We start from the raw sequence: 53,203 nt of genomic DNA on the forward strand, positions 1-53,203 counted from the left end.
ATTTTTCTAGAGTGTTCGTTGGCAAAAGTTCCAACGACACACTGAGAACGCCAGTAACTCTGGATACGCTGAGAAATCTTATGGTTTCCTAGCGCAAGAATCCCCAACTATAATCTCCGATTTAGTTGGGGTGCGTTCAAGAGGTAGTCAGTTAAATTATCTTCCCCCCATCCCCCCATCCCCCCATCCCCCCATCTCCCCATCCCCCTTCAGGGGCTTGAGAGAACTTTTTGTTTTTAAATCGGTAGCAATGCCCGTTGGCAAGCAGGACAAATCGCATGAATAGTAAGTTGACAGTCAAGTAGCTGATATCCTTCTTTTTCTGCGGTTTTGGTTCCTATTTTCAAAATTGCATCATTTTTAAATTCCACAGTCTTATTACAACGGACGCAAATCAGGTGGTCGTGATGGTGGGGATAGGGCTGATTTAGTTCATAATGTTTATGTCCTTCGCCCAATTCCAACTCACGCAAGATACCCATTCTCGCCATTAATTTCAAACTGCGGTAAATCGTAGATAAGCTAATCGGTTCCCCTTTGCTTTCTAATCGGTGATAAAGATCCTCCGCACTTAAATGATCGCCTCTGGGCAATTCTTGGAAAAGGTGTAAAATGGTTTCCCGTTGGGGAGTTAAACGCCAACCTCTTTCATTTAGCTCAGCTTTCAGTGAGGATGCTGTATAGACTGGCATGATCTCATTCTCAAGAAAGGTACAGTTATTGAAAATGATAACTAATTAGCGATTTATTTTCAAGAAACTTAGACTATTGAGAATTTATCTTAATATGTGGGAAATTTAGATTCCTCAGCTGCTGGAGTATGGGAGCGCAAGCAAGACCAATTGCTTGGTAGCAGAGAAGGCCAGCCTTGGCGCAAAGCTTCTGGACAAACAGTATGAATAGTCAGTTGACAGTCTAACAAATGCAGTCCAGCTTTTTCCGTTTGTTTCAAGCCAACTTTCAAAATTGAATTATCTTTAAATTCGATCGTTTTGTTGCATTGAATACAGACTAAATGATGATGATGATTGGGATAGGGCTGATTGATTTCATAATGCTTGTGTCCTTCTGCTAGTTCTAATTCTCGGAGAATACCCATTCTCGCCATTAGCTTCAGGGTACGATAAACCGTGGATAGGCTGATTTTCTCACCTTGACCTTGGAGTACAGAGTAAAGTTCTTCCGCACTCAAATGTTTCCCTTCGGGAAGGTCTTGAAAGACTTGCAAAATAGTTTGTCTTTGGGGAGTTAAACGCCAACCTTTTTCATTCAGTTCAGCTTTAAACGAGCCTGCTGTGTAGGTACTCATATTGACGTTATTAGAAAGCCTTCTATTTAGGAAGGATACACAATATTGCTACTAATTTTCAAGAACTTTCAGTTATTGAGAATAAGTTTCTAAAAGAATCCTGAAAACTCCAGATAATTGAGAATTAATCTAATTAAAAAAAGAAGATGAAAAGCTGTAACCCTTGTTAATTAAGGTTTTTAGAACAGATAAAGATTGTAACCAAAATATTTTTTATTTTTAATAGACATCTCTATAATTGCAAAATTGTAGAGTTAAATTGCCTGAACAACTCAAAAGTTTCTACTGTTCCTCGTTCAGAAGTTCCCTTTTAAAAAAAAAGACCGAGAACAGCAATCTCGGTCAATGGAGACAAACACAATGAACTAACTGAAAAACTTAACCAAAAGACTCCAGATAATCACGGACACGATTACGGCGTTTTGGTTGACGTAACTTTTGCAGAGCTTTCGCTTCTATTTGCCGAACTCGTTCGCGAGATAGATCCAAAGCGCGACCAATTTCTGCTAAAGAGTAGGATCGACCATCTTCCAAACCAAAGCGCATGAGAATCACATCTCTTTCCCTGGTGGTTAAGTCAGCTAAAAGCTGCTGTAAGTCACGGTAGAGAGCTTCCCGCATTAAAGTGTCTTCGGGAGAAATTTCTTCGGTGGGTAACAAGTCGCCGAGTTCGGTATCTTTTTCTTTCCCGACTTTAGTTTCAAAGGAAACGGAGCGAGGAACGCGGAAGAGAACTTCCCGGACTTGCAAAGGTGTCATTTCTAGTTCCTTTGCTAAATCTTCGAGAGTGGCGGTGCGACCTTTTTCTTGAGAGATTTTGCGCTGGGCTTTTTTGATTTTGTTGAGTTTTTCGGTAATGTGGACTGGGAGACGGATGGTGCGGCTTTGAGTGGCGATCGCACGGGTGATTCCCTGACGAATCCACCAGTAAGCATAAGTGCTGAAGCGATAACCTTTAGTAGGGTCAAACTTCTCAACGGCTCGTTCCAATCCCAGAGTACCCTCTTGGATCAAATCCAACAATTCCAAACCACGATTTTGGTATTTTTTCGCGACAGACACGACTAAGCGCAAGTTTGCCTTAATCATGTGATCTTTGGCTCGAATCCCTTCTGTTTGAATTTGTTCTAGTTCTTCAATAGTTAAATTGACTAATTCTGCCCAACAGCGTTTTCCGGCGGCTAAAATTGGCTTCAGTTCCGCTAGTGCGATTCCGGCTGCATTTGCCCATCTTTCAAAGGAGGGACGATGACCTAAATTAGCGGCTAGGCGATCGTGACTTTCAATCAATTCTACATATTGCCGGAGTACCCCATCTTCCTTTTGGGCAGCTTGATCTCGTAATTCCAGCAACCGCATATAGCGCTGGACTTGTTGGGCTTCCGAAACTTCTTCATCTCGCCCTAACAAACGTACTCGACCAATATCTTGCAGATACAAACGAACTAAGTCGTTGGTACGGCGGTTAGGACTTTTCGTTAAATTGGCAGTTTCTTCTTCCTCGATCTCTAGATCAACTAGATCCCTAACTGTTGGTTCCATTTCGTCTAACTGAAAGCTAGGGGCTTCTGGTTGACTATTGTAGCTGGCATCAGTGGTATAAAAGGTTGCTGGCATAGTTATTGCCTCAACTGCTCCGGATGACAAAGGGGCTTTTTGAATTTGGCGATTGGTTTTTTGTGTGGGCATCTTTCTTGACGAAATATAATCTTGATAGTTGCCCTACTTACTCATAAGACTTCCAGTAATGCACTCTGGAGCTTGACGACTACCGTCTTTAGTAGCACATAATCTATCTTTCCCATAATTAGTCGAATAGATAACAATGTTGTGCCATAAAATAAAAATTTTCAGACGGAGTGGGTGAACTTCTCTATCCTCAGCTAGTATAGAGTCGCATCATGTATGTCTTACGTGACCTCTGTCAGAGGATAAGTTAATCTACATCACTAGGTAGATGAGTTCCCGATCACTTTCTAGATAATTGCCTTAATTTAATTGAAGATATATTACAAAAATCCCTAAAACATAATTTGCTGTGATACTCAAGGATTACTGATTAGGGTAGATGTGTTTCTGGTTTGACATCTCGCAGCATGAGTGAGTCTACGGCTGCTTGCGGGGTGACTTCTTCTTTGAGTAAGCGATCGACTTGCGCGGAAATAGGGATATAAATTCCTTGTTGATTAGCTAAATGAACTAGCACTTGGGACGTATTGACTCCTTCAGCGGTTCCTTCTAAGTTGGCTAAAATTTCTGTGAGCTTTTTCCCTTTCGCTAATCCATAACCTACTTGATAGTTCCGACTTAAAGGGCTGTTACAAGTGGCGAGGAGGTCGCCTAACCCTGATAAACCATAGAATGTATCAGTTTTCGCTCCCCAGTGATTACCAATACGGATGATTTCCGCGAGTCCGCGAGTGACGAGTGCTGCTTTGGCGTTTGTTCCTAACTGCAAACCGTCACAGGCACCAGCTGCGATCGCCATCACATTTTTCAGCGTCCCACCCAACTCCACACCCAAGGGATCATCATTAGTGTAAACCCGAAACCGACTGGAATTAAAGAGTGTTTGTACTAGTTTAGCCGCTGCCATGTCGTTACTGCCAACTACCGTAGCTGCGGGTAGTCCTGCTTGAATTTCTTTAGATAAATTTGGCCCAGCTAGAACTACTACAGAATTTGCCGGAAACGCCGCTTGCCAAATCTGAGAAGGAGTACAGGTAGTCGAAGGATCTAACCCTTTGGTCGCCGTCACAAAAATTACTTTCCCCAGGGATAAACCCCGTAATTGTTCTACTACAGGTCTTACACCCTTCATGGAAACAGCAGAAACCACGATGTCTACATCTGCTAAGACATCCGCCAGAGTTGAGGAACTTTGGCGCGACCATAAATGCACTTGATGACCGTTCGCCTTCGCCAAAAAAGCTAAAGTCGAACCCCAAGCACCAGCACCAATAACTGCGATCTTTGTTTCCATCTGCGGGAGTTTTGCGTTTTGAATGGGGACTGGGGACTGGGGACTGGGGACTGGGGACTGGCGCGGGGTTAGGGGTTAGGGAAAAACTCCGAGATCACCCCTGCCCCCCTGCCCCCCTGCTCACCTACCGGGGGTATCTTTCCATTAAAGCTCTAACTTGTTCTGCGTGGTAAGAGCTCCGAGTTAAGGGAGAGGAAACTACTTGTAAAAATCCGATGCTTTCGCCAAATTTTTGCCAAGCGGCGAACTGTTCGGGGGTGACAAAACCTGCAACTTGCAGATGTTTTTGACTGGGTTGTAGATATTGACCTATGGTGAGGATATCGCAATCTACTGCTCGTAAGTCTTGCATAACTTGGCGAACTTCCTCGTCAGTTTCTCCCAGTCCTACCATGATGCCAGATTTGGTGTAAAGTTTGGGGGCTAGTTGGCGCGATCGCGCAAGCAACTCCAGCGTCCTCTGATATTCCCCTTGGGGACGTACCCGACGATACAAACGAGGTACTGTTTCTGTATTGTGATTCAAAACTTCCGGTGCCGCTTGTAAAATCTGGGCTAATGCTGCCCAATTTCCACACAAATCAGGAATTAACACTTCAATTGTTGTACCCGGAGAAATAGCGCGGATTTCCGAAATACAACGGACAAACTGAGAAGCGCCACCATCAGGTAAATCATCCCGGTTAACCGAAGTAATTACCACATGATTTAACTTTAACCGTCGCACTGCCTCTGCCAATCTTTCTGGTTCTGTAGGGTCGAGGGGTTTCGGTTTTTTCTCAAAATCAATGTCACAGTAAGGACAGGCTCGCGTACAGGCAGGCCCCATAATTAAAAATGTCGCTGTGCCATTGTGGAAACATTCGCCAATATTGGGGCAAGATGCTTCTTCGCAAACGGTATTCAGGGATAAATCCCGCAAAATTTCTTTAACGCTGCCAACACGCTCCCACTGAGGCGCTTTTACTCGCAACCATTCTGGTTTGACTACCACCTTAAATGCGACAATTCCCTGGACGCTGACCTGCGGTTCAGCGTCCAGGGAATTGTCGCCAACTAATTCAGAATCGCGTAGCGAATCCTTATTTTGAGAATTCATATTCATAACCATCAGCTTGGTGAATCATAATTAAATATTTAGGATGAACGTCAAAACGTTTATTCTTAGTAGAAAGCCGAAAACTAGGTCTGAACCTAAGGTGTCATGACCCTGATAACGTAGTTTCAGCAATCTGAAACTTAGGCTGGTCAACAGGGCTTGTAGGAAACACAAGCCCACACTTACCCGTTAGAGAAGTGTGGGTAATTGACAATTGCCTCTTACTGTCAACCTCTTTAACCAGGATTGATCATAGCAGAGGAGGTGGGGAGATAGGGGGATGGGGGAATGGGGGGAAGATCCTTAATTTAATCAACAACTCTCCACACCTCCCAGCCTTCATTCCCCAATCACCAGTCCTTTAATTTGTGATATGATAAAAAAACTGATTTGTTAAATCCGGGATGTAGCGCAGCTTGGTAGCGCACCTCGTTCGGGACGAGGGGGCCGCAGGTTCAAATCCTGTCATCCCGATTGTTGGTAGTGGATTGCCAGATTATTTGTCCGCGTTGACAGATTGGCAGATTAGCGATCGCTCTTGCTTAATTACCCAAATCTCTTTAAACTATAACTGCACAAAATTGGAAAATTTGCTATAAGCTAAGGCAACTAGAATGTGTTTCTGGTGAGATGGCAGATTAGGATTGAACTAGCTTAAAGTCATTTACATTAATGGCTGATGTTAGCTGCCCTCTCTAACCCGAAGTTAGTTTATGATGCCCTCACGTCTGGCTCTCGTTTTGTTCTCCTGCACTTCTTGCTTCAGCTTTGTTTCTGGCGCTACGGTAGCGTCAGGGGCACCCAGATTTCCATCTATAACTATCCAAGTTCAGAATAACGTGCCGAAGCCTGGGGGAGACTCGGTTCCGATCGATATATTACAGAATCTTGGGGAAACGAAGCCTTCTCCTACTCCTAAACCTAAAACTAATTCTGGCAAAAAATCGTCGAAGTGGCCTTTGTTTTGGATGGGTGCTGGGGTATTTTTGGTGATTATTGCGGGAGGACTGCAATACATTCTCAAACATTGGGAAGTTCCTCCTGAAGTTTCCCAAACGGAAACATCTGAGTCGGAAGCATCAGAAAGTCAGCCGGAGACGGTGGTAGAAATTGTAGAAAACGATCGAGTTCCTGTTTATGAACCTGCTAATTCTGTGATTGAGGTTCACGAAATAAAACCAATAGAAGTAGATAAAAATGGTCATGCTAATCATATATTAACTGCTGCGGAAGATGAACCATTATCGGAACCAAAATCGGAACCAAAATCAGTAGCGACAGATAGTAATTTAGAGGTGCAAGAAACTACTCGCCTCCCGAAAATTAATATTGTTGATGAGTTAATTAAAGATTTACAAAATCCAGATCCGACGAAGCGACGTAAGGCAATTTGGGAGTTGGCGCAAAGGGGAGATTCTAGAGCAATTCAACCTTTGGTTAATTCGTTAATTGATGCTGATTCTAAACAGCGTTGTTTGATTTTAGAAGCTATTTCCCAAATTGGGCATCGGACGCTGAAACCTTTGCAGCGTGCTTTGGTGATTTCGTTGCAAGATGAAAATGCGGAGGTGCGGAAAAATGCGATTCGGGATGTGACTCGGATTTATGAATTAATGGCGCAAATTAGTCAATTGTTGCGTCACGCTATTGACGATCCAGATGCGGAAGTGCAAGAAACTGCAAAGTGGGCTATGACTCAAATGAACCGAGTGCGAGGGGTTTCTAGTGTGGATAATTTTCCGTCTTTTACTAATACTAATCAAGGAAATTCTTGGGATAAACCACCGAATTAATGAGTTCATATTTTATAATCGGGGTGTCCCCGGAGAAATTATCCAACCAGGAAAGACGGGTTTTTTGGTAGAACCGGATAATGTGGAGGAGTTGGTTAAGGCGATCGCACAAATCGAGCGAATCGATCGCAATACCTGCCGTCAGCAAGCAGAAATTGAATATTCTTTGCCAGCTTTAGGCGAGCGAATGGAACAATGGTTTGAGGATATTTTAAAATATTATTATAGGGAAAAAAGCTAGTCACTCCAACCGAGTGCTTCGCTAATTTGTTCAGCTAATTTTAAGGGACGGAAAGGTTTAGCAAATATAGCAGCTACTGGCATATCAGCAAAAATTTCTTGATAACCATTTTGGGCTTTAGCAGTAACTAATATAACCGGAATTGGTTGAGTTGTGGGATTAGCTTTTAACTGTTGTAGTGTACTTCTGCCATCCATGTCTGGCATCATCATATCTAATAAAATAACATCTGGTTTTTGGTGGGCAGCAATTTCTAAAGCTTCTTTTCCCGAACTGGCAGTTACTACACTCCAACCTGCGCCCATTTCTAATCCCATTTGTGCGATCGCACGCACATCTTCTTCATCATCAACTATGAGGATATTTTTACTCATAAAATGCTCCGCTACTAATTGGGTGTTCATACTTTTGATAGTTGTTAATTTGGTATTATCGGCTAATGTAAATCTAAATCGGGAAGAACTAGGGTAAATTTAAATTTGTTGTCTTATCCTAAATTTAGCTAATAAAAGATTATCATATATTTAAATTCCTGATTTACGTGGCCTTGGGTTCGGGGGACTTTGAATCCTGTTCCCCCCGAAGTTCGGGGGGTTAGGGGGGATCAAACCGACTATATTTGTAACTCAGCAACTTAAGTTAGTATCTAGTTACTAGCCAGTATAATATATTGCTCAACGCTTGGTAATTATATTAGCTGGGGCATGAATTAGCGATCGAGATAGTTAAATTAACAAAGAGGATATCACCATGCCAGCATCTGAATTTGGTTTCTATTTCCTAACACAAGGCAATGATTTTTTGGAAATTCCACCTGGTTTACTTGCAGGTTTACCGATCGGATTAGTTGCTTTAGATGGTAATGATGTTGTCATCGGTTCAACAGATCCAGAAATTATTAACGGTAATCAAGGCAATGATACTATTCAAGGCGGAGGAGGCGATGATTTAGTACTAGGTGGAAAAGGTAGAGATCGAATTTCAGGAGGTTTTGGTAATGACCAAGTGAACGGTAATTTAGGAGAAGATTTAGTTTTTGGAGGTGCAGGAAATGATACAGTTCGAGGCGGCAAAGATGCAGATTTAGTAAGCGGAGAAGATGGCAATGATGTAGTAATTGGAGATTTGGGTACAGATGTGTTAGTGGGAGGAAACGGCGCAGATTTGTTTGCTTTACGAACTGATATCGTTTTAGCTGATAATAACAATTTAGATATTATTTTAGACTTTGATAGGGTTAATGATGTTATTGGGGTTACAGGTGGATTTACAGAAGCAAATTTCACTCTTAGACCTCTGGATGTTCCTTTAAGTATCATCACAACTATTCCGGGAGTTGCCAATATTCCTGGGGTTACTCCAGCGACAATTAGACAGAGTTTATTTGATTTGACTGGTGTAGATATTGACCCAAATGGGGATGGTTTTATTACTGGTACTTCTATTGAATTTAGTAATGGTGTAGTTTTCACTTATGCGGTGAATGTTTTACCATCTGATATTTCTGGCAAAATCATTTCTGTGGGTGATATTTAGGTTTTTAGTTGGTTCGTTGTGTTGGTTCGTTGTCAAGACTTCAGTCTTTTCTTTACTAAGGATTACGACTGAAGTCGCTACTACGAACTGGGGGGATTACGACTGAAGTCGCTACTACGAACCCAGTACTTTTTCACAGGGTAATAAAATGTGAAATGTACTACCTTCACCTAAAACGCTTTCTGCCCAAATTTTGCCTTCGTGTTGTTCAATGATGTGGCGACAAATCGCTAATCCTAATCCTGTTCCTCCTTTTTTACGGGAGTCGGAGGCATCTACTTGTTGGAAACGTTCAAAAATTAGGTGTAATTTATCAGAAGGGATGCCTCGACCTCGATCTTTGACTGTAAATAATATGAAGTCAGAGTCAGGATTTTCTGATTTTTTGAGTTCGGTATTAATCCAAACATTGCTACCTGATTCGGAAAATTTAATGGCGTTGCTGAGTAGGTTGGTGAAGGTTTGTAATAAGCGATCGGGATCTGCCCACAATTCTACATTCAAAGGTTGCGCGATTAATTTAATTTCTGCTTGATCTGCTAAAGCTTGCATTGATTCTACTGCTTGATTGATAATTTTAGCAGCATTACATTTAACCATTTGCATGGCAATTTTGCCGGATTTCATCCTTTCTAAATCGAGGATGTCGTTAATTAACCGAATCAATCTTTCGGTGTTAGTAATCGCAATTCTTAAAACATTTTGTCCTTTGGGTGTTAAAGTTCCCAATTTTCCAGCGCAGAGAATGTCTAAGGAACCCATTAAAGAAGTTAAGGGAGTGCGTAATTCGTGACTGACTAAAGAGATAAATTCATTTTCTAAACGTTTGCGTTCGGTGATATCGTTGACTATATTCAAAGTACAGGGAATTCCGCTAAGGTCGATTAATTCTACTGATAATAATACGGATTTTGTTTCTCCGTTTTTAGTGCGAAATTCACATTCTTGATTTTGCAAATATCCGGTTTCTAATAATTGTTGTATAGCTTGTTCGTAAATTTCTTGGGGAATTCCTAAATTTAATTCAGCAGCGTTATGTCCAATTACTTCGCTTTGGGAATAACCACTCATTCTTAAAAAGCTGGGATTGATCTCAATAAATATGCCTTCTTCCAGCGTGGCGATCGCAATTGGGTTAGGACTAGAACGAAATGCTTTCCTAAATTTCTCTTCGGCTTTTTCCCGATCGCGAATTTCCTGTTGTAATAGCGAGTTTTGCGTTTGCAGTTGTTTTTGTAACTTACAAATTGTCAGGTGTGTTTCAATTCTGGCTAAAACTTCTTCAACGTGAAAAGGTTTAGTAATGTAATCTACTCCCCCTACAGCAAAAGCTTTGACTTTATCTAAAACATCTCCTAAAGCACTGATAAAAATTACTGGAATTTCACGAGTGCGATCGTCTTTTTTTAACTGCTGACACACTTCATAACCGTTCATTTGCGGCATATTTACATCCAACAAAATTAAGTCAGGCGGCGCAGCTTGTGCCCCTCTTAACCCTGTGGAACCTTTAGTCACGCTGCGAACTTTGTAACCTTGTTCTGTCAGCATGGCAGACAAAAGATTTAGATTTTCCGGCGTATCATCTATTACCAAAATGTCAGCTTTCATAGACTTGAAGGCAGGGGGGCAGGGGGGCAGGGGGGCAGAGGAGAAAATTAAAACTCAAAACTTGCCAAAGTTTCTGCTTAACTGAAAACTCAGTACGGGCAATTCATGAATTGCTCAGTACGGGCAATTCATGAATTGCTCAGTACGGGCAATTCATGAATTGCCCAGTACGGGCAATTCATGAATTGCCCCTACAACTGTTGTAAAGTTGCTGCGGCTGTTTTTACAGGTGTTAGTAATTCTATCGGTAAATGCAGATGATTGAGCGATCGATCCTCATCTTTGGACATAAGATTTGGGCCATGATAATCGCTGCCACCTGTAACCAGTAAACCATATTTAGCACACAATTCTAACAGCATCTTTTGCTCTCTGGAATTGTGGTTAGGATGGTAAACTTCTACTCCCATTAAACCTGCGTCTACCAATTCTTTAAGCACTTCTGTAATTACACCACCGCGAAATAAACAGGGGTGTGCCCACACAGGTACAGCGCCACATTCCCGCAGTAAAGAAACACCTTCTTGGATGGAAAATTTTTCATAATGTACATAAGCAGGTTTGTCATCTCCTAACCAGCGATCGAAGGCTTCCTGAGATGATCTTACTATTCCCGCTTTCACCAGTGCCGCTGCAATATGCGGTCTTCCGGGTGCCATTTCTGCGCCCATTTCGGGAAGTTGAATATGATAACCTAAATTCGCTAAATTCGCTACCATTTGTGCAGCACGGCGTTTTCTTCCGGCTAAACGTTCTTGTAATGCTGGACGGATTAAATCTGGGTTGGGATAAAAACCCAAAATATGTAATGAACGTTCATTATGTACGGTGCTCAGTTCGATACCTGGAACTATTTCTATTTCGTAGTTAGCAGCAACAGCAATTGCTTCATCCCAACCAGAAACGGTATCGTGATCGGTAATTGCTAGCGCTTTTACACCAGTTTGGGCAGCTTTTTTTACGAGTTCAGCTGGTGTAAGAGTGCCGTCGGAATAGGTTGTGTGACAGTGAAGTTCTAGCATTCTTATATTATAAAAATAATGCTGAAAATCCCGCGAGTTTAAACTTCTGAGTGTAAAGAATAACTGACTTTGGCATGGCTGGATGTTATTCTATTTGGCAAGTGTGAGGAAAAAGTCAATGCCAACGCCAAACAAGTCTTTTATACGACCATTATTCCTGATTTTAGGTGCTACCTCTGGGAACCTATTTTTTGCAACTGCTAGCTGGAGTCAGGATTTGTCTTGGACAGATTTGTTATTAGAAGCAAGCTATTTCGATCGCTTATCCTATCCCACTTTAGAAAAAGTCTCCACTAACGCTGTCGATTTGTTACCTAATGCTTCTCAATCTCAGACTAGAGAATTTGCACAGGATACTACAGATCCAACAGTCAACTCGCCTTTATTTCCCGGAGATAAAGCTTTCAGTTTTGGTTTTGGTTCAATTTTAGGGGAACCTACCGCATTAAAAGGGCCAACTCGTGAAACAGTTGTAGCCGCACAATCAACTGCATTACCATCATTTTCCATTAGCGGATACGTACAGCAAAAAATTGGTGATAACCAAAGGTTGGTACTTGAAGCAATTGGTGGTTTTGAATTATTAGGTGTTGACCTTAGTTATAGCATTGCACCGGGAACTTTACCGGGGATTTTTTCGGTTAATTTTTCTAGTCAACAGTCGCGAGTTCCGGCTTTTGAGGAAGGAGAAAGGGAGGTAGAATTACCGGGGGGAGATGAACCTTGGGTCGATCGCTTGGGTGGTGGCATAGAATATTCCCAACGTTTAGCGCCGCAACTGCAAATGGCGGTAGGATTTAATTATCAAAGAGTAGCGATCCGAGATGCGGCTTTTACTTCTGATATTTCTCCACGAGATGAATTGGGTAACGAATTATCTTTTAGCAATGACGGAATTGATGTTTTATTAACTTTAAATTTCGCTGGTTTGTACGATACCACTGATAATCCTAGTTATCCTACCAGTGGTTCTCGGATCAAATTTGGCTTGGATCAATCTTTACCTGTGGGAGATTCTAGCATTACTTATACGCGGCTTGCTGCTAACTTCACGCAATTTTTTCCGGTAAGGTTGTTGAATTTTACTGAAGGGCCGCAAACTTTTATTTTAAATTTGCAAACAGGTACTATGCTGGGTGATGTTCCGCCTTATGAAGCTTTTAATTTAGGTGGTACTTCTTCAGTACGCGGTTACAGCAAAGGTGAAATTTCTACTAGTCGCAGTTTCATTCAAGCTACCGCTGAATACCGTTTTCCTGTCTTTTCTTTTACTGCTTTTCGCCAACCTTTTGATGTGTCGGCAAGTCTGTTTGTAGACTACGCCACTGATTTTGGCACGGCTGATGATGTCACGGGTAAACCTGCGGTAGTCCGAGATAAACCTGGGGATGGTTTGGGTTATGGTTTTGGTTTTAATGCTCGCAGTCCTTTTGGGTTAATCAGGTTTGAAGTCGGTTGGAACGATCGCGGTGGTAATGAGGTTTTTGTGGTGATTGGCGATCGCTTTTAATCTTAACATCTATTCTCTATAAAATCCGGTTTCTTCAGGGAAAAATTTTCTAAAGCAACCGGATTTTTCCATTGTATTCCTCACCTTAATCAGGAATTCTTATCAAGTTTCAATTTAACGCCACAGCCTCTACTCATCACCTCTGGCTCTTTAGTAAATTTATGTTAAGATCTGTTAAAATGTTCTAGATGAACAAAATTTCAAAAATACTTAGCGTACTTTTTATATGTAAGCAATATGTAAATAATTGGAAAATTTCATAATGCTTAGACCTGAAGTTATTAAATGTCTATTAAATAGCTTGTGATGAACAAACATAAAATTTCACTTATATATCTTTATAATAAATAACTTAATAGAGCTTCAGGTGAGATGAGTCGATAAAAGTTCGAGATTGTCGGTATCTTGCTGAGAAGAAATGTGATTGGCTTATGGCATACAAAATCCCCGGTACTTGCTTAAAGTGTGATAGTTGTCGGACTCACTGCCCAACTGGTGCAATTAAAGTGGTGAGTGATGATTATTGGATTGACCCTAGTCTTTGCAATAATTGTGAAGGTTATTATCCAGAAGCGCAATGTCTGACTTATTGCCCGATCGACTGTCCTTTACCGTCAGAACCGAAGAAGGGCAGATACAAAGCCGAAACTAGACCGATAACTAACCCGGACTTATTTGCTAATGGGAAAAATAATCCCTTTGCCTCTTCGATATTGATTTGGGAACTCTGTAATTTGTTAGCGCAAAGGCAATCTTTACCCTGGAAAGTAGAAGCTTCGGGACAGCCTTGTTATGAACGCTCAATTAATGGAGGCAGGGGCGGAATCTCATTAAGAATTACCGAAAGCCTTTCTGATGATGCAGCGCCGTTAACGGGAAAAGAGGCAGTTAAAGCGATCGAATCCCTAGACATTCGTGCTGCTTGTATGCACCTGATATATGCGGCCCATGCCACTGCCTTAGAAAAACCCTGGCAGCAGGAATTTTTGATTAACGATCGACAAATAGAAGAATACTTAGGACTCGACAAACGCAAAGACTTAAGTAAAGCTTTCAAACTCGCTTTAATCAGAGAAATTGCCCTCCAACCTTGCTTAATTACTGCTTCTATAGATTGGCCGAAACAAGGAAAAATCAACGGCTTTTCTGTCAGTGGAACTCGCTTATGGCACTTACTAGAAATTCAGCATCATTTTCAAGAAGATGAATTAGGATGCAAATATCTAGTGGGATTAACTTTCAAAATTCGCGCTGGAATTTGGGCACAGTACTTCCTAAACAAACAAGGTTGTAAAGAACGCACTGCTTTTTATCAATACGGCATTTTGCCCAAATCTCTGTTAACCAACGTTATGAGTATTTGGCAGCAACATGAAGGTGCGGCAAGAATGATGTTATGGTTGTTGTTTAAAGCCAAAATGGGCAAAGAACAGCGAATTACCGTACCCACATTAATGCGAATTGCTTACGGAGAAGAAAAAGTCGCTTTGGCAACGCAAATGCGGGAAGAAAGGAAGAGATTGTTGAAAACATTTGAAAGCGACTTAGAATGTCTCCATCATTATGGAATTAAACCGATATTCGATCCGGTAACTTATCCGCCAGAAATTCAACCACTTTGGGCAAAGTTATCAGAACTTCCTGATGATGCCGATGATGCTTTAGACTTTTGGATCAACGATGGAGGTAATGATTCTCGGATTACCGATATTGGCCCGCGTGGGAAATGGAATTCTTTGATGAATGCGCGGATTTTGTGGTTTGAATTGCCTGTGGGTTGGGAACAGCAAAACAGCGAGGAAGACAAGAAAAAGCGTACCAATCGGATTAAAAAAACCAAACAAATTGAGCAGGTAGTTTTGTCTGCTGAACAAATTTTGGCAGCAAGAAAACGTCAAGGTATGTCTCAAAGAGATTTGGCAAAAATGACTGGAAAAAGCCAAAGCTGGATCAGAGATTTAGAAAAAGGACGTTTATCTGCCAAGTTGGAAGATCAAGCGTTGTTACGCAAGGTTTTAGGTTTAGCGTGAACTCAGATCTTGCACCAAGAGGCAAGAGGCTCCCGCCTCTATTCTTCGTTCCCCGGTTGAACCGGGGAACGAGTATACTCCAGGGCAGAAAGTAAAAATTCCTTGTCCCAAGAGTCTCATATCATGTCCGGTTGATTACCCATTCTGTAGAGACGTTGCATGCAACGTCTCTACAGGTTTGCGATCGTTTATACTATGGTTGATTGGTCGGACATGATATCAAAGACAAGGAGAGATCCGAGAGATCAATCTGATGGAACAGTGGAATTCCAGCCTAATAGTTTAGAAATTTGTACTGGTAGAAAGACAGGATCAAAGGGTTTGGCGATCGCACCCACCACACTCATTTCTTGCAAATGTTGACGACTATACCAACTTGCTTTATGGGTAATTAACAAAATCGGAATTGACTGAGTTAAAGGATTCGCCTTCAGCTTTTGAATAAATCTGGTACTGTTTCTTTTTGCGGTGACATTATCCATGATAATGGCATCAAGTTTTTCGGTTAGCAATAATGCTAATCCTTCTTCAAAAGAAGCAACTGCTATGACATTCCAACCGCCAATTTCGCTCAAGCAAACTTGAAGCACTTCGCGCACACTTGCTTCGTAATCAATCAGCAAAATAGATTTAGCACTAGACATAATGCAAAAAGATTTCACAGCTAACGATCGCTTCCGGCATCGCTACAATTGTTATTGGCTAGGATTTTAAAGTATCTTTCAACATCTTCTGAATTGTTAAATAATGTTCTAGATCGGTTTGCACTTCATCTAGTAGATGTTTGGCTACTCCAATCATCACTTGAGCAGAGACAAAATCATTTTCTTGTAGTTTATTTGCTGCTTGATTGAGTATGTTAATCGAGTGTTGCACTACGAACGCTTTGGATGAGTCATTTCTAATTTCTGTCATTGGGCTGATTTCCTTACTACACTTCTAGTGTAGGTTTGAAAGGGATAATACTTTTCAAATTAAAGTAAAAAAGTAAGAAAGTTATAAGGCTTTTTTGTAAAATTTTCACCATTTGAGAATCTGGGCTACCTGATGCCACACTGTCACCGGGTTGAAAGGTTTGACAATCACTCCTGTCACACCGATTTCGGCGAAGCGGCGACGATCGCTAGGTAAAACTTTTGCTGTTAATAACACTACAGGGATTGTTCGAGTTGCTGAGTTAGCTTGCAGCTGTTCAAATACAGAAAATCCATCGAGATCGGGCATTGACACATCCAGAAGAATGGCATCCCACTTGCCAGTTTTCACTTTTCGTAACCCTTCTTCGCCGGAACTTGCTGTTTCCACTTGCCAACCTGCAAATTCTTCTAAGGAAACTTGAACTACATCACGAATATCTTGTTCGTCATCAATTACTAAAATATGTTTACTCATAGTTCTGTATTTTTTATTGGTAACGTGAAATAAAATATACTACCTTGACCTAAAATACTTTCAACCCAGATTTTGCCTTTGTGCTGTTGTACTATGCTTTTGCAAATAGCTAAACCTAACCCAGTACCTCCTTTTTGCCGAGCATCAGAAATATCAACTTGTTGAAATCTGCCAAAAATTGTTTCTAATTTATCAGCAGGAATTCCCCGGCCTCGATCTCTCACCTGAAATAAGATATAGGGAGTTGAAAGTGGGGATTGTTCAACAGTTGGATTTTCCTTTGTTTGCGGTTCGCCGATTCTGCATTCGGCGCTTAACCAGATCGTACTATGAGCCGGAGAAAATTTGATTGCATTGCTGAGTAAATTAGTCAGGGCTTGAATAATCGCATCAGTGGAAGCGCAAATTTCTGCGACTAGTGGTGTGACATCCAGTTTAATTTGTGCTTCATTAGCGATCGCTTGTACAGATTCTACAGCCTGCTGCATGATATCTTCAACTTGGCAGTTTTCCATAAATAATTGAAATTTCCCAGACTGCAATCTTTCTAAATCTAGAATGTCATTAACCAACCGGACTAAGCGATCGCTATTTTTCACTGCCACCTGAAGCATATATTTAGCTTTTTCCGGGCGATTATCTAAAACTCCGGTTTCCAGAATTCCTAGAGAACCGCGAATTGCTGTTAAGGGAGTTCGCAATTCATGACTGACAATCGAAATAAATTCATCTTTAATTCTATCAATTTTGTGACGTTCGCTAATATCTTGAACTTGCCCGACAAAGTAAAGATAATTTCCCTGTTGATCCTGAACTATAGAAATACTTAAAAGACACCAAACAAAATGACCAGATTTATGGATGTAACGTTTTTCTATTTGATAATTCCGGCGTTTTCCTGCCAATACCTGACGCATATATTCCAAATCTGCATCTAAATCATCTGAGTGAGTAATATCGGGTAAAAAATTGCCTAAAAGTTCAGTTTCGCTGTAACCTGTAATTTCACAAAGGGCATGATTTACTTGTAAAAACCTGCCATCTAAAGAAACTAATGCCATACCAATTGCGGCATCATCAAAAGCTCTGCGAAACCTTTCTTCACTTTCCCGTAATGCGGCTTCAATGCGTTTGCGATCGGTCACATCACGCACTATTATTAAAACATCATCCACGCCACAGGGAACTATTCGGGCTTCTTCATAATAAATTTCCCCGTCTATTTCCAATTGGTATTCTTGAATTTGCACTTCTTTAGTTGCTAATGTAGTTTGAGTCTGACTGAACCTTTGTTGAGCAATTTCTAGTGGCAGCAAGTCGAAAACGCTAGCTCCTTGTTCAACTTTGTCAGGATTAAATAACTTAATGCCATCAGCTAGTCGGATATCTAAGTATCTACCATCTCGATTCATGCGAATTAATAAATCGGGAATTGACTGCACCAAAGCTCGATTTGTTTGTTCGCTTTCCCGCAAAGCGGCTTCAATTTTTTGGCGATCGGTAATATCCTGACCAAAAGAAAGTACAGAAACCAAATTACCTGCTGGATCAAAAACTGCTGAACTATACCACTGACAAACAATCACTCGACCATCTTTAGTGTAGTTACGATTTTCGAGCGCCTTACCAGTAACTAACCCATTGATCAACGGAGAAAGTTCGGCATTTACATAATTAATATCTTCCTCATAAATAAACTTCCAGATCGCCGGAGATTCGGCTTTTACTTCTTGGGCAGTCCAGCCAAGAATGCGTTCTGCTTGTTTCGACCAACGTATAATTTGGAAGTCTCGATCCCATTGCACAATTGCTAGGGGACATTCATCAAAGTGAGTATCAATATGCCCAAGTGCTTGTTGCAAAGCTTGTTCTGTTTGCTTCTGTTCTGTGATATCTAAAACAACGCCATGCCATGCGATCGCACCATTACTGCGACGTTCTGGTTGAGAATTTGCCTGTAACCATTTGATTTTAAGAGAAGGAGTAATAATTCGCCATTGATAACAGAAAACTTCTAAGGTTTCGGCACTGTAAGTAACAGCGGCATCATAACCTGAAATATCCTCTCTCGTGATCTGTCCAATTAGCAAGTAAGCGTCCTTTAATACTTGTTCTGCGGTTACTTCATTAATCGTTTCACAGGCGGAACTAATGTATTCAAACCAGAATAATCCATTAGCTTCTCTAACTAGAGTGTAGATAACTGAAGGGGAGGAATTGCTAAATTGATTCAGCCATTGTTCGGTTTTGCCCAGTTTTTCTTCAAATTGTTTGCGATCGGTAATATCCAAAACAACGCCATGCCAAGCAACTTCACCATTTTTCCTTCGTTGTGGTCGAGAACTAGCTTGAATCCACTTAATTTTCAGAGAAGGCGTAATAATTCGCCATTCATGTTTGAATGGTTTTCCTGTTTCTAGACTTGCTTTTACAGCTTGTTGATAGCCCTCTCGATCGTCTGGATGAATTTGGTTAAATGTAATTGTGGCATCTTGGAGAACTTCTGCCACTGGAATTTCATGTATTTCTTCAAATGCCGGACTCACATATTCGTAGCACACAGGGCCGCTAGGATATTCAATAACGGTGTAAATTACTCCTGGGGAAGCTGCTGCTAATTTTTGGAATCTTTCTTCACTTTGGCGTAAGGCTTCTTGTGCTTGTTTGTGATCGGTAATATCAGTAATCACACCATGCCATGCGATCGCGCCATTACTGCGTTTTTCTGGTTGCGAATTGGCTTGTAACCATTTAAGTTTGCCAGAAGGAGTAATAATCCGCCATTCATGAGAAAAAATTTCTAGCTTTTCTTTACTCTTAGCTACTGCTTCTGTATAGCTGGCTATATCGTCAGGATGGAATTGCTCAAATAAAGCTTGAGGATTTTCTCTAATCTGTTGAAATGTCAATTCATGAATTGCTTCTACTGCGGAACTACTATACTCAAACCAGACACGCCCATCCAATTCTTCAACCAATGTATAAATTGAACTGGGAGATTGATTGCTATAATGACGTAGCCATCTTTCAGTTTTGGAAAGTCGTTCTTCTGCTTGTTTGCGATCGGTAATATCTAAAGAAACAGCCGTCAGAATCCAACAATTTAAAGTAGCATCCCATCGAGAATTATTAGTTTGGGAAATCCAACGTAAGCTACCATTTTTATGGTAAAGTCGATACTCGTAAGTTCCGGTTTGCTGCGCGAAGATATCGGCAAATACTTGAGATTCGATCGCTTCCCAATCTCCGGGAAAAATCCGCGATACCCAGAGGTTTTTGTCTGCTTGCAATTCGGCGGGAGTATAACCAGAAATAAATTCACTACCAGCGGAAATATAGTTAATTTCCCAATTCCCATCTGGAGATACTCGAAAGCTACTAATTGCGGCGATCGCACTATTGAGAATATCATTAAGTTGAACTTGAGAAGCTTGCAGTGCCAGTTCTAATTGTTTGCGATCGCTAATATCTTTACTAATAGTCAAAACTCGTTGTTGACCGTCTAATTCTACCAGTTCGATCGACAATAGCGAAGTTCCCAACTTACCCGACTTAGTGCGGTAATGAAATTCAAATCCCTCAATTCGCCCAGATTTTTGTAACTCTTCCCAAAGAATTACATTTTGTTGTAAATCAGCGCTAAAATTTAATTCTTCTGGAGTTCTCCCAATAATTTCTTCCCGGCTATACTCACTAAATTGGATAAAACTATCATTAACTTCTATATATTTTCCGCCATCTCCCAACTGATTAATTGAAATCGGATCGGGACAAGTGCGAAATACTTTAGTAAATCTTACTTCCGATTCTTGCAGCGCTGTTTTAATCTGTGTAAAAGACTGTTGCAACTGTTGAGCAGTGCGGTTGAAAGATTGCGCCAGCACAGAAATTTCCTTAATAGCGCTATCTTCTTGCTCAACATTTTGCCAATTCCCTTCTGCCAATTCTTGACTAATTCGACTTAATCTCCGAATTGGTTTAGCAATACAATAAGCACTAAAAATTCCCGCCGCACTTGTACCTAAAAAAGTCAATCCACACAGCCAAATTGTCCGCCAAAGATTTTTGTTAATACTTCCCATGAAATCAGATTCTGGCACAATTAGCACAATCAGCCAATCGAGTCCATAATTATCTCGATAGGGAGTTACTTGGACAAACTGCCGTTGATTATTAGTTACTAAATTCAGTTCTTGGGGATTTCGTAAATCAAAAAAGCTGCCGAATCTGTTAACTAACTTTTGGGCAACTTCCCTTGTCCGGTAATCTTGGCTATTTAATGCTGCTAATCTTTTTGGTTTTCCTTTTGCTGACTTGACATAGAGTTTTTCTAAACTAGAGGTAGCAACTAAAGTTCCCGATCGCTCAATAATAAAGACTTGTCCCGATCGAGAAAATTTTTGTTGGTGCAGAAAGCTACTAAGATCTGATAATAAATAAAAAGAGTTAAAAGTTCCTTGAAATTTTCCGGCGCTATTATGGATGGGAGCCAATGCCTGTATTTGTAAAAAGGGTATAATTCGATTGACATTAATCGATGACCAAGTTGGTTTTCTGGCAGCTTTTACTTGACGATACCAAGGCAGCTTTTGAAAATCCACATCAACCGTCGAATATATTAGTTTTTTTGGCGTACCGCGATCGTCAATCCGATAAAACTGGCGCTGACTCGGATTGAGTTTGTTGATTTTCATTAAGTATTTTCTCCCCGGAATCACGTTCTTGCCAGTCAGCTTGCTAGCATAGTCACGTTCTTGTTCTGAGAATAAACGTATGTAACCGATCGCTTCTCCCTCCTGACTCCAAAAGCTATTAGATGAAAGTAAGGGATTCAAGTTAATCTGTTGCCATAAATGTTGTCGCAGTTGCTCAAAGTCGTTGAGATTTAGACTTCCCTGCTTTACTGCCTGTTGATTTACTAACACAATTTGTTGAGAGGTTTGTAAATATCTGTCAAGGCGATCGCTAACTCGTTGGGATACCTGCGCCAACAACCGATGAGCTAAATCCTCAACTGCCTCTTGTCCACTCCGATAAGAGAAATAACCAACTAATCCCACTGCTCCCACCGTTTGTAGCACAAAAGGTACAACCAGCACCCAATGTAAGGGAACTTTCCGAAAAAAACGCTGATGCTTAGGGAAAATAAACGATCGCATATATAAATTTATTAGCTTAGTTTGAGAGAGTTTTGAGTTAAGGAGCGAAACTATAAAGGATACAAACAATAAGTATTTCTTCCCCGGTTTTTGGCAGTATATAATGCTTCATCTGCGATCGCAATTAAGGAATCAAAGCTTTGCTCTGGTGTGGGAATTTTACCTGTAATACCCATACTAATAGTCACATAATTTTTGATTTTCGATCTTTCATGGGGAATCTGTAACTGAGAGATTTTTTGTTGAATCCGTTGAGCAACACGCAAGGCACCATCGAGGCTAGTTTTAGGTAGAATAATGGCAAATTCTTCGCCACCATAACGAGCAGCTAAATCGGAAGATTTGATACATTCTTGAATTGTTTTAGCAATTTGTTTTAAGCAGATATCACCTGCTGGATGTCCATAAAAATCGTTGTAATTTTTAAAATGGTCTACATCACAGAGAATTAAGCATAAAGTTTCCTGTTCTTGAATTAGCTGTTGCCATTGTTGTTGGAGAAATTCTTCCAAAGCTCGACGATTAGGAATTTGGGTTAATGGATCGATTCTGGCTTGTTGTTGCCAAATTGCTGCTTGCTGTTGATGTAGATAATCTAGCTGTTGACGTAAACGCGATCGCTCGATGCGGCTGATTACCCTAGTAACTAATTCAGGCCCTACGATCGGTTTACTAATCATATCATCGGCTCCGGCGGCAAAAACTTTTTGGGTGGATTGGCGATCGTTATGAGCAGTTACCACTAAAATTGGTAAATCTCCATATTTCGGATCTTGGCGCACCACTTGACAAAGTTCGATGCCGTTAAAAGTCGGCATTTCTAAATCCAACAGTAACAAATCAGGCTCAGTACTTTTGAGTACCTCCCAAAATTGCTGCGGATTATCCAGACAAGTAACTCGCACTCCCCAAGGTTGCAGCAGATGGGTTAAAATCTTCAACACTGTGGGATCGTCATCTACTACCATTACTTTGGCATCTTTTTCTTGAATTGGTAGTAGTAATTGGTAAATTGCTTCCAATACTTCTGTGGGAGTAACTGGTTGTACAAGATACTTTTCACTACCTAGACGAGCCACTTGCACCCGACTATCTAAGTTATCATGTTCTCCCAAAGTAATGAAAGGAATCGAAGGAAATTCTTGCCTTAATTCCCACAGCAGCGACAGTTGTTCTTTTGTTAGTGGCGAGGAGTTGAGTAGCAGTACAATGGCGATCGGTGTAGCTGAAGCTATCTGTTGTAATACTTTTGATTTATCTGATATTAACTGAATTTGCCATTTCCAAACAGAGGCTTCTGCAATTAAACTTTCGGCAAACTCGGTTTTTTCTCCGATCAGTAATACTCGCGGAGCTAAAGTTGATGGGCTTTCTTCTAAAAGTTGGGGTGGGTTGTTTAATTCCTGTTTTAATTCCATTAGCAGTTGAGAAAAGCGAGAAATTTGTTGTGACTCTAATTTTGTCTCCATTAACAGATGTTCGATCGCTCTTGCTATTTCCGATCCTCTCGGATAGCCAAAAGTTCCTAAACTTCCCGCCAATCGATGCGCTTCTTCCTTAGCTTTTTGCACCTGTTCGGGATTTACCTGTTGCCATCCTTCTGGAACTACCACTGCCAAAATTTTCAGCCGTTCTTCCAGAGTAGAACGAAACTGTTCAAAAATTCGATTAATTGCTACTGATTCAGTGGGAAATTTATTAATTTCTGTTTGGTTTATTTTGTCTTTCTTCGCTTTATTTGCCGTTTCTCCTTGATCCGGCGCTGTCTTGACACGATATCCTAATCCATATACTGTTTCAATAAATTCTTCTTTCATTCCAGCAGCTTTTAGTTGACGACGTAAATCTTTAATCAAATTAGTGACAGCGTGTTCCGTTGGACAATTATCAATTTTCCACAAATGATCGATAATCGCATTGCGACTAAATATCCTTTGCGGATGGCGCAAAAACAGTTCTAAAAGGCTGTATTCTTTAGTTCTCAGGTTAACAACTTGCTGTTGATATTTCACCAGAGCTAAAGCCGGATCTAAACACAAATCCCCATAAGTTAAAATTGTTGCTTCACACTTGGCACTTCCACGCCTTAATAAGGCTCGGATACGTGCTAATAGTTGGGCAGGCTCGCAAGGTTTAGCGACATAATCATCGGCTCCAGCATCCAAACCTGTTACAATGTCATCATTTGAATCTTTAGCTGTCAAAATTAAAATCGGAGTGCTACATCCAGAGGAACGTAACTGACGACAGACGCTAATCCCATCTAATTTAGGAATTTGTACATCCAGAATTATCAAGTCATAATTACATACATTTGCCAATTCCAATGCTATTTGACCATCAGTTGCCAGTTCCACAATGTAGCGGTGAGTCTTCAGTGTTGCTGAGATCAGTTCGCCTGTAAACGGATCGTCCTCTACTAATAGAATTTTCATACCAGACTGGGATTGTTTCTTAAAAGGTGAACCAGAAGGGAGATTCGTCTACTTTACATCTTTTACTATAACTTTATAAGAAAGTGATAACATTTGACGGGCTAGAGCTTTTTCTTATAAGTTCTTTACTTTTAAGTTGTACATTTAGATTTAGCTAAAATTTAACACAGGTTTTTTTAGACCCAAAAAGCAACCAATACAATTTTATTCGGGAGTGTAACTGCAAAAAGAAATTTTCCAAGAAGTAACTGCGCTTGTACAAGAAGGCTCCAAGACTCTGAGGGAAGAAGGCTTTTATGTTCAGCCTTTTACCTCTTTTCCACTGATAAGTTATTTCTGCCACCTTGCACTAGCTCGACAAAAATCTACGCTGGTAATATAAATATTTCCTGACATGGGGAAAATTTTTGATATAATTACCGTTGTAACAATAATCAGCAATAATCAAACAAGAGTTCAGTAAATCTACTACTTTGGTTTCGAGATAGGTTTTTGAGAAATATGAAAGTTAACAGTAGCCTCTCTTTACTAGCGATCGAGCATTTAATCCAAAACTCCCCGGTTGAATTAAGTCAAACAAAATGGGGGGTGCCTCAGCTACTCAATTCCAATATGGAATCAGAAAAATCTTCGCTCAGTAACAGCAAAACAGTTAGCATTCGGGCAATAGTCTCGGAGTATCATTTGTATTTACAAGAACACCCCCTAACTAAAAGGGAACTAGAAATTTTGGAGTTAATCGTCCAGGGAGACACCAATTCCGAAATAGCTGAAAAGCTATATCTTACAGTAGGGACAGTAAAAACTCATCTGCGAAACATCTTTAATAAGTTAAATGTAAACGATCGCACCCAAGCCGCAGTAATAGCTCTACGTGCAGGTTTAGTGGATTAAGACAAAATTTTCTCATCTTCATATAATTCTCTTATCTACAAGCTGTAGAATATGTCCCAAAACAAAACAATTCAGGAAAAATAACTGTTACCTAAAGTCTGGCAAAACCAAGGAGATTTGTACTAATGACCTTAACAAAACGGTGTATCGCTGAGTTGCTCGGTACATTTTGGCTGGTGTTGGGTGGTTGTGGTAGCGCAGTACTAGCCGCAACCTTCACCGCAGATGGTGCCAAAATGGGTGGAGAGACTTTGTTTCCTTTGGGGCTTGGGTTTGTTGGTGTCGCCCTTGCCTTTGGACTAACTGTGTTGACAATGGCTTACGCGATCGGTCATATTTCTGGCTGTCACCTGAACCCAGCAGTATCCTTTGGATTATGGGCAGGTAAACGTTTTCCCGCTTCCGAACTTCTACCTTATATTGCTTCTCAAGTGATTGGGGCAACGATCGCCGCTGGACTACTTTATCTAATCGCTACTGGAAAAGAAGGTTTTGTCCTTTCTGGTTCTAATCCTCTAGCTACCAACGGTTTTGGCGCACACTCTCCGGGCGGATATAATCTGTTAGCGGCTTTCATTACTGAAGTAGTAATGACTTTCATGTTTTTGATGATTATCCTGGGTTCTACCGATCATCGTGCTCCCGCTGGTTTTGCTCCGATCGCCATTGGCTTAGGACTTACCCTAATCCACTTAATTAGTATTCCTGTTACTAACACTTCTGTCAACCCGGCTCGGAGTACAGGTGTTGCGATATTTGCCGGAACAGAACTCTTGGCGCAAACATGGTTATTCTGGGTGGCACCAATTTTTGGCGCAATATTAGCCGGATTTTTCTACTCCTCCTTTTTTAGTGAGCCTGCGATCGAAGGTCGCCAACGCATGAAAGAATTGATTTAACTCAGATCTGGCTTCACAAAGGAGGTAGAACCTCCGGCGATCTCGTTCCCCGGTTCAACCGGGGAACGAGAAACAATCTCCCCATCTCCCCATCTCCCGATCTCCCCATCTCCCCTAAGAGCAGAGTGGGCTTTGAACAATGAATTTAGTAATATTGTTGGCGCTTTTAGCGATGATGTTTCCGCCCATTTGTTCAACCAACTTTTTGACCAGTGCTAGTCCTAAACCAGTGCCACCATATTTCCAGGGGTCGTTTTGGGGTATGCGATAGAATTTATCAAAGATCCGGGGAAGTTCTGGTTCTGGAATTTCCACACCTGTATTAGTAACGATCAGTTGCAGCCAAGAAGATTGATTGATTAGAGAAATACTTGCTTCTTGTTGAGTTGTTTTTTCCTGTAAGATGCTAAGTTCGATCGCAATAGTGCCACCTGCGGGAGTATATTTACAAGCATTATTCAGTAGTTCTGTCACCACTCGACTGAGACTAAAAGGATCGCAATTGACTGTTGGCAAGTTGGCAGCGAGATTAATTTTCAAATATTGTTGATGATTTTGGGTGCGAATTTCAAATGGCTCAATAGTATGAAGAATCCAATCTTTGAGGTTAATTTCTGAGAGTTGTTGCGGATAAGTTCCGGCTTCTAGATGTTGTAAGTTTAACAAGTCTTCTACTAAAAGCAGTTCCCGATCGCACTCTTCCTGCAAAACTTTTAAATATCGCAAAATTTGGCGGTTTTGACTTACTAATTCCCTATTTCCCTGAGTCTGATTATCTTCTTGACTCAACAAACTTGCCAATAGTTGAATTATCATTTTCATACTAGCAATGGGGGAGCGCAATTCGTGGGAAATGGTATTAAGAAACTCATTTTTCAGTTGATTGAGCCGTTGCAGTTCTTGGACTTGAGCTTGTGCCGCTTCATAGAGATGAGCTTGGCGAAGTGCGATCGCGCATTGATTCGCTACCTGTTCCACCAAATTTACCTCCATTTCACCAAAACTAGAACCTGTGTTTCTATATAACCACAAATCGCCTAAAATTCCTGTTTCTTCCACCTGATTATCAAATATGGGACAGGCAAGAATCGCTGCCTGATTCCCCGTTGAATTAGATTCTATTTGACAGAAAGCAAAGCAATATTTCTGCTGTAACTGTTGATAAACTTCTGGAGAATCTATTGTATAAAATGGTTGATCTTTAGTTTGATTCAATTCTGGCTGTACCCATTGATATCGCATCACGGACTTTAAGCGATCGGGATGGTAAAGCACAGCATCACAACAGTTCACCTCTAACGCACATCCCAATGCTTCCACAACCATTTGCAAAATTTGATGTTGATCTAAACAATCCCGCATTCTATCAGAAATCTGCTTTAAGGTCGCGGCAAAATTTAAGGATTGTTGTAATTGCAATGTGCGAATTTGTACTCCTCGCTCTAAATTAATATTCAATTGCCGGACTTCTGCTTCCGCCAGTTGTCGTTCATGAACTTCTCTTTCTAATTTTTGATTTTGGACAATTAGAAGTTGCTGTTGTTGTTGGATTAATAATTGATTTTTAATGCGTGCTAATACTTCCAGTTCTTGAAAAGGTTTAGTAATATAATCTTGTCCGCCAACTTCAAATCCTTTAACTTTATCACTTATATCATCAAAAGCACTAATAAAAATAATTGGAATATGTTGTGTCACTTCTGAGGCTTTCAACTTTTGGCAAACTTCATAGCCATCCATTCCTGGCATATTAATGTCCAGCAAAATCAAATCAGGTGGATTTTGCTGGACACTTTGCAACGCCATGTTTCCACTCAGGGATTTCCGAACAATATAGCCAGGGAACTCTAGAATTGTAGCTAACAACCGCAAATTATCGGGGCGATCGTCTACAATTAGAATACTTGTTTTAGATGGGGGTTTAAGCATAATAAAATCTATTTTTGGCTATTGGCTATTGGCTATTGGCTGGCTGATTCGATAGTTCAGTTCATGGCTAAGATTAATTTCAATTGTGTTTGCTCTACTCACGAGTCAACTGTTGAATGTATAGTTGTTCAGGTCCCGAAAGCCGAGCGACAGAAATAAAACAGTAACAGAAGCTACCACACCCAGTAATATAGGCAAAATTTTCCTGATTAGGGAGTGACAAATAGGTTGGATAGGAGCCACAGGGATCTTAATCATAAGGCGATCGAGCGAGCGAGCTATCAATTAAAATATCTCAATTTCATGGTGATTTCTTTGAGATCTCAACAATCTGAAATAAATTTTTTTTAACCAGGTAATTATTATGACAAATTAATTCATAATAATCCATTAATTTCAATTGTCAGCGATCCTACGCCTGTTGCTTTGAAAAAGTGTTAAGTGTAAATCCTGCTGACAAAACAGCGCTGCTTTATCTGCAACGGATTGATATTCTGACAAAACAGGTTTGGACTTTTACAACAGAAGTGATTTATGGGGTTGAGCTGAGATCTTGCACCATTCTCAATTCTCAAAAGATCTCAAGACGATCGCTTAGATTGTAGCTAAAATAAAATTGCATTCCTTGAGTTAACCACAGATGAACAACTCTCCAGACTTCGACGTGAACAGGGCAGTTGAGCTTGTCGAAACTCAGCCGAACGACAACGAATCTCATCCCTCAGCAGGGGGCGGTTTACCTGTAATTCAATACTGGGTAGAAAAAACCTTGACTCCCACAGGATTGAAACTATGGCAAACACTGAATCATAAAAGTGCTTGTCTATCCTGTGCTTGGGGAACAGGCGGACAAAAAGGCGGATTTGTTAACGAAGCTTCTGAATATTTACAACGCTGTGCTAAAAGTGTCGAAGCGATCGCATCGGAATTACAACCCGCTATTAACCGAGAATTCTTCCAGAAGTATAGCATAACTCAACTGCAACAACTCACTTCACAGGAATGCGATCGCTTAGGTAGACTCAATTATCCCCTAATCCTCAGAACTGGAGCCTCTCACTACTCACGCATCACCTGGGAAGAAGTTTTCCAAATAGCAACCAAAGCATTTCAACAACCAGCCCAACGCATCGCTACTTATAGTTCCGGGCGTTCTTCCAATGAAGCCGCTTATCTGCTACAACTGCTAATGCGTAGCTTAGGCAGCAATAACCTAGCAGATTGTTCCGATCTTTGTCACGCTCCCTCAACCGTTGGATTAAAACAAGTATTTGGCTCAGGCACATCAATGGTGAGCCTAGAAAGCCTAAAAGAAAGTGATTGCGTGGTTTTAGTTGGCTCTAATGCTCCAGCTAATCATCCCCGGTTAATGAATGAATTGATTAAATTGCGCCAAAGAAACGGCAAAGTTATCATTATTAACCCCCAAATAGAAATCGGCTTAGTAAAATTTGCTTCTCCAGCTTTTCCCATTAAATCTCTGCTCAAAGGCGGCTCAGACATCTCTACTTTATATCTGCAACTAATTCCTGGTAGCGATGTTGCCTTATTTATTGGTTTACAAAAATCCTTAATTGAACAGGATTTAATCAAAAAAGACTATCTCGCCTCCTACACCGACGGCTGGCAAGAAGTCATAAACTATGCCCAACAAACATCTTGGGAAACTATTACTAACACAAGTGGTTTATCTATTGAAGAAATCACAGCCGCAGCTTATTTAATTGGTACATCAGAGCGAGTAGTATTTGCCTGGGCAATGGGCATTACTCAGCATAGTAACGGAGTAGATAACGTTTTTAGTATTGCTAACACAGCCTTAATTACAGGTAATGCAGGAAAACTCGGTGCAGGTACAATGCCCATTCGCGGACATTCCAATGTCCAAGGATTTGGTTCAATGGGTGTAACTGTGCGATTAAAAGAAGAAATCAAACAAGCACTCTCCCAATTATTAGGACATCCCGTAAGTGAAACCCCAGGTTATGATACCCGCGCCTTAATTGAAGCTGCTACAGAGGGAAAAATTGATACACTTTTATGCTTAGGGGGAAATCTTTATGCCGCTAACCCGGATTTAAAACAAGCCAAATTTGCATTATCACAAATTCCGACCATTTTTTATGTTGCTACTAAACCAAATTTAGGACATTTTCACGGATTAGCACAACATCAAACCTTAATTTTACCTGTATTCAATCGGTTTGAAAATCCACATCAAACTACCACTGAATCCGGGAATAATTTTGTGCGGTTAAATGATCCGGGAACTAGTCATTTACAACCAAGTGAAGCTGAGTTAATTTCGGAAGTGGAATTACTTACAGAAATCGCTCATCGCCTACATGGAGAAAGTCCAATTAATTGGCGGAAATTACAAGATACTAGCTATGTTAGGGAGTTAATTGCTAAAACCATTCCCGGTTATCAAAAAATTGCCACAATTGACAAAACTCAAGAAGAATTTACTATTGAAGGGCGGATTTTTACTCAACCAAAATTTGCTACAAGTTCGGGAAAAGCCCAAATGTTTGTCACACCTTTACCACAATTAAATTTACCAAGCAAAACTAATTTTGGTATTACCGAAGAGTCAACAGGAATTGTGCTAATTTTAGGTACGGGACGCAGCTACGGACAACATAATACTGTAGTTTATCAGCAGGGGGATAAATATCGGGGAATGCCCCATCGCCATTGTATTTTAATGAATCGTTTGGATGTGCAGAATGCCGGATTACAAGAACATCAACGAGTTTATGTTAAAGGAGATGTTGGAGAATTAGATAATATTGAGATTATTTGCGGTACAATTCGGGAAGGAGCGGCTTTTATGTTTTATCCTGAAGCTAATATTTTATTTAGTGCGAATAGCGATCGCCGCAGTGGTACACCTGCCTATAAACGAGTTCCTGTCTGTGTATACGTTAAGTAGTCTATAACGCTATAGCCAGGAAAATAGTTTAACTGTTCTATCTGTTAATCGGGCAGGAATACTCACTCTTTCGACAAAATCATCGCTTCTTTATGTGAACCAGCGGCGAATTAACTCGACTTGAAAACGATATCCTGCGGCAATTTCCTCAATTAATTCGCGTCGCAAAAGCAATTCCAGAATACTATCTAAATTATCGGCAAACTGACGGGATAAAACTTCTCGGCTGACTGTTGCACCTTCCCCCTGTGCGGCGATGAAACGCAGCAAAGCTAAAGCATTAGTAGGGGCAGGTTTTGGGGAGAGATTGTGGTTTTGAGACAATGAGTTATCTGCTAAACCTGCCCCTACCTGATTATTTTGAATATCGGCAAAAAAGAAACTGCCACTGCTTAAAGCTGCTGGTACTGCTGCTTCTACATCGGCTAATGTTGCCAAGCGACGCACAGAGGGGTCTTGCTCGTTTTTCAGGTAGATAATTTCCGCGCACAGCAGTTGCACTAGAAATGGGTGACAGCGGGTGAGTTGCAGGACTCGCTCAACCGCATCGGGTTCGTAGCGGAGGGTAAAATCTTTCACAGGTCGCTCAATTAGCTGACGCGCTTCCGGTTCTTTCAGATAGCTGATATGCAAGACTTGCACGTTGATTAAGTAGCTAGCCCAACGCTGAAACTCTTCTATTGTATGGCTACCAGCTAGCAGCAGTTTGAAGCGGGGACGATGTTGGATGAGGTGACGCAGCATTCCCAAAACGTCTTGTTCGTCAAAGCGTCCTTTGCTGATAGCGTCGTCTAGCGCCTCGAACTCATCCAAGGAAAGCAGGGCGATATTTTGTGCTAGGGTTTGTTCTACTTTATCGAGCCATTCATCAAAGCTGGTGAAAGGGTCAACGGCTAAGGTTTCGCGGGTGAGGGGTGGGAGAGTGACAGCACTTTGACGTTTGGCTGAGTCTATCATCGCTCTGGCGATATTGTAGAGAAAACCAGTATAGTCACTCGCTGATGAAACTGGCCCTTGCAAGTCTACAAACATCGGGATGATGCTATTGGGTAGCAAGCGTCCCAGGTTGTTGAGGAGGGAGGTTTTGCCCATGCGTCGCTGACCGTATAGTAGCAAAGGTGGGCGGCGGCGGTCTAGGATTAATTGTTCGATGCGAGTACCGATGTCAGTGCGCCCGGTGAAGATTTCCTGCTGTTCGGTGAGAGGTACGCCAAGGATATAGGGATTGTCTACTTCTTGGCGAAGTTCGACTGTTTCTGTTAGTTCTAGTACATAGTTAGTAATGATTCGATACCAATCAGTAGCGATGGGAAGAAAACGCACTGCATATTTTTCATCACTGCGGGTCAAACCCTGGATTAAACTGTCTAATTCCTTAGCCAGTCTACTCAGAACTAAACGCTGATTGTAAGTGCTTTTTTGATGCAAAGCAGCATCCACATCATTGCTAATACGGCTAAAACCACTCAGTAGGATAGTGACAGGACTTTTTAGTTCGTCAACTGCTAGAGTGCGATGAGCATTACTGATAGCTACCACATCTTTACAATGTTCTAATTCCCTTGCATCTAGTTCTATTTGTACCGCTTGTGCAGCCCAACGCTGACGGCTGGTACTAAGGTAATTTAGTGCGGCTTTTCCCTCATCTGGGTTACGTTCCAGGACAAGGAGAAGGTGATTGTCTAAACCGCGTAAAGGCAAAAATTCCCATTCATCCCAAAAAGCAGAATGCCAACGTAAGAGACTCGGTTTACTGTTAGTGCGTAATTTGTCGAGTCGATAAAGCACTGTATTCCAAATAGTTAGGAAAGGATAGACTACTACTGGCAGCCATAAGTTTATAATTGCTCCCAAAACTGCCGCCACGCCTGCTTGCAAAACTGCTTTGAAGTTTTGCCCTCCCACTCCGCCAAGTAGAGTTACTATTACACCTGCTGCTACAGTAAATGCCACATTGTCTAACACTGTTTTCAATAAATTTGCTACTCTTGCTGCAAGTTGGAATCCGACACCAATGGTAAAGGGAATAAATAAATCGGAAGATATGCCTACTACTAAAGAAACGACTATGCCATAAGCGAAACCAAACCACCCAACAAATGTTAAACTTGCTGCCAATCCTCCTATTACCCCATAAGCTATGCTTTTAAGTACACCTATTGTAATGAGAACAGCAATCTTTTCAATTGACTCACCCAATCTCCACAGCACTAACCCGTGTAGTATGTTAACTAAGATAGGCAAAACTATGTAACTTTGGATCGATAGCCTCCATAGAGCCGGATTGCACCACCGTTTTTGTTTAATCCATATTTTTAAAAGAGAAGAATCAGTGTTGATGTCGGGGTCGATGCGGGTTAAATGGTTACGGAAAGCTGAGGGACGTAAGAAAATCCACCAGAGTAATTGCAGGCTACCGATAATCAGGTTGGGGTGCTGTTCGGGTGCATGGGTGTAGGCGTTGCGCGGCACATTTGGCGAGGTCATTTTGGTTGGGGTTTTTGTCTTCTGGGCTGGGTGTGAGGAAAAACGCTGAGAATCTATTCTTTATTTATTGTGAATTGACTTACCAGGTTGTGGATGTTGCGCCTATGAGAAAATCGTCGGAAATTCTGTAGGGGCGAAGCAGTCGGGCGACAATTTATGAGACATAACCAAGATATAACTATCCGACTGCTTCGCCCTGCCTCACAGATAACCTCGATATCAGTATCTTCGTAGATTTGCATAAATTTGTGGTTGTGTTTTGGAGAGATTTGTAGATAGAGGTTATCTGTCGGGGCTGGGCGAAGCATTTGGATTTAAGCATCTTTTTTGAGTTGCATAAATTGTCGCCCAAATGCTGATGCCTACGGCACGCACTCGCGTTCGCCCCTACAATATTTTTGCAATTAACTCTGAATGCAATCCCCCGGTGGTGGATGCCGTCCGATTTCCTTATCGGCAGCGCGAATATCAACGATTCTTTCTCTATTAAATTTTAATGCTGCAATTGTAGCTCGTCCTGTTGCTGTCAAACCAATAATTGAGCGTACATCTACTGACCAGATAAAGTGTTCTTCCCAGCTATCAGAACGAGGATTAAACAAAGACACTTCTGCCCCTGACTGCTTATCGATTGCTGCAATTTTATCTGATTTTTGGCGATTGCAATGAAAACAAGCTAAAGCTAAATTATCGATCGAGTTTAAGCCACCTTTACTCAAAGGAATTACATGATCTACTGTAAAGGGAATACACTGCCATCGCTCAGATGTGTGACAGTATTCGCACAAGTAATTAGCTCGTTTTCGTACTTCTTCTTGGGTTGATTCACTAATGTAACGATTTGCAGACAAGCCTTTTATTCTCCTTTTTTGGGAGTCAGTAAAAGATTTCTAACGAGGCGGTTAATTAAACTGAAATAATCGTCTAATTCCTCATAAGAATCTAACTCTTTTTCTTCTTCAGCCGTAAGACCAGAATCTTTTTGTTTGGCTAGTAAAGTTTCAATTCGATTTTGTACTGTGCTAGAAGCACGAAGAATTGGCACTCCTTCTACTAACTCAATGCGAACAGCGCCTTCGATAGGTAAACTGTTGGGTAAGCTATGCAGCTTTAGAGGTAAATTAGTTGTCATGGTCTTTATTTAGGGAAATGTAGACATTTGAATTTGAGGCAAAATTTTCAAGATAATACCATTATAATTATTGCAGTGCTTCCCAATCTTCTAAAGGTGTAGCAGGTTCACAAGGATCGTCATAGCGATATGGTTGTTTGTCGCGCAAAGGATAAGGATTTGATTCTGATTGTTGGTAATTACGTTTAAGAATAATAATTTCCACAGAATCACCTGCTTGAAATGGCAAATCTTTTAATAGTAAAGTGCCATTGTCAGTTAAAGTTGTTTCTATCTTGTGTGCGTTCATATTTAATCTGCCATTTATTTAAAGATGGACTTTAGCGCTAAAGCGCAACAACGTACCTCAATTTTAGTTTATGCTTCTAACAAACCTAAAAACGGTTGCATTTGTTGCAATGCTTCTTCCCGCCAATTATCCTCTGTTTCCCCATCTTCTAAAGTAAATAATCTTTCTCGACAAAGGATTTGCAACAAAATCGCCCAGCGTCCACTTTGGGTTAAAATCCACTCTATATCATCCTCTGGGAAAGGTATGGGCGAACTAGTTATCAATTCTCGCGCTTCTACCTCTGTCAACGCTCCCAATGTGGCGCTATAGCCGAAAATGTTGAAAAAGGGCGAACTATGTCCGGTGTGACGCGCTAGTTCTATGGGTGATTCCGGTGTCGCTAAGACAAAGGCTAGATTACCTTGAGTATAGTTGGTGGCTAAGGAACGCAAACTCTCCCAAAACCCATCATCTAATTCGGGACAGCGTTGCAATCCTACGCCAATCTCATCGAGTAAGATAACTGTAGGTTTCTGCAATTTGCCGCTAACCGCATCCATGAATTTATCTAAGTCACAAGGATTGGGTATCGGCATTTCCAGGCATTCTAATATATAGCCTAACAATCCCTCCCGACTCTGCATTCGCGCATCTTGCAAGTCTACGAATATCCAGCGATAATTCTCTGGATTGGGCAACCAGTCAGATTTTTGGTTGGGGCGCAACTGTGCTGCTGGTGTGGTGGTGATGTTTTTCAAGTAATGCAGCAGAGAAGTTTTGCCGCTACGCCGTTTACCGATAATGGCGGCGTTTTGCAGGGGATGGCGTTTTAGTAAATCGAATATGCGTTTGAGTTCTCGCTGTCTCCCGAAAAAGTAGCGCGGTTGGGTGGTGGGAATGCCGGGGATAAAAGGTGAGGGGGGTGGGGGTGTAGTTTCTTCTTTAGAGGCGATTTGCTGCCAGTTTAACCCCAGTCTTTCGCTAATTTCGACAAAATTAAGATAATCAACGGGTTTGCCGTTAAGGAACTTGCTAACGGTGTCTCTAGCTATTCCTAATGTGTCGGCTAGCACCTGTTGGCTGGGAAAGCCGTTACGCTGAAGAGATTGTTTTACTTTAACGATATACTTTGGGGCTACTTTTAGCGATCGCGGCATAATTCACCTGACAACAGCAACTCACACAGGAGTTAATTTTTTAGCCCTACAGATGTCATGCAAAAGTCCGACACTGGTAACAAATGCTCCAACTCGAACTCAGTCAAGCTCAGGGTTTGATTAGTATTATCGAGTTCAAACCTACTGATATGCAATACTTTAACTACCTCAAAGAAGCCCTCTACATTGTTGCAGCAATAGTAACTATTTATCAAATTTGTCAGGAGTTGGCGATCGCTTGTGGCATACTTCTGGCAATATTTATTGTTTACTACCTGATTGCTCATTTATAACAAAAGTAACAATTGAGATTTACTAGATTTTCTAAACGCGCTTTTTCCAGTAGACGGCGCGATTTTTATTTATACTCTGCACGGACACAAACGGTTATTTTGGATTTGTAGGGGCGAAGCATTCCGGTAGTAATTTGTTGGTTGAACCAAAAGATATTTGCCGGAATGCTTCGCCCCTACTGGCTTAAAAAAGCTCAGTCTATGACCGTGAACAGTATAAGTTTGTTGTTTGGCAAGAGCGATCGCTATCATTTATGTAACGATCAAATTTAGCCTACTTCTATTACCTGATGATCCTGCCTACAAAAAACCTTTAAAGGGGGCTTATACATCCGCCCCCTGAAACTGTACAATTTTATTATTAATCGTCTAACTTTATTATTCCTCCACAACACAGTAAAATTGAATATTTCCCCTATTCAACTGTTACCGACTTGGCTAAATTCCGAGGTTGGTCTACATCTAAACCTCTTCTTGAAGCAATATGATAAGCCAACAATTGCAAAGGAATTACTGTGACAATGGGAGACAATAATTCATCAACTAAAGGAACTGGTAAAATCTGATCGAAAACATCAGATTCTTCCCCTTCATTAGCAGCGGTTACGCCAATTAAGCGGGAATCGCGGGCTTTGGCTTCTTGGGCGTTGGAAATTACTTTTTCGTAAACGGGACTACCGGGCATGGCAATGGCAACTACTGGAACTTTAGCATCTAAAAGTGCGATCGGACCATGCTTCATTTCCCCAGCCGGATAACCTTCCGCATGAATATAACTAATTTCCTTCAGTTTCAGCGCCCCTTCCAAAGCAATTGGGTAATTAATTCCCCGACCTAAAAAGATAAAATCTTGCGTCTCCGCAAAATCATGCGCCAACTCTTCAATGTATCTTTCTTGGCTTTCCAAAACCATTTCAATTTGCGCTGGTAGCAATCGTAAATCATCCACAATTTTCTCGATCGCAGTAGCAGATAAAGTCTTTCTTCGATAAGCTAAATCCAACGCCAAACAATAAAAAGCAATTAACTGAGCCGAAAAAGTTTTCGTTGCCGCCACCCCAATTTCAATACCAGCATGGGTATCAATAATGTGAGAAACTAATTGACCAAGAGAACTTTCTGGACGATTAGTAATTCCCAACAATCTAGCCTTAAACTCCTCAGATTTACCTAACCTTCGAGTTTGTTCCATTGACAAAGCCGCCAAAGTATCAGCCGTTTCTCCTGATTGTGTTACCCCAATAGTTAAAGTATTTGCAGTTAACGGTGGCGGTGCATAACGAAACTCCGAAGCATACTGCACAGTCGTCGTAACTCCCGCCAACTGTTCCAACAAATATTTTCCCACTAAACCAGCGTGCCAAGAAGTACCACAAGCCAGAATTTGAATATGTTCTAAATCTGCACAAAATTCTGTTGGTAAATCCAATTTTATTGGTGATTTCCCATTAGATGAAGTCCAATCATTATCAAGATAAGCTTCCAAACAAGTTCTTACCACTCCCGGTTGTTCATAAATCTCTTTCAACATGAAGTGACGGAACCCTTGCTTTTCTACTAATATCGGATTCCAATTCAAAGTGCGGGGAGTTTTCTTCAATCTATCACCCGCAAAATTGTAAACCTCCACACCCAAAGGCGTTAGCCGCGCTAATTCTCCATTTTCTAAAGTTAAAACCGCACGAGTATGAGGTACAATTGCCGGAGTATCAGAAGCGCAGAAAAACTCGCCTGAACCGAATCCGATCGCCAAAGGTGCCTGCTGTCTCGCTACAATTAACTCATCAGGAAAATCAGCCGAAATTACCGCAATAGCAAACGCCCCCTCCAGCTTATTTACCGCCTGTCGCACCGCTTCTAAAAACCGTGAATGAGCAGAAACCGCAGAATTATTCGGCAACAAAGTTAAAAACTCTGCAATTAAATGGGGAATCACTTCCGTATCCGTATCGGAACGAAACTTATGCCCTCTACTTTTTAACTCTTCCCGCAACTCCCGATAATTTTCCACAATCCCATTTTGCACCACCGCCACTCGCATCGCCGTATCCGTATGTGGATGTGCGTTGTACTCTTCCGGCTTACCATGAGTAGCCCAGCGAGTATGCCCAATCCCTATTTGCGCCGGATTTTCATCGCCCGCTAACTTATCACGCAGGTTTTGCAACTTCCCCTTAGCCCGGACGCAGTGAATATCTCCCTCCCTCACAGTAGCTACGCCAGCAGAATCATAACCCCGATATTCCAGCTTCTCTAATCCTGCTAACAAAATCTCACTAGCCGCCTGAGTGCCAATATAGCCAACAATTCCACACATTTCACGACCACTCCTGCTCTTGCCAAACAACAATACTTACTTGCTCAAAACTACTGAGCTATCAAGATAACGTCAAGTTTTCTGTAAGTAATGACTTTTGGGTAGTAGGGTCTAAATCCCCTGAAATTACACCCTATTGCCTGTTCCGTTCCCTGTTCCCTGTTCCTGTTTTATCACCAAATAACTAGTCCTGAGTACGAGTCAGAAGTTCAACAGATGGAAGGAAGAATCTTCACAACTCAACACTCAGGACTATGGATGCAAGAGCTTAGTAGGCCAAGCCCATACTGCGAGTAGTTTCAGCGCCCAAGTAAACTCGGATGCTCAAAAAGTCTGTGGGGCAAGCCGTTTCGCAACGTTTGCAACCAACACAGTCTTGGGTTCTCGGAGATGAGGCAATCTGAGCAGCTTTGCAGCCGTCCCAGGGAACCATCTCCAATACGTCAGTGGGGCAAGCCCGGACGCATTGAGTGCAGCCAATACAGGTATCGTAGATTTTTACTGAATGTGACATGGAATAAAGACTCCAAACGAAGGCTCAACAATGCGACATCTGCGGTGAAGCAGATAATAATAAGCTTCTTTGAATCAAAGCTTAGTTTACCGCACACCCTCTCAGCTACTCCTCAAAACTCAGCAAAACTTTAAAGATCTTGACAATTGATCGAAAGAATCAGGGTTTCAGGGTTTCAGGGTGCTGGGGACTGGGGACTGGGGACTGGGGACAAGGGGACTGGGAGGACTAGGGTACAAGGAGAGATTTACACAACCACTGATTTCATGTGCTGGAATCGTCGTCCCTGTAGTAGCTATAGGTACACTTTAGATTGCTAAAATCAAAAGTATACTCAATCGATATACTAATTGCTAAATCAATAGGAGTTCCGGCAGGCGCAGGACAATAATTATGTGATTTAAATACCCATATATCAGGTTCAGTCTTTTTGGTTACTATCTTAAGAATTTTCTGATTAAGGATAGCATTTACTAAGGTTGTGCAGGGAAGATTTGAAACATTAGACCATTCTTGAGAGTCGCTGCTCTCTCCACTATTGGTTGTCCAACTACGATTGTAAATATGAAGCATTTCTAAAGGCTTATTGTCGTAGAAGAAAGTACCTTTGATATTCTCGAACTTACATTCCTCGAAGCTAATCATGTATCCATTGCTGGTATTTTTCCAATAAATAGTTAGGGGCTTGCCTGTGTGTTCTACAATCAAAGAGCATTGACTGTTGTCTTGAGAAATTGTTTCGTATAAATCCCACCCACTCTTCTTTTGCGGCATAGTTGATCCTGGGAAAGCTTGAGAGATTAATATAAGTGTAACAGCACAAAATTAGTGCCTAGTCTTCATTGCCTAATACCCAAATCTTAATTGTTCTGTCTTCGCTGCCACTGGCTAAAATTTTGCTATTGGGACTAAAGGCTACGGAACGTACTGCTTCTGAATGTCCAGTGAGAATGTCCATGAGTTTGCCAGTAGCTAAATGCCAAATTCTCATAGTATTGTCGGCGCTACCACTGGCGAGTAACTGATTATCGGGGCTAATAGCTAAAGAGTTAATCCTTTGGGAATGTTCTGTTAAGGTGTGCAGTAATACTCCACCACCTAAATGCCAAATTTTAATGGTTTTGTCTTCACTGCCACTAACGACAAATTTCCCATCGGGACTAACGATAACTGTTTTTATAGCAGCCGAATGTCCGGTTAAGGTGTGCAGCAGTTCTCCGCTATTGGTGTCCCAAAGTTTAATTGTACTATCTGCACTGCCACTAATTAAAGTTTGTCCATTGGGACTAAAAGCAACTTGATTAACTATGCCTAGATGTCCAATTAAGGTATGTTGAATTTTTTCTGTAGGTAGTTGCCAAATTTGAATTGAATTATCTCCACTACCACTTGCTAGCATTTGTCCATCAGGACTGATAACGGCAAATTTTACGCCTTGAGATTCGCTGATTACAGATTGGATTAATTCACCTGTTTCTAAATGCCAAACTTTCAGGGTTTTATCTTCACTACCGCTAGCTACAGTTTCTCCATCTGGGCTAAAGGTGACTCGGTTTACTACTCCAAAATGTCCGCTAAAGGTTTTAATAGTTTGCCATCTGGGTGCGCTTTCTTGTAAGTCTTGCATGACTTCACTGGCGCTTTGGTAGCGTTCTTTGAGGGAGTCTTTAACTAATTTGTTTAAAATTTGCGCTAGTTTATCGCTAACATCTGCGCCTCTTTCTCTGAGATATTCTCGCCATACCCAAATGCCTTGTTCTGCTTGGTAAAGTTCTTCTATTACTGTTCCCGTAACTAACTGAATGCAGGTGACTCCTAAACTAAATAAGTCGCTGGCTGGATAAACTTTACCACGAGTTTGTTCAATTGGTGCATAGCCTTCTGTTCCATATTGGGAACCTGTTTTTCCCCAGGAATTACTATGTAGTAGTTTCGCTAAACCAAAGTCTACTAATACTAATTTTCGATCGCTCTGGCGGCGAATTATATTCATTGGTTTAATGTCTCGATGCACTAGGTTATGTTGATGGATGAATTTTAAAACGGGTAATAGATCGTTTAATAAGTTTCTAATTTTTTGTTCGCTGAATGTTCCTTGCTCTAAGATTTCGTCTAATAAGTTTTGTCCTTCAATAAATTCTTGTACTAGGTACAAGCGGCTATCATCCTCGAAACAAGCTAATAATGTCGGAATTTGCGGATGTTCTCCTAGTTGCAGTAATAGTTTAGCTTCTTTCTCAAATATTTGTCTGGCTCTTGCCATTGCGGCGATCGGATCTGCTATTTTACGCCATTTAAAAAATTGCTTGATTACACAATGGGCGTTTAGTCTGTCTGCGTCTATACAAAGTAAGGTTCTGCCAAAACTTCCGGCTTCGATTAGTTTAAGCGATCGATAACGCTTTCTCAACAATAAAGGCGAGTTACAAGTTAAACAAACCTCTGTTTCTTGAGGATTTTCGGGTTGTTCGCAAGTAGGATTAAAGCAATAACTCATATTATGAAAAATTTTTAAGTTTGGTTTTTGGCGTGAGTCACCCACAGACTACTATCTTCTTTCGTAAACACTGACCATAACCGCAAGGCGATCGATAACTTCTGGTAAAAAAGTTCGCCAAGATTGGGGAACTAATATCTCAGGAGTTATTGGCTGCTTATGCGATTTCTAGAGTCACTTCTGTTAGCTTAACTGCATCAATCAACCTCTAGCTTGATTTTTTCAGCATCTACCTTAAGATAGAGATAATAACGAAAGTGACAGAAAATACCACCGCAATGTTAACTTTACGGTGCATAAGAGTTATTAAGAATAACAGCTATATTACCCAGTTCTGGGGCTAAAAATATCATCTATTAATTAAAATTTTTTTCCGAAATTCGGGAACATAGTCATGTAGAATACAGTCAGTTACGGGTAATTAGTGCATCTATTTTCTCTTCATTCCAAAAAGAGAAGTAGTAAACTATACAGATTTCGGAGAGAGATTGTATGTCTTTAAACTTAGCAGACCTTTGCGACGAGAAATTTTACCGCGAAAAGTACAAAGATGTTGACGAAGCGATTAAAAGAGGCGAGTTCCAGAGTGCTAGAGAACACTATGAATTGCTCGGCAAAAACGAAGACCGTCAAGCTTCTTTAGCTTTTGATCCTGAAGAATATCGCGCCTTGAACACTGACGTTGACCAAGCATTTAAAGAAGGTAAAATAACCAGCGTCAGTAAACATTACGAAGAATTCGGTGACAAAGAAGCACGGGAAACTGGCAATCGCTTCTTTAATGCCAGACAATATTTGGAAAGGAATCCAGATGTTAAAGAGGCAGCGAGTAAAGGACTAACTGGAGCTTTAGAACACGCTCTAAAAGTTAGCAGTACAGAAACATATCGTACCGTTAGTTTCTTTTTTAATACTACTTACTATGAAAGTACTAACGTTAAGGTACAACAAGCCATCCAAAGGGGAGAAGTTGTTAGTGCCTTTCAATATTTCGTAACAAAAGGTGCATCAGAAGGAGATATTCCAACTCCTTATTTTGACGAGGCATATTATTTAGAAACCAATCCTGATATTGCAGAAGCAAAGAATAAAGGTCAAATTGTTAGCGCTTTTAACCACTGGGTAAATATTGGTATTAGAGAAAGCCGTGAGTTCAATCGCGCTATCAGTGTTGCAGAATATCTTCAAGTTAATCAGGATGTAGCCGAAGCAGTTAGAGCAGGAACGACTACTGCTTTTGAACATATTGTTGGTGTCGCTTTCAAAGAACGGCGTTTCATTAGTTCCAGGTTTGAGGCTAGCCTGTATACTGACCTAAATCCACAGGTACAACAAGACCTTAGCAAAGGATTGTTTAAGAATCCTCTAGAACAATTCCTGGCAAAAGGTCAGCAACAAGGTTTAATTGCTTCCTCACAAACTACGCTGGCGACTAACAGAGATGATTTACTATTGGGTAAAGCGATCGCCGATCGCCTAGATGGACTAGATGGCAATGACCTAGTTTCTGGCAGTGGCGGCGATGATAATGTCAAAGGCGGTGCAGGTAATGATTACGTCTTTGGCGATAGCGGCGATGACCTAGTATTTGGTGGCGCTGGTAGCGACCTAGTATTTGGTGGCGCTGGTGATGACCTAGTACAAGGTGATGATGGGGATGACATTCTAGTTGGTGAAAGCGGTAAAGATGTCCTCGTCGGTGGTGGTGGTAAGAATTTCCTTTACGGTGGTGAGGGAGATGACTACCTTATCGGTGGTAAAGAGAAAGATATCTTAGTCGGCGGTGATGGGAACGATACTCTCTATGGTGATGATGGAGATGATGTTCTCTTCGGCGGCGATGGCGATGATGTGATGTACGGTGGCGCTGGTAAAGATACTCTCTACGGTGGCGCTGGTAAAGACATCTTTATCATTGATTCATTGCGTGTCGGTAGCTTACCTGGTGGTGGGGGTGACGACGATGACGATGATGACGATGATGACGATGATGATGATGATGATGACGGTACTGGCGACACCATGACTGGCGGTACTGGTGGTGACACCATGACTGGCGGTACTGGCGGTGATTCCATGTCTGGTGGTGCTGACTCCTTGACTGGTGGAACTAAGCAGTTTGGTCAGGATGTGATTTACGATTTCAATGCTCAGGAAGATGTAATCCAGATTGCTGGTTTTGGTTATGGTAATTCTGAAGAACTATTTAGTGCTGTGACTAAGACTGGTACAACGGCGAGTGGGACTTACTACACAACTTTAGCGATTAGTCAAGAGTTCCAGTTGACTATCTTCAGCAGTTCTTCGCTGTCGGTGAAAAACTTTACTGTTGGTTTGGGTAACTTACCTTCTTCTTTTGGTGGTTCTAGCTTACAGGAACTAACTAAGGTTGTGGGTATTAGTTCTGGACTGAAGGTGAAAATTAGCAACCGTCTGAGTTCTGCTGGTTTCAAAGTTAAAAGCAAATCTTAAGGATTGAGTCAGAGTAGACGATCGATGAATCGCTACTAACTGAACCTTAAATTGGATGGCGATCGCACTCTACTAAATTGAGAAATGCGATCGCTATTTTTTTGCCATTTCAGTTTCCAGAACAATTCTTTATCATGTTAAAAAGGCATCACAACTAAAACTAACTTTATCCATGCTTGCTGATATTAAAGAAATAGCGACTAAATTAGCACCTCGTCTGATTGAAATTCGTCGTCATATTCACTCTCACCCAGAATTAAGTGGTCAGGAGTATCAAACTTCTGCTTATGTTGCTGGGGTGTTGTCTTCCTACGGTATTCATGCTCAACAGGGTGTGGGTAAAACTGGAGTGGTAGGAGATCTTCGGGGTGATAGTCAGAGCGATCGCATTTTAGCAATTCGTACCGATTTGGATGCTTTGCCAATTCACGAACGCACTGGTTTAGATTATAGTTCCAGTGAAGCGGGAGTGATGCACGCTTGCGGTCATGATGTGCATACAACTGTGGGTTTGGGGACAGCAATGGTTTTGGCGCAGTTGGGAGAAAACTTTACCGGAAATGTGCGTTTTTTGTTTCAACCAGCGGAAGAAGTTGCTCAAGGCGCTAGGTGGATGGTAGAAGATGGTGCATTAAATGGAGTGTCAGGAATTTTAAGTTTGCACGTTTTTCCTTCTATTCCTGCGGGTTCTGTGGGGATTCGTTATGGTGCCCTGACAGCTGCGGCAGATGATTTGGAAATTATTATAATTGGTGAGTCGGGTCATGGTGCTAGACCTCATGAAGCGATCGATGCGATTTGGATTGCTTCTCAAGTAATTACTTCTTTGCAACAAGCTATTAGTCGCACCCAAAATCCGCTGCGTCCGGTGGTGGTGACGATCGGTAAAATTGTTGGGGGTCGTGCTCCCAATGTGATTGCTGATGAGGTAAAGTTGTTGGGGACTGTGCGATCGCTCCATCCAGAAAGTCGCGAAGCTTTACCAAATTGGATTGAACAAATTGTTGCTAATGTTTGTAAAACTTACGGCGCTCAATATCAAGTTTCCTATAAACAGGGTGTTCCGGGTGTACTCAATGACCCAATGTTAACCAAATTATTGGAGCAATCAGCTAGGGAAGCTTGGGGTAGTGATAGTATTATTATTCTCCCTGAACCTTCGTTAGGTGCAGAAGATTTTTCTCGCTATTTGGAAAAGGTTCCCGGTTCAATGTTCCGCTTGGGTGTCGGGTTTAAAGATAAACATAATTATCCCCTGCATCATCCCCAATTTCAAATTGATGAATCAGCAATTATTACTGGTGTCGTTACTCTCGCCTATTCTGCTTACAAATATTGGCATCAAGCGAAAAAATAAAATTTTGGTGTTTATTTCTGTTCGTTGTCAGAACTTTAGTCATATTATTTTGTCAGGAAACGACCCAAGTCGTTACAACGAACTATATCACACCAAGGGCAGATGAATACTTTTACTGCGAAAATTAAAGTCCTGGTAGAACAAGTTAGTCGGAAATTTACGTTTATGGCATCTCAAAGTCAACTACATGGCATAGAATTAATTGATTGTGCTAAAGCTAATGCTAAACAGGGAATTGAAACGGCAACCGAGCTTTGTGGTTATGGGAAAAATATTAATGCTTTTCAGGCGGAACTGAAAAAAGCTTGTCAGGATATTGGGGTAGAAATTCACGAATTAAGTGATTTAATTACTAGTCAGCAAACACTTAGACAAGAAGGTGGTTTTGATATTGCGCCTGAAAGTCCAACGGATTTATAAAGGCGCAGAGGAACTTTGGGAGCAGGGGAGAGGATAAAATCAAAAAATTTTCCTCATTTTCGATCGCTTCCTTCTGCTCATACCTTTGACACAATTTACTAAATATATGGAAAATTATCTAGATTTATTACTAGTTTAAAATAACTGGTTTTGCACAAGCAATCTATTGTATATTTAAATACGCTGATTGACAGCAATAAGAAAATAAATATAAAACTGACTCACGGCTGAGGGAAAAATGCGGTAAGGTGAAAGCAGCGTCAAAGGAATTAAAAAATAACATGGAAAATGTAGATTGGCAGAATGTAATAGCAGGTGGACTGGCGATCGCCTTATTAATCGGCGGGATGTTAATGATGTTCACCAATATTTGGACTACCAAAGACAAGATGTAGAACCTTATTGCAAGTGTTTCTTAATTCATTACGAGTCATATTAAATGTTTGATTTTCATCATCTTTGCGAATTTTCTCGCCTCAACTGTGCTGCTATCTGTGCGTTTCTAGTACCCGCCAACTTATTAGCAACTTTGCAGACTACGATCCTGGTGGGATTAAATCGTTCCTGGGTGCAGTTAGTTCCAGCAATTACAATGGCGACAATGCTAGCTGTGGTAATGATTTTGCACGTCTTTACCTGGTTTATGGTAGGGGTAGTGATGCTACCAACTTACATTTTGCTGACGCTGGGTAGCGTCTGCTTGACAATTAACTTTTGGGCGATCGTTAATCGGACAAGTATGAGACAATTGTTAACACAGGTGTGGTTATTGGCTTCTCGCTCGATAGGTTGGGTGAAGTAATGGCGATGGAAATTTGTGATAATCATCACTGATAATGAGGGATCAAAGCGGGTTAGTTTACACAATCTCATCACTCATTTGTCATCAAATTGTCACAATTCCCGCTAGCTTTCATCACTCTATCAGTTAGCTCAATAGCCGATATTTAAATGTATATTCTGTTGAGGTGACTGTTATGGGGTTAACAATTAATTTGCTAAGTGCGATGACTCTGATTCTGGGAATACAGCTAATTAATATCCATGCTGTAACTGCGGCTAGTGTAGATATTCATGGTTTGATAAAAAGGATGGACTACGAGCCACCGAATAAAGGTGGACCAGATAGTAATATAGGTTCTGGAACTCGCTGATTCAGCCAAAACCTAGTTAACTCAATTAAGTTGCCAAATTTTTAGAGTGCCATTGACACTTCCAGCAGCTAGAGTTTGACCATTTTTACCCAGTGCCATTGAAACGATCGCTTGTGCAGGTTCAAACAACAAGGTAGTTAAAGGTTTACCACTGGCTAAATCCCAGATGATAATGGAACCATCAACACTGGCACTAAAGAGAGTTTTGCCATCAGGACTAAAGCAAACAGAAGTAACGCCACCTGTGTGACTGATGAAAGTATAAAGACGATCGCGAGTGCCCAAATGCCATAATTTGATAGTGCGATCGCTACTAGCAGTGACTAACATGGGTTCTGTGGGATGAAAAGCAATTGAGCCAATTACGCCTAAATCGCCAGCTAAACTGTGCAATAGTTGTCCAGTGTTCCAATGCCACAATTTAATCATGCCATCGCCGCCACCGCTGGCGAGAATTTCTCCATCTGGACTAAAAGCGATCGCGCTAACTGCGCCAGAATGTTTAGTAAAAGTTTTAATTTCCTTAGCAGTTTCTAACTCCCATAACTTAATTGTGCCATCATAACTACCACTTGCGAGAATTTGTCCATTATAATTAATAGCAATTGCTCTTACCGAGCCACTATGTTCTTTACAAATTTCGACTAAAGCACCTGTTTCTATTTCCCAAAGTTTAATATTTTGTTCTGAACCACCCTGAGCGAGTAAATTAAGATTGTCACTGAAAGCTAGAGCATAAACTGCACCAGTATTTTCCGAAATTACCCGAATTAATTCTCCTGTTTGATAATTCCAAACTTTCAGAGTGCGATCGAAACTTCCACTAATAATCTTTGACATATCCGCCGCAAAAATCACCGCAGATACCCAGTCAGAATGCGCGGCTATTGTCTGAACACAATCCCATTTTGCCAAGGAAATGGGGGAAGTTAACGGTTGCACAGTAGTAGCAATTGCAGGTTGAGGATGATAAGTTTGTGATGGCAAACTGGCAAAAGGTAAATGTGGTTCCCGATCGGGGAAAATTTTCGCTGATTTTTGAGCTTTTGGTGATGCTACTCCCAGAGATTTTTGAATTTCTTGCACTTGTCGTTTGAGTTCATCCAACTTACACATTAACCATGACTCAATTTGGGAATATTCAGCAATTCTTTGTTGGCGGTTGTCTACTTTTGTTCTCTGAAGCTGTAATTCTCTAACTTGTTGTTTTAAATCTTCTATTTGTGCAATTAACCATTGTTCAGGAGGTAAAGAAACATCTCCCATTCTGTCAGCAAACTGTTTTACAGTTTGCTCTAAATTATCTAATCGCGGTGCCAGAGAAGTGTTATTGAGATACTGCACTACACTACTTAAGGAATCCTCTAAACTGCTGTATCGATCCCTAAGTTCTCCTATTTCTTGATGAATGGGATTCATTTTTGCTCCCAGTAAAGAAGCAATAAAATCTTGCATTTGCGCCGTCTGCTTGGCAATACCTAAATAATTCGCTTCTCCCCCAGAGGCTAAAGTTCGCGTCACTGCTTGTAAAGTTTGGATATCTACTGCGAGTTGCCGATAAAGGCGCATCATCGCTGCATTGCTGCTATTTCTACTTAGCAACTCAAAACGGCGACGGTTGACTAAGTTGACTAACACTGAAGCTGACAGAGGTACTGCCAAATAGATGATTTTGCCGCTAATGACAGCTACCATCGCTCCTGCGATCGTGCCTACGACGGCGGCATATTCTACCATTTCTAGCCGATTATAGTTGTTCGACATTTAACACTTTTGACACTTGCTGCCTTTTGCATGATATCAGTCTTGGCAACCGAGAAATGTCATAGCGACACAATTTCTCAAGTTTTCCCCAGCGTAGTTGAAAGTGAGAGCGTTTTTCAGAAACGTTCACTACCACCAAATTTTATGTTCTGTTGGTTGTTCTCTGTTCGGGAGTTCCCCAAAACCCGAAATTCTGTGTCTTATGTACCAGCAAGCTGCTCTAATTTAGAGCAATTTAGCTAAAATTACGCCAAGATACAAGCAAAATATTCCGAAGATTGCACTCCCTAACCAGTAAAAAATCGCTGTTGAATAATTTCCCGATTCCCAAATATTCATAGTATCTAGTCCGTATGTAGAAAAGGTCGTGTAAGCACCCAAGAAGCCTGTAGTTGCTAATAGTCGCAATTCGGGAGGTACATTTATTACTTGGCTGGCTAAGGTGACAAAAAATCCCATGCCGAAGCAGCCACTAAGATTGACAAAAAAGGTTCCGAAAGGAAAATTAGACCCAAAACGTTGCAGGAAGTATAAGGTAATATAGTAGCGACTGAGGGCACCTGCGATCGCACCTAAACTAATAGCCAAGGGAGCGCGAAAATTGGGATCTTGCAGCATTTGAGGTAAAAGCATAAACTGTAAGTAAATTTATCTGGAAAAACACAGTTTTGTAAATTAGGAAACAAAATAAATGAGAATTTGTTGAGAGTTAATTTAAGAAGTCAGAAGAAATTATCATAAATAAATTTTTAGGAGCAACAACCCATGAACACAGAACAAACAATTCCTCCTGAATCTGCGATCGTAGAAGTTCCCCCTGAGACTACCGATCTGGTAAAACAGGAAAAGCCGGATACCAATGATGATGTAATTAAAGAAACGATCGCACTGTTTGAAGCAATTAAAAACCGCGCACAAGAAGAATGGCAAACAGCTACAGAATTAATCCGCGAAGGTTATCTAAACGCTGTTTCTGGCGCACAAAACATCTTAGAACAAAATCAAACTGAGGCAAAAGAACGCATCGAACAGACAAGTCAGTTAGTGCAGAAGGAAGCGGATAAAAACTGGCAAACGTTTGAAGCACTCAGAACTAAAGCAGTGGAAATGACGAAAGAGTGGAGTGAACTTAGCCGCGAGAAATATTTAGAAGCTGTACGAAAAACTAGAGAATCAGTGGAACAAAATAAACTGATTGAAAAAGAAAAAGTTGCACAAACTGTGCAAGATTTGCAACAACAAACAGATAAAAACTGGCACTCATTCGTTAGCGAAATCGAGTCTCTGGGAACTCAGTTGACGGATGCTGCGAAAAAAGCTTGGAACGATTTGATCGCTTCTGTTCCCAAGGACAAATAGTAGTTGGGGACTGGGGACTGGGGACTGGGGACTGGGGACTGGGGACTGGGGACTAGGGGATAAGGGGACTGGGGACTAGGGGATAAGGGGACTAGGGGACTAGGGGACAACTCAAAACTCCCCAAACTAACTCAAAACTTAAAACTCAAAACTCAAAACTCAAAACTTTCCTAGTCCCCAATCCCCAGTCCCCAGTCACCCCCGCAATAGGGCATAATGGTGAAGTTTTCCAATTTTTAGTGTTTGAATTTTACATCAACAGGTATGCGAAGTCATTATTGCGGTCAACTCCGAAGTTACAATGTGGGAGAAACGGTCACTCTTTATGGATGGGTGGATCGTCGCCGCGATCACGGGGGTGTGATATTTTTAGATTTGCGCGATCGCTCTGGGATTGTCCAAATTGTCAGCGATCCCGCACGCACTCCGAATTCATATCAACTTGCTGAGAAGATGCGTAACGAGTATGTGGTAAAAATTACTGGTCGGGTAACGCCACGTCCAGCAGATTCTCTCAATCCACGTATTCCCACTGGTGAGGTGGAAGTTTACGCCGATGAACTGGAGTTACTCAATCAAGTATATAAGCAGATGCCGTTCCAGGTGTCAACGGCGGACGAGGAAGCTGTCCGGGAAGAGTTGCGTCTGAAGTATCGGTATTTGGATTTGCGACGCGATCGCATGACTGCTAATTTACAACTTCGGCACCAAGTTGTCAAAGCAATTCGTCGTCATTTAGAAGATGAAAAGGGTTTTATTGAAATTGAAACCCCGATTTTGACTCGTTCCACTCCTGAAGGTGCGAGAGATTATTTGGTACCGAGTCGCGTTAATCCGGGGGAATGGTATGCTTTACCTCAGTCTCCGCAATTATTTAAACAGTTGTTGATGGTTTCGGGGTTCGATCGATACTATCAAATTGCGCGTTGTTTCCGCGATGAAGATTTACGCGCTGATAGACAACCTGAATTTACTCAGTTAGACATGGAAATGAGTTTCATGTCGCAACCAGAGATTTTGCAACTGAATGAAGATTTAGTTTGTCATGTTTTCCGAACAATTAAAGGAATTGAATTACCTCGACCTTTCTTGCGCCTAACTTATGCGGAAGCGATGGATCGTTATGGTTGCGATAAACCCGATACTCGCTATGATTTAGAGTTAGTAAATGTTTCCGATTTGTTTAAAGATTCGGGATTTAAGGTGTTTGCGAGTGCGATCGCATCTGGCGGAATGGTAAAAGTTTTGCCAATTCCCGGCGGAAATGATGCCATTTCTAATGTGCGAATTAAACCCGGTGGCGACTTGTTTAAAGAAGCTAGCGAAGCAGGTGCAAAAGGTTTAGCTTATATCCGCGTGCGCGACAACGGAGAAATTGACACTATTGGCGCAATTAAAGATAATTTGACCGAGGAACAAAAGCAGGAATTACTCGATCGTACAGATGCAAAACCCGGTCATTTATTATTATTTGCTGCTGACAAAACTGAGGTAGTAAATAAAACTTTGGATAGATTACGTCAGGTAATTGCACAACAATTAGGTTTAATCGATCGAAGTAAAATTAACCTGCTTTGGGTGACAGATTTCCCGATGTTTGAATGGAACGAAGAAGAACAGCGTTTAGAAGCATTACACCACCCATTTACCGCACCAAAACCGGAAGATATAAATGATTTGAAAAATGCCAAAGCGCAAGCTTACGATTTGGTGTATAACGGTGTAGAAGTTGGTGGGGGAAGTTGCCGGATTTATCAGCGGGATGTGCAGGAGAGAGTGTTTGAGGCGATCGGTTTATCCCCTGAAGAAGCACGCAATAAATTTGGCTTTTTGCTAGAAGCATTTGAATATGGCACCCCGCCTCACGGGGGAATCGCCTACGGTTTAGATCGTTGGGTAATGCTATTAGCTGGTGAGGAATCAATTCGGGATGTAATAGCATTTCCGAAGACACAACAAGCAAGTTGTTTGTTAACAAATGCACCATCTAACGTAGATGAAAAACAATTGAAAGAATTGCAAGTGCAATCAACTTACAAACCGAAAACTTAAATTTAGATCCCCCTAAATCCCCCTTAATAAGGGGGACTTTGAATTCGATTTACCCAAACCCAAAACAGGAAGATTTTCAATCCGGTTCACCCCTTATTAAAGAGGGTATCCGGTTCCCCCCTTGGTAAGGGGGGTTAGGGGGGATCTAAGCTTATAACTAGCAACTTGAATTATTACTTAATGCTGGGGGTCGAGATGACTGAAACTTATGCTTCTTTAGGTTTACCGAAATCTTTACCAGATCACACACAATTACCTGAGTCTGACGGAACATTTGTGAAAAACTTTCAGGAACATCCCCAAAGTATCCTACTAACTGACTCCATTACACCTGTCTTACAAAATTTACATCCTAATGGGCAATATTGCATCGGTCAAGATAGCGGAATTTATTGGCGAATTACAGAAGAACCATTAAGAGGCGCTGTTTCACCTGATTGGTTTTATGTGCCAAATGTTCCACCGAATTTAAATGGACAAATGCGCCGTTCTTACGTACTTTGGCAAGAGTATGTTGCGCCTTTAATTGCGATCGAATTTGTTTCTGGTGATGGTGCAGAAGAAAGAGATAGAACTCCGATTACTGGGAAATTTTGGGTTTACGAACAAGCAATTAGAGTGCCTTTTTATGCAATTTACGAAGTGAGATTAGCCACAGTAGAAGTTTATGAGTTAATCGCAGGTTCCTATCAATTAGTATCTGCTAACGAACGCGAACATTTTCCCATTCCTCATTTAAATGTAGAATTGGGAATTTGGCAAGGTCAATATCAAAATACTGAATTGCCTTGGTTACGTTGGTGGGATAATCAAGGTAATTTGTTGTTAACTGGTGACGAAAGAGCACAATTAGAAAGTCAACGTGCGGAACAAGAACGCCAACGTGCGGAACAAGAACGCCAACGTGCTGAAAGATTAGCTGCACAATTGCGTGCTTTGGGAGTTGAACCTGAGTTGTGAAAACCAGGGCGGGGGGGGGGGGCAACCCCCCCAACCAAAAAAGGTATGTTTTGGGGGGGGTGAAGGCACCCCCACAAAAACATTAAAACCAATAACTATGCAGGCCAAAAAAAATAATTATATACTCGTAACCTACGGTTTGGGGGGGCCGGAGCCCCCCCCCAACACAACCTCTAAACTGTTGGGGGGGGGCCCCCCTCCCCGCCCTGGTTTTCACAAC

42 protein-coding genes, 1 tRNA gene and 1 pseudogene are annotated in these 53,203 nt (G+C 41.3%); 19 read left to right on the forward strand and 25 right to left on the reverse strand.

The window, feature by feature from the left end; all coding sequences use genetic code 11:
- Window positions 1-236: 236 nt before the first annotated feature.
- From ACE1CC_RS04000 to lipA, 5 genes are all read right to left on the reverse strand, one after another.
- Window positions 237-692, reverse strand: a complete 456-nt coding sequence (locus ACE1CC_RS04000) for a Fur family transcriptional regulator (protein WP_413269179.1) — start codon at window positions 690-692, stop codon at window positions 237-239.
- 89 nt (window positions 693-781) lie between these two features.
- Window positions 782-1,309 carry a Fur family transcriptional regulator gene (locus ACE1CC_RS04005; protein ID WP_413269180.1) on the reverse strand — a complete coding sequence of 176 codons (528 nt, stop codon included), beginning with the start codon at window positions 1,307-1,309 and terminating at the stop codon, window positions 782-784.
- Between the two features lie 378 nt (window positions 1,310-1,687).
- Window positions 1,688-2,926 (reverse strand): RNA polymerase sigma factor SigC, encoded by a 1,239-nt coding sequence (gene sigC, locus ACE1CC_RS04010; RefSeq protein WP_413269181.1) that lies wholly within the window; start codon window positions 2,924-2,926, stop codon window positions 1,688-1,690.
- 442 nt (window positions 2,927-3,368) lie between these two features.
- Window positions 3,369-4,292 carry an NAD(P)H-dependent glycerol-3-phosphate dehydrogenase gene (locus ACE1CC_RS04015; RefSeq protein ID WP_413269182.1) on the reverse strand — a complete coding sequence of 308 codons (924 nt, stop codon included), beginning with the start codon at window positions 4,290-4,292 and terminating at the stop codon, window positions 3,369-3,371.
- A gap of 124 nt (window positions 4,293-4,416) precedes the next feature.
- Window positions 4,417-5,286: a lipoyl synthase gene (gene lipA / locus ACE1CC_RS04020; RefSeq protein ID WP_413269218.1), complete on the reverse strand. Its 870-nt coding sequence runs from the start codon at window positions 5,284-5,286 to the stop codon at window positions 4,417-4,419.
- A 505-nt stretch (window positions 5,287-5,791) separates the two neighbouring features.
- Here lipA and ACE1CC_RS04025 point away from each other — a divergent pair.
- The 3 genes from ACE1CC_RS04025 (at window position 5,792) to ACE1CC_RS04035 (ending at window position 7,425) form a co-directional block, all read left to right on the forward strand.
- A tRNA-Pro gene (locus tag ACE1CC_RS04025) sits at window positions 5,792-5,865 on the forward strand.
- Between the two features lie 239 nt (window positions 5,866-6,104).
- Window positions 6,105-7,184 carry a HEAT repeat domain-containing protein gene (locus tag ACE1CC_RS04030; protein WP_413269183.1) on the forward strand — a complete coding sequence of 360 codons (1,080 nt, stop codon included), beginning with the start codon at window positions 6,105-6,107 and terminating at the stop codon, window positions 7,182-7,184.
- Window positions 7,117-7,425 carry a glycosyltransferase gene (locus tag ACE1CC_RS04035; protein ID WP_413269184.1) on the forward strand — a complete coding sequence of 103 codons (309 nt, stop codon included), beginning with the start codon at window positions 7,117-7,119 and terminating at the stop codon, window positions 7,423-7,425. Before ACE1CC_RS04030 ends, ACE1CC_RS04035 begins: the two co-directional genes overlap by 68 nt.
- Here the strand turns inward: ACE1CC_RS04035 and ACE1CC_RS04040 are convergent.
- Window positions 7,422-7,799: a response regulator gene (locus tag ACE1CC_RS04040; RefSeq protein WP_459563797.1), complete on the reverse strand. Its 378-nt coding sequence runs from the start codon at window positions 7,797-7,799 to the stop codon at window positions 7,422-7,424. The genes ACE1CC_RS04035 and ACE1CC_RS04040 overlap by 4 nt on opposite strands.
- A 376-nt stretch (window positions 7,800-8,175) precedes the next feature.
- On the opposite strand from ACE1CC_RS04040, the gene ACE1CC_RS04045 reads away from it, so the two are divergent.
- Window positions 8,176-8,961 (forward strand): calcium-binding protein, encoded by a 786-nt coding sequence (locus tag ACE1CC_RS04045; protein ID WP_413269186.1) that lies wholly within the window; start codon window positions 8,176-8,178, stop codon window positions 8,959-8,961.
- A gap of 114 nt (window positions 8,962-9,075) precedes the next feature.
- On the opposite strand, the gene ACE1CC_RS04050 is transcribed toward ACE1CC_RS04045, so the two are convergent.
- Together ACE1CC_RS04050 and ACE1CC_RS04055 are read right to left on the reverse strand one after the other, a co-directional pair.
- The gene (locus tag ACE1CC_RS04050) at window positions 9,076-10,572 is read right to left on the reverse strand and encodes an ATP-binding response regulator (RefSeq protein ID WP_413269187.1); all 1,497 of its coding nucleotides are present in this window, start codon (window positions 10,570-10,572) and stop codon (window positions 9,076-9,078) included.
- 191 nt (window positions 10,573-10,763) lie between these two features.
- Entirely contained in the window at window positions 10,764-11,594 is an 831-nt protein-coding gene (locus ACE1CC_RS04055) for a PHP domain-containing protein (RefSeq protein ID WP_413269188.1), read from the reverse strand.
- A gap of 118 nt (window positions 11,595-11,712) precedes the next feature.
- Here ACE1CC_RS04055 and ACE1CC_RS04060 point away from each other — a divergent pair, with 118 nt between their 5' ends.
- On the forward strand, window positions 11,713-13,104 hold the full coding sequence (locus ACE1CC_RS04060; RefSeq protein ID WP_413269189.1) for a BamA/TamA family outer membrane protein: 1,392 nt from the start codon (window positions 11,713-11,715) through the stop codon (window positions 13,102-13,104).
- 431 nt (window positions 13,105-13,535) lie between these two features.
- Window positions 13,536-15,134 carry a helix-turn-helix domain-containing protein gene (locus ACE1CC_RS04065; protein ID WP_413269190.1) on the forward strand — a complete coding sequence of 533 codons (1,599 nt, stop codon included), beginning with the start codon at window positions 13,536-13,538 and terminating at the stop codon, window positions 15,132-15,134.
- 245 nt (window positions 15,135-15,379) lie between these two features.
- Here the strand turns inward: ACE1CC_RS04065 and ACE1CC_RS04070 are convergent, their stop codons facing one another.
- The 5 genes from ACE1CC_RS04070 to ACE1CC_RS04090 form a co-directional block, all read right to left on the reverse strand.
- Window positions 15,380-15,778, reverse strand: coding sequence for a response regulator (locus ACE1CC_RS04070; protein WP_413269191.1), 399 nt, complete (start codon window positions 15,776-15,778; stop codon window positions 15,380-15,382).
- 58 nt (window positions 15,779-15,836) lie between these two features.
- Window positions 15,837-16,049 carry a hypothetical protein gene (locus tag ACE1CC_RS04075; protein WP_413265810.1) on the reverse strand — a complete coding sequence of 71 codons (213 nt, stop codon included), beginning with the start codon at window positions 16,047-16,049 and terminating at the stop codon, window positions 15,837-15,839.
- Between the two features lie 105 nt (window positions 16,050-16,154).
- On the reverse strand, window positions 16,155-16,526 hold the full coding sequence (locus ACE1CC_RS04080; protein WP_413269192.1) for a response regulator: 372 nt from the start codon (window positions 16,524-16,526) through the stop codon (window positions 16,155-16,157).
- Window positions 16,523-21,685, reverse strand: a complete 5,163-nt coding sequence (locus ACE1CC_RS04085; protein ID WP_413269193.1) for a PAS domain S-box protein — start codon at window positions 21,683-21,685, stop codon at window positions 16,523-16,525. The genes ACE1CC_RS04080 and ACE1CC_RS04085 overlap by 4 nt, the downstream gene beginning before the upstream one ends.
- Before the next feature lie 50 nt (window positions 21,686-21,735).
- Window positions 21,736-24,120, reverse strand: a complete 2,385-nt coding sequence (locus ACE1CC_RS04090; RefSeq protein ID WP_413269194.1) for a response regulator — start codon at window positions 24,118-24,120, stop codon at window positions 21,736-21,738.
- 642 nt (window positions 24,121-24,762) lie between these two features.
- Here ACE1CC_RS04090 and ACE1CC_RS36705 point away from each other — a divergent pair.
- Together ACE1CC_RS36705 and aqpZ are read left to right on the forward strand one after the other, a co-directional pair.
- Window positions 24,763-25,014 (forward strand): annotated as a pseudogene (locus tag ACE1CC_RS36705) (response regulator transcription factor); the annotation flags it as partial.
- 125 nt (window positions 25,015-25,139) lie between these two features.
- Window positions 25,140-25,913, forward strand: a complete 774-nt coding sequence (aqpZ, locus tag ACE1CC_RS04100) for an aquaporin Z (RefSeq protein ID WP_413269196.1) — start codon at window positions 25,140-25,142, stop codon at window positions 25,911-25,913.
- A 114-nt stretch (window positions 25,914-26,027) separates the two neighbouring features.
- On the opposite strand, the gene ACE1CC_RS04105 is transcribed toward aqpZ, so the two are convergent.
- Window positions 26,028-27,842 (reverse strand): hybrid sensor histidine kinase/response regulator, encoded by a 1,815-nt coding sequence (locus ACE1CC_RS04105; RefSeq protein WP_413269197.1) that lies wholly within the window; start codon window positions 27,840-27,842, stop codon window positions 26,028-26,030.
- Window positions 27,843-28,482: 640 nt separating this feature from the next.
- Here ACE1CC_RS04105 and ACE1CC_RS04110 point away from each other — a divergent pair.
- Complete coding sequence (locus tag ACE1CC_RS04110) at window positions 28,483-30,777, forward strand: FdhF/YdeP family oxidoreductase (protein ID WP_413269198.1); 2,295 nt, start codon at window positions 28,483-28,485, stop codon at window positions 30,775-30,777.
- Between the two features lie 90 nt (window positions 30,778-30,867).
- Here the strand turns inward: ACE1CC_RS04110 and ACE1CC_RS04115 are convergent, their stop codons facing one another.
- The 5 genes from ACE1CC_RS04115 to ACE1CC_RS04135 all read right to left on the reverse strand — a co-directional run bounded on the left by ACE1CC_RS04115 (window position 30,868) and on the right by ACE1CC_RS04135 (window position 35,824).
- Window positions 30,868-33,264 carry an AAA family ATPase gene (locus ACE1CC_RS04115; protein WP_413269199.1) on the reverse strand — a complete coding sequence of 799 codons (2,397 nt, stop codon included), beginning with the start codon at window positions 33,262-33,264 and terminating at the stop codon, window positions 30,868-30,870.
- A 404-nt stretch (window positions 33,265-33,668) separates the two neighbouring features.
- Complete coding sequence (locus tag ACE1CC_RS04120; RefSeq protein WP_413269200.1) at window positions 33,669-34,115, reverse strand: HNH endonuclease; 447 nt, start codon at window positions 34,113-34,115, stop codon at window positions 33,669-33,671.
- A 5-nt stretch (window positions 34,116-34,120) separates the two neighbouring features.
- The gene (locus tag ACE1CC_RS04125; protein ID WP_413269201.1) at window positions 34,121-34,396 is read right to left on the reverse strand and encodes a hypothetical protein; all 276 of its coding nucleotides are present in this window, start codon (window positions 34,394-34,396) and stop codon (window positions 34,121-34,123) included.
- 67 nt (window positions 34,397-34,463) lie between these two features.
- Window positions 34,464-34,685, reverse strand: a complete 222-nt coding sequence (locus tag ACE1CC_RS04130) for a hypothetical protein (protein WP_413269202.1) — start codon at window positions 34,683-34,685, stop codon at window positions 34,464-34,466.
- A 68-nt stretch (window positions 34,686-34,753) separates the two neighbouring features.
- Window positions 34,754-35,824, reverse strand: coding sequence for an ATP-binding protein (locus ACE1CC_RS04135; protein WP_413269203.1), 1,071 nt, complete (start codon window positions 35,822-35,824; stop codon window positions 34,754-34,756).
- Between the two features lie 83 nt (window positions 35,825-35,907).
- On the opposite strand from ACE1CC_RS04135, the gene ACE1CC_RS04140 reads away from it, so the two are divergent.
- Window positions 35,908-36,117, forward strand: a complete 210-nt coding sequence (locus ACE1CC_RS04140) for a hypothetical protein (RefSeq protein ID WP_413269204.1) — start codon at window positions 35,908-35,910, stop codon at window positions 36,115-36,117.
- 415 nt (window positions 36,118-36,532) lie between these two features.
- Here ACE1CC_RS04140 and glmS read toward each other — a convergent pair whose 3' ends face one another.
- The 4 genes from glmS to ACE1CC_RS04160 form a co-directional block, all read right to left on the reverse strand.
- On the reverse strand, window positions 36,533-38,434 hold the full coding sequence (gene glmS / locus ACE1CC_RS04145; RefSeq protein WP_413269205.1) for a glutamine--fructose-6-phosphate transaminase (isomerizing): 1,902 nt from the start codon (window positions 38,432-38,434) through the stop codon (window positions 36,533-36,535).
- Window positions 38,435-38,702: 268 nt separating this feature from the next.
- Entirely contained in the window at window positions 38,703-38,948 is a 246-nt protein-coding gene (psaC, locus tag ACE1CC_RS04150) for a photosystem I iron-sulfur center protein PsaC (protein WP_013320503.1), read from the reverse strand.
- Between the two features lie 264 nt (window positions 38,949-39,212).
- Window positions 39,213-39,722 carry a hypothetical protein gene (locus ACE1CC_RS04155; protein ID WP_413269206.1) on the reverse strand — a complete coding sequence of 170 codons (510 nt, stop codon included), beginning with the start codon at window positions 39,720-39,722 and terminating at the stop codon, window positions 39,213-39,215.
- A gap of 58 nt (window positions 39,723-39,780) precedes the next feature.
- Window positions 39,781-41,445: a protein kinase domain-containing protein gene (locus ACE1CC_RS04160; RefSeq protein ID WP_413269207.1), complete on the reverse strand. Its 1,665-nt coding sequence runs from the start codon at window positions 41,443-41,445 to the stop codon at window positions 39,781-39,783.
- A gap of 492 nt (window positions 41,446-41,937) precedes the next feature.
- On the opposite strand from ACE1CC_RS04160, the gene ACE1CC_RS04165 reads away from it, so the two are divergent.
- The 6 genes from ACE1CC_RS04165 to ACE1CC_RS04190 all read left to right on the forward strand — a co-directional run bounded on the left by ACE1CC_RS04165 (window position 41,938) and on the right by ACE1CC_RS04190 (window position 46,848).
- Window positions 41,938-43,917: a calcium-binding protein gene (locus tag ACE1CC_RS04165; protein ID WP_413269208.1), complete on the forward strand. Its 1,980-nt coding sequence runs from the start codon at window positions 41,938-41,940 to the stop codon at window positions 43,915-43,917.
- Window positions 43,918-44,089: 172 nt separating this feature from the next.
- The gene (locus tag ACE1CC_RS04170) at window positions 44,090-45,274 is read left to right on the forward strand and encodes a M20 family metallopeptidase (RefSeq protein WP_413269209.1); all 1,185 of its coding nucleotides are present in this window, start codon (window positions 44,090-44,092) and stop codon (window positions 45,272-45,274) included.
- Window positions 45,275-45,439: 165 nt separating this feature from the next.
- Window positions 45,440-45,694 carry a hypothetical protein gene (locus ACE1CC_RS04175; RefSeq protein ID WP_413269219.1) on the forward strand — a complete coding sequence of 85 codons (255 nt, stop codon included), beginning with the start codon at window positions 45,440-45,442 and terminating at the stop codon, window positions 45,692-45,694.
- 248 nt (window positions 45,695-45,942) lie between these two features.
- Window positions 45,943-46,089, forward strand: coding sequence for a hypothetical protein (locus ACE1CC_RS04180; protein ID WP_413269210.1), 147 nt, complete (start codon window positions 45,943-45,945; stop codon window positions 46,087-46,089).
- Between the two features lie 44 nt (window positions 46,090-46,133).
- Window positions 46,134-46,496 carry a hypothetical protein gene (locus tag ACE1CC_RS04185; RefSeq protein WP_413269211.1) on the forward strand — a complete coding sequence of 121 codons (363 nt, stop codon included), beginning with the start codon at window positions 46,134-46,136 and terminating at the stop codon, window positions 46,494-46,496.
- 175 nt (window positions 46,497-46,671) lie between these two features.
- Window positions 46,672-46,848: a hypothetical protein gene (locus tag ACE1CC_RS04190; protein WP_413269212.1), complete on the forward strand. Its 177-nt coding sequence runs from the start codon at window positions 46,672-46,674 to the stop codon at window positions 46,846-46,848.
- Window positions 46,849-46,869: 21 nt separating this feature from the next.
- On the opposite strand, the gene ACE1CC_RS04195 is transcribed toward ACE1CC_RS04190, so the two are convergent.
- Window positions 46,870-48,612 carry a WD40 domain-containing protein gene (locus tag ACE1CC_RS04195; protein WP_413269213.1) on the reverse strand — a complete coding sequence of 581 codons (1,743 nt, stop codon included), beginning with the start codon at window positions 48,610-48,612 and terminating at the stop codon, window positions 46,870-46,872.
- A gap of 225 nt (window positions 48,613-48,837) precedes the next feature.
- Window positions 48,838-49,245, reverse strand: coding sequence for a fluoride efflux transporter CrcB (gene crcB, locus ACE1CC_RS04200; protein ID WP_413269214.1), 408 nt, complete (start codon window positions 49,243-49,245; stop codon window positions 48,838-48,840).
- A gap of 132 nt (window positions 49,246-49,377) precedes the next feature.
- Between crcB and ACE1CC_RS04205 the strand changes: the two genes are divergently transcribed.
- The 3 genes from ACE1CC_RS04205 to ACE1CC_RS04215 all read left to right on the forward strand — a co-directional run bounded on the left by ACE1CC_RS04205 (window position 49,378) and on the right by ACE1CC_RS04215 (window position 52,983).
- The gene (locus ACE1CC_RS04205) at window positions 49,378-49,971 is read left to right on the forward strand and encodes a hypothetical protein (protein ID WP_413269215.1); all 594 of its coding nucleotides are present in this window, start codon (window positions 49,378-49,380) and stop codon (window positions 49,969-49,971) included.
- A 264-nt stretch (window positions 49,972-50,235) separates the two neighbouring features.
- Window positions 50,236-52,023, forward strand: a complete 1,788-nt coding sequence (gene aspS / locus ACE1CC_RS04210; protein WP_413269216.1) for an aspartate--tRNA ligase — start codon at window positions 50,236-50,238, stop codon at window positions 52,021-52,023.
- Window positions 52,024-52,218: 195 nt separating this feature from the next.
- On the forward strand, window positions 52,219-52,983 hold the full coding sequence (locus ACE1CC_RS04215; RefSeq protein ID WP_413269217.1) for a Uma2 family endonuclease: 765 nt from the start codon (window positions 52,219-52,221) through the stop codon (window positions 52,981-52,983).
- The last annotated feature ends 220 nt before the right edge of the window (window positions 52,984-53,203 follow it).

This window comes from Floridaenema aerugineum BLCC-F46 (assembly GCF_041929345.1).
Taxonomy (GTDB): domain Bacteria; phylum Cyanobacteriota; class Cyanobacteriia; order Cyanobacteriales; family Aerosakkonemataceae; genus Floridanema; species Floridanema aerugineum.

What these genes read in the sequence shown, in the direction of transcription:
- ACE1CC_RS04175 (WP_413269219.1), top strand. Translation starts at nt 45,440, where the DNA reads ATGGCATCTCAAAGTCAACTACATGGCATAGAATTAATTGATTGTGCT.
- glmS (WP_413269205.1), bottom strand. Translation starts at nt 38,434, where the DNA reads ATGTGTGGAATTGTTGGCTATATTGGCACTCAGGCGGCTAGTGAGATT.
- ACE1CC_RS04090 (WP_413269194.1), bottom strand. Translation starts at nt 24,120, where the DNA reads ATGAAAATTCTATTAGTAGAGGACGATCCGTTTACAGGCGAACTGATC.
- ACE1CC_RS04160 (WP_413269207.1), bottom strand. Translation starts at nt 41,445, where the DNA reads ATGAGTTATTGCTTTAATCCTACTTGCGAACAACCCGAAAATCCTCAA.
- ACE1CC_RS04130 (WP_413269202.1), bottom strand. Translation starts at nt 34,685, where the DNA reads ATGAACGCACACAAGATAGAAACAACTTTAACTGACAATGGCACTTTA.
- aspS (WP_413269216.1), top strand. Translation starts at nt 50,236, where the DNA reads ATGCGAAGTCATTATTGCGGTCAACTCCGAAGTTACAATGTGGGAGAA.
- ACE1CC_RS04185 (WP_413269211.1), top strand. Translation starts at nt 46,134, where the DNA reads ATGTTTGATTTTCATCATCTTTGCGAATTTTCTCGCCTCAACTGTGCT.
- ACE1CC_RS04110 (WP_413269198.1), top strand. Translation starts at nt 28,483, where the DNA reads ATGAACAACTCTCCAGACTTCGACGTGAACAGGGCAGTTGAGCTTGTC.
- ACE1CC_RS04055 (WP_413269188.1), bottom strand. Translation starts at nt 11,594, where the DNA reads ATGCTAGAACTTCACTGTCACACAACCTATTCCGACGGCACTCTTACA.
- ACE1CC_RS04190 (WP_413269212.1), top strand. Translation starts at nt 46,672, where the DNA reads ATGGGGTTAACAATTAATTTGCTAAGTGCGATGACTCTGATTCTGGGA.
- ACE1CC_RS04215 (WP_413269217.1), top strand. Translation starts at nt 52,219, where the DNA reads ATGACTGAAACTTATGCTTCTTTAGGTTTACCGAAATCTTTACCAGAT.
- ACE1CC_RS04165 (WP_413269208.1), top strand. Translation starts at nt 41,938, where the DNA reads ATGTCTTTAAACTTAGCAGACCTTTGCGACGAGAAATTTTACCGCGAA.
- aqpZ (WP_413269196.1), top strand. Translation starts at nt 25,140, where the DNA reads ATGACCTTAACAAAACGGTGTATCGCTGAGTTGCTCGGTACATTTTGG.
- ACE1CC_RS04125 (WP_413269201.1), bottom strand. Translation starts at nt 34,396, where the DNA reads ATGACAACTAATTTACCTCTAAAGCTGCATAGCTTACCCAACAGTTTA.
- ACE1CC_RS04060 (WP_413269189.1), top strand. Translation starts at nt 11,713, where the DNA reads ATGCCAACGCCAAACAAGTCTTTTATACGACCATTATTCCTGATTTTA.
- ACE1CC_RS04045 (WP_413269186.1), top strand. Translation starts at nt 8,176, where the DNA reads ATGCCAGCATCTGAATTTGGTTTCTATTTCCTAACACAAGGCAATGAT.
- ACE1CC_RS04015 (WP_413269182.1), bottom strand. Translation starts at nt 4,292, where the DNA reads ATGGAAACAAAGATCGCAGTTATTGGTGCTGGTGCTTGGGGTTCGACT.
- psaC (WP_013320503.1), bottom strand. Translation starts at nt 38,948, where the DNA reads ATGTCACATTCAGTAAAAATCTACGATACCTGTATTGGCTGCACTCAA.
- sigC (WP_413269181.1), bottom strand. Translation starts at nt 2,926, where the DNA reads ATGCCAGCAACCTTTTATACCACTGATGCCAGCTACAATAGTCAACCA.
- ACE1CC_RS04155 (WP_413269206.1), bottom strand. Translation starts at nt 39,722, where the DNA reads ATGCCGCAAAAGAAGAGTGGGTGGGATTTATACGAAACAATTTCTCAA.
- ACE1CC_RS04040 (WP_459563797.1), bottom strand. Translation starts at nt 7,799, where the DNA reads ATGAGTAAAAATATCCTCATAGTTGATGATGAAGAAGATGTGCGTGCG.
- ACE1CC_RS04135 (WP_413269203.1), bottom strand. Translation starts at nt 35,824, where the DNA reads ATGCCGCGATCGCTAAAAGTAGCCCCAAAGTATATCGTTAAAGTAAAA.
- ACE1CC_RS04030 (WP_413269183.1), top strand. Translation starts at nt 6,105, where the DNA reads ATGATGCCCTCACGTCTGGCTCTCGTTTTGTTCTCCTGCACTTCTTGC.
- ACE1CC_RS04000 (WP_413269179.1), bottom strand. Translation starts at nt 692, where the DNA reads ATGCCAGTCTATACAGCATCCTCACTGAAAGCTGAGCTAAATGAAAGA.
- ACE1CC_RS04140 (WP_413269204.1), top strand. Translation starts at nt 35,908, where the DNA reads ATGCTCCAACTCGAACTCAGTCAAGCTCAGGGTTTGATTAGTATTATC.
- ACE1CC_RS04205 (WP_413269215.1), top strand. Translation starts at nt 49,378, where the DNA reads ATGAACACAGAACAAACAATTCCTCCTGAATCTGCGATCGTAGAAGTT.
- ACE1CC_RS04115 (WP_413269199.1), bottom strand. Translation starts at nt 33,264, where the DNA reads ATGACCTCGCCAAATGTGCCGCGCAACGCCTACACCCATGCACCCGAA.
- ACE1CC_RS04070 (WP_413269191.1), bottom strand. Translation starts at nt 15,778, where the DNA reads ATGTCTAGTGCTAAATCTATTTTGCTGATTGATTACGAAGCAAGTGTG.
- ACE1CC_RS04195 (WP_413269213.1), bottom strand. Translation starts at nt 48,612, where the DNA reads ATGTCGAACAACTATAATCGGCTAGAAATGGTAGAATATGCCGCCGTC.
- ACE1CC_RS04105 (WP_413269197.1), bottom strand. Translation starts at nt 27,842, where the DNA reads ATGCTTAAACCCCCATCTAAAACAAGTATTCTAATTGTAGACGATCGC.
- ACE1CC_RS04050 (WP_413269187.1), bottom strand. Translation starts at nt 10,572, where the DNA reads ATGAAAGCTGACATTTTGGTAATAGATGATACGCCGGAAAATCTAAAT.
- ACE1CC_RS04005 (WP_413269180.1), bottom strand. Translation starts at nt 1,309, where the DNA reads ATGAGTACCTACACAGCAGGCTCGTTTAAAGCTGAACTGAATGAAAAA.
- crcB (WP_413269214.1), bottom strand. Translation starts at nt 49,245, where the DNA reads ATGCTTTTACCTCAAATGCTGCAAGATCCCAATTTTCGCGCTCCCTTG.
- ACE1CC_RS04170 (WP_413269209.1), top strand. Translation starts at nt 44,090, where the DNA reads ATGCTTGCTGATATTAAAGAAATAGCGACTAAATTAGCACCTCGTCTG.
- ACE1CC_RS04075 (WP_413265810.1), bottom strand. Translation starts at nt 16,049, where the DNA reads ATGACAGAAATTAGAAATGACTCATCCAAAGCGTTCGTAGTGCAACAC.
- ACE1CC_RS04085 (WP_413269193.1), bottom strand. Translation starts at nt 21,685, where the DNA reads ATGCGATCGTTTATTTTCCCTAAGCATCAGCGTTTTTTTCGGAAAGTT.
- ACE1CC_RS04065 (WP_413269190.1), top strand. Translation starts at nt 13,536, where the DNA reads ATGGCATACAAAATCCCCGGTACTTGCTTAAAGTGTGATAGTTGTCGG.
- ACE1CC_RS04080 (WP_413269192.1), bottom strand. Translation starts at nt 16,526, where the DNA reads ATGAGTAAACATATTTTAGTAATTGATGACGAACAAGATATTCGTGAT.